Annotated in this window: 51 protein-coding genes, 1 pseudogene and 1 riboswitch (2 of these 53 cut by a window edge); of the genes and pseudogenes, 34 read left to right on the top strand and 18 right to left on the bottom strand. The window is 45.6% G+C overall.

The genetic code is table 11. The features are described from left to right. On the bottom strand, window positions 1-274 hold the beginning of the coding sequence (locus LRL21_RS28310) for a helix-turn-helix transcriptional regulator (RefSeq protein ID WP_240419121.1). The gene continues 545 nt to the left of window position 1, outside the view; only the first 274 of its 819 coding nucleotides appear in the window; it begins with the start codon at window positions 272-274; its stop codon lies beyond the left edge, outside the window. Window positions 275-412: 138 nt separating this feature from the next. Between LRL21_RS28310 and LRL21_RS28305 the strand changes: the two genes are divergently transcribed. Next, window positions 413-1684, top strand: a complete 1272-nt coding sequence (locus LRL21_RS28305) for an alpha-L-fucosidase (RefSeq protein ID WP_240419120.1) — start codon at window positions 413-415, stop codon at window positions 1682-1684. A 244-nt stretch (window positions 1685-1928) separates the two neighbouring features. Next, window positions 1929-2126: pseudogene (locus LRL21_RS28300) on the top strand (SDR family oxidoreductase); the annotation flags it as partial. A gap of 75 nt (window positions 2127-2201) precedes the next feature. On the opposite strand, the gene LRL21_RS28295 reads toward LRL21_RS28300, so the two are convergent. Continuing rightward, window positions 2202-2678 (bottom strand): GyrI-like domain-containing protein, encoded by a 477-nt coding sequence (locus LRL21_RS28295; RefSeq protein ID WP_240419119.1) that lies wholly within the window; start codon window positions 2676-2678, stop codon window positions 2202-2204. A gap of 30 nt (window positions 2679-2708) precedes the next feature. Next, window positions 2709-3179 (bottom strand): GyrI-like domain-containing protein, encoded by a 471-nt coding sequence (locus tag LRL21_RS28290; RefSeq protein ID WP_240419118.1) that lies wholly within the window; start codon window positions 3177-3179, stop codon window positions 2709-2711. Between the two features lie 152 nt (window positions 3180-3331). Here LRL21_RS28290 and LRL21_RS28285 point away from each other — a divergent pair, with 152 nt between their 5' ends. Next, entirely contained in the window at window positions 3332-4294 is a 963-nt protein-coding gene (locus LRL21_RS28285) for a helix-turn-helix transcriptional regulator (RefSeq protein ID WP_240419117.1), read from the top strand. Between the two features lie 495 nt (window positions 4295-4789). Here LRL21_RS28285 and LRL21_RS28280 read toward each other — a convergent pair whose 3' ends face one another. The 4 genes from LRL21_RS28280 to LRL21_RS28265 all read right to left on the bottom strand — a co-directional run bounded on the left by LRL21_RS28280 (window position 4790) and on the right by LRL21_RS28265 (window position 7164). After that, entirely contained in the window at window positions 4790-4951 is a 162-nt protein-coding gene (locus LRL21_RS28280; RefSeq protein WP_240419116.1) for a hypothetical protein, read from the bottom strand. Between the two features lie 48 nt (window positions 4952-4999). Continuing rightward, on the bottom strand, window positions 5000-5641 hold the full coding sequence (locus tag LRL21_RS28275) for a L,D-transpeptidase family protein (RefSeq protein WP_240419178.1): 642 nt from the start codon (window positions 5639-5641) through the stop codon (window positions 5000-5002). Between the two features lie 515 nt (window positions 5642-6156). Next, window positions 6157-6717, bottom strand: coding sequence for a cupin domain-containing protein (locus LRL21_RS28270; RefSeq protein WP_240419115.1), 561 nt, complete (start codon window positions 6715-6717; stop codon window positions 6157-6159). A 111-nt stretch (window positions 6718-6828) separates the two neighbouring features. Further along, window positions 6829-7164, bottom strand: a complete 336-nt coding sequence (locus LRL21_RS28265; RefSeq protein ID WP_338044690.1) for a sensor histidine kinase — start codon at window positions 7162-7164, stop codon at window positions 6829-6831. A 563-nt stretch (window positions 7165-7727) separates the two neighbouring features. On the opposite strand from LRL21_RS28265, the gene LRL21_RS28260 reads away from it, so the two are divergent. From LRL21_RS28260 to LRL21_RS28225, 8 genes are all read left to right on the top strand, one after another. Then, complete coding sequence (locus tag LRL21_RS28260) at window positions 7728-8915, top strand: MFS transporter (protein ID WP_240419113.1); 1188 nt, start codon at window positions 7728-7730, stop codon at window positions 8913-8915. A 100-nt stretch (window positions 8916-9015) separates the two neighbouring features. Next, a complete protein-coding gene (locus LRL21_RS28255; RefSeq protein ID WP_240419112.1) occupies window positions 9016-9570 on the top strand; it encodes a phosphatase PAP2 family protein in 555 nt (184 codons plus the stop codon). A 339-nt stretch (window positions 9571-9909) separates the two neighbouring features. Continuing rightward, window positions 9910-10575 carry a PIG-L deacetylase family protein gene (locus LRL21_RS28250; RefSeq protein WP_240419111.1) on the top strand — a complete coding sequence of 222 codons (666 nt, stop codon included), beginning with the start codon at window positions 9910-9912 and terminating at the stop codon, window positions 10573-10575. Between the two features lie 124 nt (window positions 10576-10699). Continuing rightward, window positions 10700-11116 carry a hypothetical protein gene (locus LRL21_RS28245; RefSeq protein WP_240419110.1) on the top strand — a complete coding sequence of 139 codons (417 nt, stop codon included), beginning with the start codon at window positions 10700-10702 and terminating at the stop codon, window positions 11114-11116. 376 nt (window positions 11117-11492) lie between these two features. After that, entirely contained in the window at window positions 11493-12347 is an 855-nt protein-coding gene (locus LRL21_RS28240) for an ABC transporter permease (protein WP_240419177.1), read from the top strand. A gap of 12 nt (window positions 12348-12359) precedes the next feature. After that, window positions 12360-13235, top strand: a complete 876-nt coding sequence (locus LRL21_RS28235; RefSeq protein ID WP_240419109.1) for a carbohydrate ABC transporter permease — start codon at window positions 12360-12362, stop codon at window positions 13233-13235. Window positions 13236-13271: 36 nt separating this feature from the next. Beyond that, window positions 13272-14912 (top strand): extracellular solute-binding protein, encoded by a 1641-nt coding sequence (locus LRL21_RS28230; protein ID WP_240419108.1) that lies wholly within the window; start codon window positions 13272-13274, stop codon window positions 14910-14912. A 496-nt stretch (window positions 14913-15408) separates the two neighbouring features. Further along, a complete protein-coding gene (locus tag LRL21_RS28225; RefSeq protein ID WP_240419107.1) occupies window positions 15409-17628 on the top strand; it encodes a helix-turn-helix domain-containing protein in 2220 nt (739 codons plus the stop codon). A 16-nt stretch (window positions 17629-17644) separates the two neighbouring features. Here the strand turns inward: LRL21_RS28225 and LRL21_RS28220 are convergent, their stop codons facing one another. Then, a complete protein-coding gene (locus LRL21_RS28220; RefSeq protein ID WP_240419106.1) occupies window positions 17645-18559 on the bottom strand; it encodes a LysR family transcriptional regulator in 915 nt (304 codons plus the stop codon). A gap of 138 nt (window positions 18560-18697) precedes the next feature. Between LRL21_RS28220 and thrC the strand changes: the two genes are divergently transcribed. The 5 genes from thrC (at window position 18698) to LRL21_RS28195 (ending at window position 22481) form a co-directional block, all read left to right on the top strand. Beyond that, window positions 18698-19981 carry a threonine synthase gene (gene thrC, locus LRL21_RS28215; protein ID WP_240419105.1) on the top strand — a complete coding sequence of 428 codons (1284 nt, stop codon included), beginning with the start codon at window positions 18698-18700 and terminating at the stop codon, window positions 19979-19981. Between the two features lie 89 nt (window positions 19982-20070). Then, entirely contained in the window at window positions 20071-20373 is a 303-nt protein-coding gene (locus LRL21_RS28210; protein ID WP_076229151.1) for a heme biosynthesis protein HemY, read from the top strand. A 37-nt stretch (window positions 20374-20410) separates the two neighbouring features. Further along, on the top strand, window positions 20411-20632 hold the full coding sequence (locus LRL21_RS28205) for a YuzB family protein (RefSeq protein WP_076229152.1): 222 nt from the start codon (window positions 20411-20413) through the stop codon (window positions 20630-20632). A 252-nt stretch (window positions 20633-20884) separates the two neighbouring features. Further along, window positions 20885-20977, top strand: a riboswitch (cyclic di-GMP riboswitch). A gap of 85 nt (window positions 20978-21062) precedes the next feature. Further along, the gene (locus LRL21_RS28200) at window positions 21063-21359 is read left to right on the top strand and encodes a hypothetical protein (protein WP_240419104.1); all 297 of its coding nucleotides are present in this window, start codon (window positions 21063-21065) and stop codon (window positions 21357-21359) included. A gap of 207 nt (window positions 21360-21566) precedes the next feature. Further along, a complete protein-coding gene (locus tag LRL21_RS28195) occupies window positions 21567-22481 on the top strand; it encodes a DHH family phosphoesterase (protein ID WP_240419103.1) in 915 nt (304 codons plus the stop codon). A 98-nt stretch (window positions 22482-22579) separates the two neighbouring features. Here LRL21_RS28195 and LRL21_RS28190 read toward each other — a convergent pair whose 3' ends face one another. Both LRL21_RS28190 and LRL21_RS28185 read right to left on the bottom strand, forming a co-directional pair. Continuing rightward, a complete protein-coding gene (locus LRL21_RS28190) occupies window positions 22580-23929 on the bottom strand; it encodes a TrkH family potassium uptake protein (protein WP_240419176.1) in 1350 nt (449 codons plus the stop codon). A 46-nt stretch (window positions 23930-23975) separates the two neighbouring features. Then, window positions 23976-25127, bottom strand: coding sequence for a THUMP domain-containing class I SAM-dependent RNA methyltransferase (locus tag LRL21_RS28185; RefSeq protein ID WP_240419102.1), 1152 nt, complete (start codon window positions 25125-25127; stop codon window positions 23976-23978). 357 nt (window positions 25128-25484) lie between these two features. Between LRL21_RS28185 and LRL21_RS28180 the strand changes: the two genes are divergently transcribed. Beyond that, window positions 25485-26120, top strand: a complete 636-nt coding sequence (locus LRL21_RS28180) for an O-methyltransferase (RefSeq protein WP_240419101.1) — start codon at window positions 25485-25487, stop codon at window positions 26118-26120. 98 nt (window positions 26121-26218) lie between these two features. Here LRL21_RS28180 and LRL21_RS28175 read toward each other — a convergent pair whose 3' ends face one another. Then, window positions 26219-27832: a type 2 periplasmic-binding domain-containing protein gene (locus LRL21_RS28175; RefSeq protein ID WP_240419100.1), complete on the bottom strand. Its 1614-nt coding sequence runs from the start codon at window positions 27830-27832 to the stop codon at window positions 26219-26221. Window positions 27833-28008: 176 nt separating this feature from the next. Here LRL21_RS28175 and LRL21_RS28170 point away from each other — a divergent pair, with 176 nt between their 5' ends. The 15 genes from LRL21_RS28170 to LRL21_RS28100 all read left to right on the top strand — a co-directional run bounded on the left by LRL21_RS28170 (window position 28009) and on the right by LRL21_RS28100 (window position 47077). Continuing rightward, a complete protein-coding gene (locus LRL21_RS28170; protein ID WP_240419099.1) occupies window positions 28009-30315 on the top strand; it encodes a helix-turn-helix domain-containing protein in 2307 nt (768 codons plus the stop codon). Between the two features lie 333 nt (window positions 30316-30648). Then, entirely contained in the window at window positions 30649-32295 is a 1647-nt protein-coding gene (locus tag LRL21_RS28165; RefSeq protein ID WP_240419098.1) for a type 2 periplasmic-binding domain-containing protein, read from the top strand. Window positions 32296-32362: 67 nt separating this feature from the next. Continuing rightward, window positions 32363-33322 carry an ABC transporter permease gene (locus tag LRL21_RS28160; protein ID WP_240419097.1) on the top strand — a complete coding sequence of 320 codons (960 nt, stop codon included), beginning with the start codon at window positions 32363-32365 and terminating at the stop codon, window positions 33320-33322. Between the two features lie 13 nt (window positions 33323-33335). Continuing rightward, on the top strand, window positions 33336-34238 hold the full coding sequence (locus LRL21_RS28155; RefSeq protein ID WP_240419096.1) for a carbohydrate ABC transporter permease: 903 nt from the start codon (window positions 33336-33338) through the stop codon (window positions 34236-34238). 52 nt (window positions 34239-34290) lie between these two features. After that, entirely contained in the window at window positions 34291-35508 is a 1218-nt protein-coding gene (locus LRL21_RS28150; protein WP_240419095.1) for a sialidase family protein, read from the top strand. A gap of 65 nt (window positions 35509-35573) precedes the next feature. Continuing rightward, a complete protein-coding gene (locus LRL21_RS28145; RefSeq protein WP_240419094.1) occupies window positions 35574-37640 on the top strand; it encodes a hypothetical protein in 2067 nt (688 codons plus the stop codon). 218 nt (window positions 37641-37858) lie between these two features. Continuing rightward, the gene (locus LRL21_RS28140; RefSeq protein WP_240419093.1) at window positions 37859-38719 is read left to right on the top strand and encodes a hypothetical protein; all 861 of its coding nucleotides are present in this window, start codon (window positions 37859-37861) and stop codon (window positions 38717-38719) included. A gap of 254 nt (window positions 38720-38973) precedes the next feature. Further along, on the top strand, window positions 38974-39501 hold the full coding sequence (locus LRL21_RS28135; protein ID WP_240419092.1) for a VanZ family protein: 528 nt from the start codon (window positions 38974-38976) through the stop codon (window positions 39499-39501). 12 nt (window positions 39502-39513) lie between these two features. Continuing rightward, a complete protein-coding gene (locus LRL21_RS28130; RefSeq protein WP_240419091.1) occupies window positions 39514-40623 on the top strand; it encodes a sensor histidine kinase in 1110 nt (369 codons plus the stop codon). 135 nt (window positions 40624-40758) lie between these two features. Then, a complete protein-coding gene (locus LRL21_RS28125; protein WP_420832496.1) occupies window positions 40759-41637 on the top strand; it encodes a carbohydrate ABC transporter permease in 879 nt (292 codons plus the stop codon). Window positions 41638-41651: 14 nt separating this feature from the next. Next, window positions 41652-42527: a carbohydrate ABC transporter permease gene (locus LRL21_RS28120; RefSeq protein ID WP_240419089.1), complete on the top strand. Its 876-nt coding sequence runs from the start codon at window positions 41652-41654 to the stop codon at window positions 42525-42527. Between the two features lie 110 nt (window positions 42528-42637). Beyond that, entirely contained in the window at window positions 42638-43807 is a 1170-nt protein-coding gene (locus tag LRL21_RS28115; protein ID WP_240419088.1) for an efflux RND transporter periplasmic adaptor subunit, read from the top strand. 27 nt (window positions 43808-43834) lie between these two features. Next, a complete protein-coding gene (locus tag LRL21_RS28110; protein WP_240419087.1) occupies window positions 43835-45145 on the top strand; it encodes an ABC transporter substrate-binding protein in 1311 nt (436 codons plus the stop codon). A 249-nt stretch (window positions 45146-45394) separates the two neighbouring features. Then, window positions 45395-45592 (top strand): hypothetical protein, encoded by a 198-nt coding sequence (locus LRL21_RS28105; RefSeq protein WP_240419086.1) that lies wholly within the window; start codon window positions 45395-45397, stop codon window positions 45590-45592. A 240-nt stretch (window positions 45593-45832) separates the two neighbouring features. After that, complete coding sequence (locus LRL21_RS28100; RefSeq protein WP_240419175.1) at window positions 45833-47077, top strand: MFS transporter; 1245 nt, start codon at window positions 45833-45835, stop codon at window positions 47075-47077. 145 nt (window positions 47078-47222) lie between these two features. Here LRL21_RS28100 and LRL21_RS28095 read toward each other — a convergent pair whose 3' ends face one another. The 5 genes from LRL21_RS28095 to LRL21_RS28075 all read right to left on the bottom strand — a co-directional run bounded on the left by LRL21_RS28095 (window position 47223) and on the right by LRL21_RS28075 (window position 51506). Continuing rightward, window positions 47223-47408, bottom strand: coding sequence for a hypothetical protein (locus tag LRL21_RS28095; RefSeq protein ID WP_240419085.1), 186 nt, complete (start codon window positions 47406-47408; stop codon window positions 47223-47225). A 153-nt stretch (window positions 47409-47561) separates the two neighbouring features. Continuing rightward, complete coding sequence (locus LRL21_RS28090) at window positions 47562-48809, bottom strand: MFS transporter (RefSeq protein ID WP_240419084.1); 1248 nt, start codon at window positions 48807-48809, stop codon at window positions 47562-47564. Window positions 48810-48934: 125 nt separating this feature from the next. Beyond that, window positions 48935-49903 carry an ABC transporter ATP-binding protein gene (locus tag LRL21_RS28085; RefSeq protein WP_240419083.1) on the bottom strand — a complete coding sequence of 323 codons (969 nt, stop codon included), beginning with the start codon at window positions 49901-49903 and terminating at the stop codon, window positions 48935-48937. Between the two features lie 38 nt (window positions 49904-49941). Next, complete coding sequence (locus LRL21_RS28080; protein WP_240419082.1) at window positions 49942-50733, bottom strand: ABC transporter permease; 792 nt, start codon at window positions 50731-50733, stop codon at window positions 49942-49944. Beyond that, window positions 50730-51506: an ABC transporter permease gene (locus tag LRL21_RS28075; RefSeq protein WP_240419081.1), complete on the bottom strand. Its 777-nt coding sequence runs from the start codon at window positions 51504-51506 to the stop codon at window positions 50730-50732. Before LRL21_RS28075 ends, LRL21_RS28080 begins: the two co-directional genes overlap by 4 nt. Window positions 51507-51734: 228 nt before the next feature. Here LRL21_RS28075 and LRL21_RS28070 point away from each other — a divergent pair, with 228 nt between their 5' ends. Beyond that, window positions 51735-53318, top strand: coding sequence for a CapA family protein (locus tag LRL21_RS28070; RefSeq protein ID WP_240419080.1), 1584 nt, complete (start codon window positions 51735-51737; stop codon window positions 53316-53318). A gap of 23 nt (window positions 53319-53341) precedes the next feature. On the opposite strand, the gene LRL21_RS28065 is transcribed toward LRL21_RS28070, so the two are convergent. Both LRL21_RS28065 and LRL21_RS28060 read right to left on the bottom strand, forming a co-directional pair. Further along, window positions 53342-54349, bottom strand: coding sequence for an LLM class flavin-dependent oxidoreductase (locus tag LRL21_RS28065; protein ID WP_240419079.1), 1008 nt, complete (start codon window positions 54347-54349; stop codon window positions 53342-53344). 54 nt (window positions 54350-54403) lie between these two features. Next, window positions 54404-56587 (bottom strand): family 78 glycoside hydrolase catalytic domain, encoded by a 2184-nt coding sequence (locus LRL21_RS28060; protein WP_240419078.1) that lies wholly within the window; start codon window positions 56585-56587, stop codon window positions 54404-54406. Window positions 56588-56868: 281 nt separating this feature from the next. On the opposite strand from LRL21_RS28060, the gene LRL21_RS28055 reads away from it, so the two are divergent. Further along, a protein-coding gene (locus LRL21_RS28055) for a helix-turn-helix transcriptional regulator (protein WP_240419077.1) crosses the window boundary here: on the top strand, window positions 56869-57671 show its 5' portion. It continues 103 nt past the right edge of the window; only the first 803 of its 906 coding nucleotides appear in the window; it begins with the start codon at window positions 56869-56871; its stop codon lies beyond the right edge, outside the window.

Genomic DNA, 57671 nt, shown 5'->3' with positions numbered 1-57671 from the left:
ACCAATATTTATGAAACGGATGGTCATTGATAGTTGAATAGGACTGCAAAACATGGCAAGGCATAACAACAAGCTGGCCAGGCTTAGGGTAGTAGACAATACCATCGACCTCAATCTGGCCCTCCCCTTCGATAATGAAATACAATCGGTTAAAACTGTGCACATAGTTTTCTCGTTTCCAGTCCATACCCACCGTTTGAACATTTGCGATAATGACATCTATCTGAAGGTTGGATAGTAAAGTCCGTAGGGAATCATTCGATGGTTTGTGCATGGATTGTCCCTGCCTTTAGTGAAATGATAGTTACTATTTACTACAAATAGGTTAACAAACAAGATGTTCATTGTAAATGGAACGATTATGATAGAGGTGAATGGAGCTGCTATTTCGATTTTACAAGGAGGATGGACGATGATTTCAAGATTTAACGATGCACGCGACAGATTTTTCGATATGCGCTTTGGCTTATTCATCCACTGGGGCTTATATGCGATTCCTGCCTGGCACGAACAAATATTGTGGAGAGGTAATGTGAAGCGGAATGATTATGAAAAGCTGATTCATGAATTCAACCCAATCGAGTTTGACCCAGAAGCATGGCTTGATCTGGCCCAGGAGGCAGGGATGCAGTACCTGTGCTTTACCACCAAGCATCATGATGGCTTCTGCATGTGGGACACCTCACATACGGATTATAAGATTACCCATACACCTTATGGTAAGGATGTAATGGCGATGCTGGCAGAAGCCTGTCAAAAACGTAATTTTCCGTTGAGTCTTTACTATTCTTGCCCGGACTGGCATCATCCCAATTATCCGAATATGGGCAGACATCACGAGATGTTCGGCCCCCGTCCGGGAGATGAGCCCGATATCAATCGCTATTACGAATATGTGACCAAGCAATTACGGGAGCTTTTAACGAACTATGGGCCTATATACCAGTTATTCTGGGACGTTAACGTCGCCGAATACCATGATCCTTCACTGAATGAGCTGGTTCGATCTCTGCAGCCGGGCATTTTGATTAATAATCGCGGTCCTGATGAAGGCGATTACAGTACTCCTGAGCGGCATGTTCCTGAAGGAGGTTCTTTCCGTACTCCTACCGAGGCTTGCCAATCGATTGGACGAGAAAGCTGGGGTTATCGTGAGAACGAGGATTATTACGCTGACAAGTTTCTGATGCAGAGTATTGACAAAATTTTGGCTATGGGAGGCAATTATTTACTGAATGTGGGACCCATGCCAGATGGTACGATTACTAGTGAGAACGCAAATTCACTTCGACGAATCGGGAAGTGGTACAAGAAGATTCGTGAATCCTTTGAGGGAACTGTACCGGCTTCGTACATGGGAGGCAAGGATGAAATCGAGTCAGCTAACGAAGTGAAGAGCCGGGTGTTCCGGGATCACGTCTTGTTGACGCGCAAAGGCAATACCGTTTATGTTCATGCTTATCGCGACCTTCAGAGCAATACGGTGATTCTGAAGCCGCTCGATGTGCTTCCTAAGCGGGCTATACTGCTTAATAATGGTCAAGAACTCGAGTCGAGCGTGGAGCTGCTGCCATGGTATTGGCAGGAACGTGCTTATTTGCGTATCCGTAATCTGCCAATTAACGAGATCACAGATGAAGTGTTGGTTATCAAGCTGGAATTTGGTGAGGATGTGACTGAATAAAGGACGAATCGACCCTCTGGCAAGTTGTCCAATGACACAAAAGTGTCTACATAAACTAATCCGAAAAAGCTTGATTACTAAAGCTTTTAATTTTTTATGTAGGGAAATTTGTTTCACTACAAAATGCACAAATTTCCCTACATTGTAGAATTACGACACAAAACTACCTACATTGTAGATTTCTGAATCATGGCAAGGATCTCGGACAGTATGTTATAGTTTCCCATAACAGCCATATTAATGAGTTATGGTCAACGCAGTCGATCCCGGTACTACCGATTCCAGCTGGATGTCCGAAGAGGTGAAAGATGCATTGCTGCCTCGATTCCTGATGGGCCAGATCGGTCTTCCAGAAGATGCAGCCCGTCTGATCGCATTTCTTGCAAGCGACGATTCCCAATGGATTGCCGGCAAAATCATCCATTCTAGAGGCGGTTTCTAAAGGTGTCTTAAAGAAAGCGAACTCAAAAAGGGCCATCCAAGTGTGTGTTTCGTGTGGCCCTTTGGTCAAATCCTACTATTTTTTAACAACTGGAACCCAAAATTCGCCGTAGAAAGTGCCGTCACCGTTTTCTTTGCGATAAGTCGCATTGGGACCGCCGATGTAAGCATAGTCAGTGATTTGTGACAAGACTTCGCCAAAGGCACGATAAGTCAACTGATCAAACAAAGTTTCCTTGTCGCCGGTTCCTGCGAGCACTATGTACTCGCTCTCTGGAAACTCGATGATGCGTGTTGCGTCAGCCACCGATTTGCTAGCTTCTACCGCGAAATAATTCCACGGTCTGCCTTGGTAAACCTCGTTGACTGACCATTCGCGATCATCTTTTGCGGCCGATTTGAGCTTATCAAAACGCCCGTCAGCCTGGAGTCCTCCCCAAAACTCTGCTTTTTCCTTCTGCAAAGCTGGCGCGTCTTGGAAATTGGATTGAATTGAAAAACCATAAGCGGTCAATGTAAATGATTTCTTATGTTCAACTGTGTAATTTGCCATGGGAGTGCTCCTTTGATTGAGATTAGACTGCTACTTTTTTGCACGAAGCCACATTTCGCCGTAGAATGTTCCGTCATCAGCTGCTTTGACGAATGTTGAGTTACCAGGACCAACGTATTTGTAGTCTGTGATTTCTTGCAGCAGGCCACCGAAAACCTTGCCTGTTATTTCGTCAGCAAGGCGGTCTTTGTCAGCGCCTGTGCCAGGCACCACAAGGTAGTCCCCAGCGAGGAAGTCAAGGACGACCGCGCCTTCCACGTCGTATGCACCCATCACGCCGAAGCCGCGCCAAGCCTTGCCGTCGATGACGTAGTTGATTTGATATTCTTGCCCGTCAGCGAGCGCGAGAAGTTCGGCAAGCTTGCCGTTTTCAGTGATTTCGGCTTTTTTTGCTGCAGTTTTTGCTGCATTGCCTGCCCAGTCGTTGTAGTCTTCAAGTAAAACACCGAAAGCAGTCATTTTGTAGTTTTCTGAAATGGTTTGGATGGAGTAGTTAGACATCTTGATCTCTCCTTAGCGGATTTGTTTTTACAAGATTGATACTACTCTCTAAATGTATCAAAAAACGATACCTTTTATCGAATATCAAAAAGTAATGCAAAAAAACAGAATCAAAATCAGTACTGGTGCTACATTTCTGATACAATAAAATCATGAAAAAGACAGAACGAGTGAACCTGATCATGCGCTTCATCAATAACCGCGCGCATTTTACGATTGCAGAGATTCAGCGGGAGTTCAAGATTTCTCGCGCGACGGCGATCCGCGACATTAACGAGATTCAGGCGATGGGTTTTCCGCTGACGACCGAACTTGGGCGCGGAGGCGGCTACAACGTCCTGCAAAATCAGTATCTGTCCGCCGTCCGTTTCACGCCAGAAGAGCTGAAAGCGATATTTATCAGTTTTATCGCCTCGAAAAATTCGCAGCTGCCTTATTTGCAAAATCGCCGCTCCATCACTGAAAAACTCATCGGCATCGCGTCGCAAACCCAGCACGACGAGCTGATCGAGCTGAATAATATCTTGCTTTTTGAAAATACAAATCCTGCTAATCCGAATCTTTTGGAACTCGATGATGCGGCGCCTGCGGAGTTGAACCAGTTGATATCGCTTGCCGTGCGGGATAAGCACTTGCGCTTGACGTATGAGCCGAGTCCTGGCTGGCCGCAGTTGATGGACGTTTTTTTGATTCATATTTTTAACTCAAACGCTCGTTGGCTGGTCGAGGTTTATGATCTTGATACCGATGAGTTTCGTTATTTGCCTGTTGAGATGCTGCGGTATTCGGCCATTTCTGAGCAGAAGATGAGGCGGTCTGAGCAAGAGATTTTAAGCAAAAAACGGCTTGGCGCACGTGAGTCCAATCTGATTGTAAAGCTTGATACGACTGGGATTCAGCGCTTTAAGCGCTTGCACCCGCCGGGAATTATTTTGTCCTTTACAGGGATGTTCCAGTCGAGTGGGATTTTCAATGCTCAACTGGATGTGACCGATGTTGAGGCGTTAGAGTATTATGCGGATTGGCTTTTGTTTTTGGGGAGAGGGGTCGAGTTTGAACGGATTCCTGATGAGCTGCGCTTGATTTTGGAAGAGCGGTTTAAGGGGAAGTGCTGACACTTTAACAAAAACACGTTAGGCCAATAACCGGGCTGCTACGTTCGCGAGCCTGAATTGGCTTGGTGCCGCCGCAACCTTATAAAAATTTTGGCGCTCACTCTATATAACATGCGAAGTATCAGAACGCGCGGCGCGCTAATATTTCGCTTTAGAGCTGATAAGGGGAACCGTATCACAAATAGTGGTAAAGCACAGGGTGGAGGTTGTCGTAGACGTATGTGAACTTAATCTTTTAGCATAGCCAATTAAGTAATGACCGGATGACAATTGTAAATTAAAGGTCCGTAGGACACGTCGGATCTTCAGTGAAAATAAATGTTTAAACGAGCAAAGGAGTTAAGCAGCTTGTCTGTGTTTAATTCCTTTGCTTTTTGCGTCTATTGCTTCTTTCATCAGCAGGCTAGGGGCAAGCGAAAGCCACCCGACCTCCGGACTTACTTTGGGTAAGCCTCGAAGATGACAATAGGTAAGGCTCACCCTCGGCATATTCCGTTAGGGTTGAATTCGCGATTCTTGCTGCTTTTCCCCGATTAGCTGTTTTACAACCTTTCTGTAAATGAGAAGGATTCGTTTTAGTACACCGTGGTCACGCATCAGATCTTCCGTCGGCGGAATAGCTACCACATTTGTAGTATCTTCATCTGATAAGGACATCAAATCACATCCCTACTTCTGTGTTCCTATACAGGTCAATAGGTTTGTTCACTCCAACAACCCTAACTTCTCATACACTTTAATTGAGACGACACCATTCTGCACCAAATGATGGTCACGCTGAAATTGTTTTACGGCTGCTGTTGTATCCAGGAGGAATTTGCCGTTACATATTCCTTGGAAGTATCCGCCGCCCTTCAAACGGGACTGAATTAATTGTACGTCTCCTCCGACGTCCCCTTCCGCCAAATTCCTTGGATCTTGATATTGATTCCCCAACATATGCCCAAATATCGTTACTTTTGTTTCAAGAGGAATCATTTCGAATAATTCAATGACATCGTTGTTGTGCATACGGATACAACCATGACTCTGATGTTGTCCGATAGAATACGGCTTGTTCGTACCGTGAATACCGTAGGTTCCCCAAGGGACGTTTAATCCTAGCCATCTTGGACCAAAGGAGGGTCCCCAATTTTTCCCCTTGTACACGACTTTGTATTCTCCAACGGGGGTAGGGGTGGAGGGATTACCGACGGCGACGGTATAAGTCTTCAATTTCTGTCCCTGTGCCCGCACGATTAGTCGGTGCTGTTGAGGATAAACTTCGATAGAGAACCCCCCTTGGTCAGCGACAATCGGCAGCGATGGATCGGCATAAGCAGTTTGGACATTGAATGCTCCAGTCATGCTCAAAATAAGCAAAGCAATTGTAGCTCGAAGGCGAAGGTGCGGTATCTTTCGATTCATGTTTGCTACCACCACAAAAATTATTTTCCAAGTCATTTATGTAGCTTATCCTCTTGCCTGATTTTTCATTCGAAACTAAGATGGGAGTTGGTAGGGAACATGTTTTGGCTAGTGATACAGAAGAAAGAACAATCTCATTTTCGGAGGGTTTAATTTTTCATGGGGCTAAATCAGTAAACCTGTGGGCCAAGGAATTTTAAATCCTCTCTTCACATCACAGAGACTCGTCGGGAATGGGATCAAGTTCTTGTCATTTGGTTTTGACAAAACTTGATCCTATAAAACAAAAATACCGCAATTTACGCTACTGCTTTATTCCCTATGCCATCGAATGTTTGTTGTAGCGTTCTCCGGCCACTTCTTCGAAATTCGGGAGCAAGCACACCGCCTATTGCCTTCGCTTCTTCTGAGAGATGGAATTTCCACCGATTGAGTGATCGGCTTAGTATTTGGTTTTATTCACCAGCCATTGCATCTGCCTTCGTTTTATGAACCGTACCAAATGGATGCTGAGGTGGAGCATATATAGTATAAAGCTTAAGCGGGGTATTGCCCGTGTTTATTAAATTGTGCCATGTCCCAGCAGGTACCATGATTGCATAATTATCATAAACTCTTTTTTCAATATTTAAGTTATCTTTAGAAGGGCCCATGCGTATTACTCCTTGCCCCTCTTCAATACGTAAGAATTGGTCTACAGAGGGATGAACTTCTAGTCCGATGTCCTCCCCTACATTGATACTCATTACAACCACTTGTAGGTTATTTCCTGTCCATATCGCAGTGCGGAATGTATTGTTTTGCTTTGTAGCCTCGTTAATATCTACAACAAACGGTTTTCCTCCATAATCTCTTAATTCAATTTTGCCATCCATATTTGATGATTGCCGATGATAAAATCGGTTTAAAAAGTCTATTTCTTGTGGAATTGCACCGTACACTGGCTGTCTTACATAGTTATGGAGTGGTGGATTGATGTAGTACGGATAGGGAGACCTATACCCAGTATAATACATTTTGTTTACTCATTCCCTTCACAAAGTATAAAATATGTTATTCACTATGGCTTGGGTAGGATACTTTTACTCTCAAGGGGTCCAGCCAACATTTTGACCTTAGATTCACATTTATGCACAAGGCAGATACACAGTAAACTGGGTCCCACGACCAACATCACTTTGTACCGAAATGAAGCCTCGATGAGCCTCGACAAATTCTTTTGCAATTGCAAGTCCCAAACCCATACCACCCGTATGACGGGAACGTGATTCTTCAACACGATAAAAACGGTCGAATAGGAAGGGGAGTTGCTCCTCCGCGATACCGACTCCGGTGTCCGTAATCGAGACGGACGCAAAACGCGACTCATCATGGGAACTATCCGTAATTCGGATCGAAATACGTCCTCCGGACGAGGTATACCTTATGGCATTGACCATCAAATTATAGAATACTTGCGTAATTCAACAGACGGCCATCGAGCATCCGGAGGGAATCATTAAAGATGTCCTATACCCAGTTGTAAACGAACAAACACTAAAAGATTTGGTCAAAGAATTTAAACATACTGGACCGGCATACCGCGAAAAAATCCATACGGTCATTCGCGCTTCCTATGGCAGTCATTACCGCCGAATAGTTCCTGAAATTCTTAGCATTCTTGATTTTCGGTCTAATAACGATGTTCACCGTCCGGTATCCTCGCGCTTGAGCTAATCAAGAAATACACTCAAACGGGAATGCACTATTTTCCCTTAACCGACGAAATTCCGATCTATGGGGTGATCCGCAATAACTATAAGGAAATTATCATCGAAAAAGATGAAAAGGGACAAGAACGAGTAAAACGGATCAACTATGAAATAAGCGCCTTGCAAATGCTCCGGGATAAGTTGCGGTGTAAAGAAAGCTAAGGCTGGATGCCATTAGTTCTGTTTATATCGATCATGAAAAAGGTTGATTTCACCAATACTAGGAAACTCCGTTATGATTAAAGGGAAAACAAAATCAATTGTGGAGGAATAAAATGGAGCCAGCATCTGAATCGAAAAAAAGAGGATTTTTCGCAATGAACCCGGTTATAGTTGTACTTGGGCTTGTGAGTTTCTTTACCGATCTATCTAGTAATATGATTGTACCTATTCTACCTCTGTATCTAACTACTGTGTTGCATGTTCAAGTTAGCTCGATCGGCATCATTGAAGGTATCGCCGAAAGTACAGCAAGCATCTTAAAGCTTTTTTCTGGTTGGATAACTGACCGCTTTGGTAAACACAAGCTTTTAATGATTGTTGGGTACGGATTGTCCAATTTAACGAAACCGCTTTTTGCGCTTAGCGGTACATGGGGACAAATACTTTTGATTCGTTTTTCTGATCGCTTTGGAAAAGGAATACGCACTTCGCCACGTGACGCATTGGTTGCAGACTCCACAACTAAAGAAGAGCGTGGAAAAGCATTTGGATTTCGCCGTTCGATGGATGCTCTCGGAGCCGCCCTTGGACCGTTAGTTGCATTTGGGATACTTGCTATGTACGCAAACAATTTTCGTCTTGTATTTTGGCTGTCAGTTATACCAGGTCTCGTTGCGGTTGCTCTTATTTTATTTTTCTTAAAAGAGAAAAGACATGACGAAAATCAAAAGAAAACATCGCTTCCGAAAATAGGATTTCGTAATTTAGACCGCGGCTTTATTATATTTACTTTAATTTCTACTTTATTTGCTGTAGGGAACTTTTCTGATGCCTTTTTGGCTTTACGCGCACAGGATGCAGGGATGCTTCCTGCATTGATTCCTCTAGCCTTTTTTGCATTAAATATGAGCAGCAGTATTTTTTCCATGCCGATAGGAATGTTATCTGACCGCATTGGTCGTCGACCGGTGTTAATTTATGGATTTATCATCTTTGCATTGATTTATTTTGGTTTTGGGATGGCAAAGAGTGTCATGTGGATTTGGATATTGTTCATATTTTATGGACTTTATTATGCGTTTACAGAAGGTATACAAAAGGCATACATTGCCGATATTGTACCTGAAGGACAACGCGGAACTGCGATGGGCACTTATAATGCAATGATCGGAATAGCAGCATTACCAGCCAGTATAATGGCAGGATTCCTGTGGCAGACGTTTGGTCCTATGGTGGCTTTTAGCACAAGCAGCGTCATAGCGATCATTGCTGCATTGCTAATGATTATTTTACGAATCTAAGAAAGAGGAGCTTTTTTAAAGTGAATTTGAAATTGCAACTTACCCGCGCATTTTTTATAAGCCTTCTGAGGCAATAGCATTTGGCGTCATAGCACTCTTGGTGTCCGATAAAAAGATTGCCCAATTCGATAGTTCGATTATTTCATTTGTTCAAGGATTAGAAGCACCTGCACTCACAAATATCATGAAATTCTTTACCTTCATTGGAGGAGGATTCCCTGTAGTTGTTCTTACACTACTTGTTCTATTTTTTCTATATAAAGTTTTACATCATCGAAGAGAGTTAATTTTATTTATATGGGTAGTCGTTGGATCCACACTTTTAAATGAAACTTTAAAGGTCATCTTCCATCGTGCTCGTCTCACATTATATCGCATTGTGAATGCAAACGGGTTCAGTTTTCCAAGCGGACACTCTATGGCTGCTTTTAGTATGTATGGGATACTGGCTTTTTTACTTTGGCGCCATATTTCAACAAGTGCGGGACGTGGAATGTTAATCATATGTAGCATCATAATGATCACCGCAATTGGAATCAGCCGCATTTATTTAGGCGTTCACTATCCAAGCGATGTTCTCGGCGGATTTTTAGCTAAGCGGAAGTTGGTTAACTGTTTCCATTTAAACGTAAAAGTTATCATTCGGATAAAGTAAAAAGTAATTTAACTTCGCGTCTTTATCGGATGAGGGTCAAATTCGTGGTCAAAGGGACTATAGAGTTACTGTGACTATTGTGTGATCTAACGCATTCAAGAAGGTGATCATGATGTCATTAATGACAATGACTAAAAGAATGAACAGCAATAAATTGACAGTAGTGCTTGTAAATAGATACTTACTTATTACAATGTAGGGAGAATTGTGTCACTAATGTAGGCACATTTGTGTCATTAGACACAAGTCGAGCCAAAGATTGATATACTGGGTCTGCATCTGTTTGATCAATTTACAACAGTAAGGGATAGCAGATGTATGAGAGAAGGGAAGATGTCTATGGAATCATGGCACAAGGTCGGTTTTATATACGCACACCCGGATGATGAAACTTTTTTGAGTGCTTGTCTAATCCGAGAGCTGGCAGATCGTGGAGAGGAGCCTGTACTGCTGCTGGCAACCAAAGGGGATGCAGGTAAGCGAAACGGTGCCTTCGAACATTCGACGAATGAGGAGCTTGCGGAAGTGAGAACGCAGGAAATGGAGCGTGCCGCACAAATTCTCGGGTTGGCTGTTGTCGAGCATTTGGGTTATCCGGATGGGAAGCTAAAGGAAGTGGAGACCGCTCCATTCGTTGATGCGGTTGTTGATTTTATTAACAAGCATCAGCTTAAGGTCGTTGTCAGCTTTCCTGAGGATGGTGGTAACTACCACCCGGATCATGTCGCTATTTCCCAAATAACGACTGCGGCAGTATTAAGCGGAAGATGTCCTTCCGTGGAACAGCTGTATTACTACTTTACCGCAAAATTGGCTGAGGATGGCTATAAGCCTTCTTTGATTATCGATACTTTGCCTCATTGGGCAATGAAGGCTGAAGCGCTGCGGGCGCATCAATCGCAGATTCTGGCTATACATCGGTATTTTGGCGATTTGACCGTTTGTCCTGAGCCACGAAGATACGAATCGTTTGTGCTGGCTTATGATCAAGGGGTGCTCTTGTAGCTTAACGGCAAACTCTCATTGCTTATTCAGTCCACATTCAGAAGGCTTTCAGTTAAGGGGGCTATGATTATACACAAGAGATGGAAAGTTTACTTTCATCGAAATGTATAAAGGAGTGCGGGAGATGAGCAATCCTATCGCCTACAAGCTCAAGGCAACCCTGTCTGCACAATCACTGCTGCTAATCGGCCTGAGTTTATGTTCAATTTGGAGTTATTATAATGATAGTCTATGGGGAGAAACAGGACGACATTCGTCCTCAACCTACACGATACCCTTTGCTGTGCTGGCTGTTCTATTGTACGGGTTTGGTTCTGCAGCTTATTACAGATTTGTTCGTAAGCCAGCTGTGATTACTGAGGCCAATCAAGTTCTGCTGGTTTGGCTCATGTTGGGTGCAGGCTTACTCTTGCAGATCGCAGCGGCGCCATGGCTCGTAGGACACCCTTTTGACAGCCATCTGTTCCACAGCTGGGCAGGTGTTACCGCGAATAGAGTGTCAGGGTTTTATGTGTATAGCACGGATGATTATTCGTCATAATATGGCGCACGTGATACATATTGCCTTCACTTACAGCCGTATAACTTGATAATAAGCTTGATCTCAGAGGGTACATAATAGGGTACTCTCTTTTTGTTATGCCCGCTAAGCAAGAAACGTGTGGTGTGCAAAATAGGTGATTATGCGCTCCATAAGGCTTCAGTAAAGATATGTGTGGCATATGGAAAATGGTGAATTGAATAAATGGAGCTGTTCCGCTAACTTGAAGATAGGCTGCAGCCGATTCAACACGATCCCCACAGGAAGGAGTGTGGAAGTCATCCAATCGCAAGTACAATCAGAATCGATCAAAGTACGCTCCAGCTCAAGGAATTGGGATAAAAAGAGATTCCGGCAAAATATACCGATCCTGCTTATGTTTGCACCGGTTGTTCTTTATTTTCTCATCTTTCGTTATGCACCTATGGCAGGGCTTGTTATAGCCTTCAAGAACTATAACTTTCATGATGGCATTTGGGGAAGCCCCTGGGTAGGACTGGATAACTTCCGACTGTTATTTACCCAACCGAAGATGATTGAGATCATTCGCAATACATTTGTATTAAGCTTTCTGCAGGTGATTGTCGGATTTCCGTTTCCGATCCTGCTCGCTATTTTTCTGAATGAAGCCAGGAAGATGTGGTTCAAGCGTATCATTCAAACGGTTGTGTATTTACCTCATTTTTTGCATTGGGTTATTATCGGGGGCTTGATTATCCTTATTTTTTCACAGGAAAAAGGGATTGTGAATCACTGGCTTGCGCCGCTGCTTGGAAGTGCATTTCCATTTCTGTATAACCCTACTTCGTGGATCGCGATCTTTGTAGGTTCAGGTATTTGGAAAAGCGCAGGCTGGAACGCAATCATTTATTTAGCTGCTCTAGCTGCAATTGATCCGGCGCTATACGAATCGGCTTCTATGGATGGAGCAGGGAAAATGCGAAAGATATGGCATATTACGCTTCCATCAATCCGACCGACCATTATTATTATGTTTATTCTATCTGTAGGTCATGTCATGGAGGTTGGGTTTGACCAAGTGTATGTACTGCAAAATTCAGTGGTTTCCAACGTGTCCGAGGTTATTTCCACATGGAATTTCAAGGTCGGCATCAATGGTGGACGTTTCAGCTTAGCTGCGGCGATGGGTTTTTTTGAATCCTTTGTAGGCTTATTCCTCGTGGTTATGGCCAACCGTATTGCTAGACGATTCGATCAAGGACTGTGGTAAAGGGGTGGTATCGTGAAGGATACTGTAGGTGAAAAGTGGTTTTACGCGTTTAACTATGTCATTTTGTCTATAATCGGGTTAAGCTGCTTGCTGCCTTTGGTGCACTTGTTCGCATTATCGCTCAGTAACAACGCGGCTATTGTGTCCGGCAGTGTGACGCTTTGGCCCATTGGCTGGAACGTTGAATCTTATAATAAGCTTTTTTTCGGCACCCGGATCTTGAGCGGCTTTCAGAACAGCTTGGTTATCACCATTGTGGGTACGGTACTCAACATGATTTTTACGATTTGCTGTGCTTATCCGTTGTCCAGAAAATTCATGTATGGCCGCAAGTTTTTCACGCTGGCGATCATCTTCACGATGCTGTTTAGTGGGGGCTTGATTCCTTCATATCTGGTCGTCAAATCGCTGGGGTTAATCGATACGTACGGGGCGCTCTGGCTTCCGGCACTGGTCAGCGTGTACAATATGCTCGTTATGCGTTCGTTTTTTATGGGCTTGCCGGAGGAAATTGAGGAAGCGGCGCGGATGGATGGCGCAAGCGAAATGGGCCTGCTGCTGAGGATTATTTTGCCATTATCGATGCCGGTCATGGCAGCGTTAGTCTTATTTTATGCGGTATCGCATTGGAATTCGTTCTTTAACGTGATGATTTATATTAATTCGACCGCCAAATACAACGTTGCTGTATTGGTGCAGCAAATGATACAAAGCCAGACGGTGCTTCAGGATGTAGCGAATCAATCGCCTGAGGATTTGAATTCGGTTACAGAAGAATCGATTAAAGCGGCCGGTGTATTCGTAATGACAGTACCTATGTTAATTGTGTATCCGTTTTTGCAAAAATATTTTGTTAAAGGGGTATTGATAGGATCGGTGAAAGGGTAGATCACAGGCATCAGAAAAATAAGGAGGCAACTATTCATGAACAAAAAAACCATCTATGTCGCTTCGATTATCAGCTTATCTCTAACTACGGCGTTAGCCGGCTGCTCCGAAAGCAAGCCATCAGCGGGAGCTTCAGCAAACGGAGACGCGTCCAAAGCCAAAAAAAACGTCAGCCTGTCCATGTATGATCGTGGTAATATACCACCTGATGTGGGAACGATTGAAAATAACCTGTGGACCAAATGGATACAGGAAAAAACGAACATGAACATTACGTTCGCGTCTGTGCCGCGGGGGGAATCCGTGCAAAAATTTAATACGCTGTTTGCCTCGGGCTCCGCTCCCAATCTGATTCAGGAATATGATGGCGTGTTCCGAAATCAGCTCTATAATCAAAAGCAAATTATGCCGATTGATGATATGATCAATAAATACAGCACGGTGTACAAGGAACAATTGACCAAGTTTCCGCTGCTCAAAAAATTGGGCATGAAGGAAGACGGAAAGCTGTATGAATTCGGCCGCGTGCTCGGTTATGTACCTTATCATTATGTGCTTGTACGCGAGGATTGGCTGAAAAAACTGAATTTGAAGGCACCCGAAACGGCCGAGGATCTGTATCAAGTCGCCAAAGCATTCGCTAATCAGGATCCGGACGGCAACGGCAAAAAAGATACATACGGCTTGAATTTGAGCACAACGAATCCCGGCAATGATCTGTGGGTTGATTATATATTCCAGAATACAACATGGATTTTGCAGGATGGCAAATGGGTGAAGGATTGGGACCGTCTCAAGGCAGCAACCGAGTTTAAGAAAAAACTGTTCGATGAGGGGATCATTGACAAAGACTTTTTAACCGATAAAAACGGCAAAAAGGCACAGCAGGACTTTGTACAAGGTAAAACAGGCATCTATGGCACCGGTGGAGGTATTCGTGGTTTTTACAGCAATGCTTACGAAACGTTGAAAAAAAATGTGCCAGACGCGAAGCTGATCGTCATTCCGCTCCCGAAAAGCTCATTTGGCCAATTCACTCCACCGTTTAATCCTCCTGTGCAAATGACCTCGGTCGTCAACAACGATACGAAGGATCAGGAGGGTGTAATGAAGCTGGTTGATTTCCTGAGCTCACCTGAGATGATTAAGGCTTCTTATTTTGGACAGGAGGGTGTCCATTATAAGGTTGAGAACGGTAAAGAAACGATCATCAACGCCGATAAAAACAAAAAAGAAGTTGATTGGCTCAGCGATTTGCGGATGATCGGTGGACAATATTTGTATAACGAGTTTGATACGCAAATCAAATCCTTCGATACAAGCAAGCCTATGGAAAAAGAATTTGTTGATCTGATGAATGACATGTACAAGATTTATATTACTAAAGATCGGCCTCTAGCCAATATCACCTTGGGGAGCTACATGCCGCAGCTGCCTTCCGATATGGATTTCATTAATAAAACGTTAAACGACACGACGAATCCGATTAAGGACTTATACAATAAAGCGATTGTTAGCGGAAGCGGATACAGCGTTGAACAGGCCGATCAGGAAGCCAAATCGCTGTGGAAAAAATCAGATGGCGAGAAGCTGGAGAAATGGTACCAGGATTGGTACAGCAAAAATAAAGATCAATTGGTTACGCCAAAGGATTTGCTGGATATGAATTTCAAATGATTCCTTGACGAGCGTATTCAAAAAGTTAGGTCGCTATGGAGAAGGGGAATGCCTCCAGTCGCTGTTGAAATCGTGAAGAATGATTTATGATATTGAGCGGTATATTCACGATTTCAAAGGCGAACGCTACGCTCCTCCAGCACCCCCCTTCTCCTCCGCTATTCTTTTTGAATACGCTTATTATTCAAAAGAGGGGCTATCGAGTCACATGGCTGTCGACAGGATTTACGGTCGGCAGCTTCTGTTCGCTTTTTTCGGTTTTCTACGAAAACAAAGCCTATGCTTACGAAGTAAGTTTTCTTCTAAAACTTTTTGAAGTGCGGTGAATAAAGAGCGGAGCGGCCAAATAATCCTGGAGAAGCGTCAGCGCTCGCCTTTGTTTCCGTATTTTTACCGCTAAATCTCTTATAAAATCAAAAAATATGGAAACAACAGCGATCGGATGGATATTTGGCCGCGCAGCGGGACTTATTCACCACACTTTGAGGAGGCACCCATGAGGACAAAAAATCCTTGGTTTTTTAAGCTGATCACGACTTACCTGCCGATCCTTTATGTGGTTGTGCTCGCTCTGAGCTTCCTGTTTTTCATGACGCTTAGCGATCTGTCCAATAAACAAACCGTGAAGTCGAACGAGGCTTTCACGAAGTACGTAACCCAGCGGCTGGATTCCTTACTTGAGAATATTGACCAAATTACCATCACCGAGATCAACAGCGATAAAGAACTGCAAAATTATATGTTTCAAAAGTACGACGATGCGAGTCCTTACTTATTGAATAGCACCATCTCCAATCGCTTCAGTAAAATAAAGATGAGCTTTCCGATGATTCATTCAATTTATTTTTACCGGATATCTGATCAAAGCATATTAAGCCTCGAATCGATGCATACGCTGGATCGTTTTCCCGATCGCGATTTTATTGTTACGGAAATTGAAAAGCCTTTTTCCAGCTACTGGACAGATAAGAGACAATATAAGGAGTTTGAAACTCAAGCCTCGGCAGTTCCCGTGCTTTCACTGGTCAAAAAGCTGCCCATGTTCACTAATCCTTACGGCATGCTAGTCATTAATATTGATATCAATGCGTTTCAAGCGCTTTTGCAGGATATGTCCAAGCAAACTGTCAGCTACGTGAAGCTGTTTGATAAGCAAGATAACCTGTTGGCTTCAAGCAATGAGGCAGGGGGACGAGATTTGTATTCGCTTCGTTCAAGCGTCTCCAATCTGGAGATCCGCAGCGGGTTGAAGGACGGCTACGAATATGGGCTGCTATCTGAGTTGTATTCAAATTGGATCATTGCGGGCATGATTCTCGTGCTGCTGGCGACAATTGGCACCATCTATTTATCCAAAAGATACGCCAGACCGATTGATGCCAGTGTTAACCGCATTTCGGACTTTTTCAGTAAACAGCAAATCGATAATACGAGCCGGGAGCTTTTGCATTTTGTCGATTCCGCTGTGGATCAAATCATCGATTATGCGAATCGATATCAAAGTCAAAGCGACACCAATCTGCTGTATCGGAAGAAGCATTTTTTTCATGAGCTGTTGGATGGGGATCGGGAAATTGACAAGGTTGAATATCATGAGGAAATGAAGAGCTTCGGCTTGCAGCCAGATGGTATGGATTTTGCCGTTATCCTCGTAGAAATTGATCGTATGAGCGATTTTTCGCAAAACTACTCGTACAGAGACCAATATTTATTGAAGTTTGTCATTACGAATGTATGGGATGAGCTGGCTGCCGAGCAGGAGTTGAAGGTATGGAGTGAATGGATGTCTGCGGAAACGCTGGGAGTCATGTTTAGCTCGGAGAGCCGTTTCGAGGAGGCTCAGTCGGCGCAAATGATCGCGATTGGGGAGAAACTGAGGGCGTGGGTGGAGACCAATCTAAAATTTACAGTAACGATCGGCGTCGGTACAACCCTTGAGCAGCTACCTGGTATTCGCAAATCATTTCAGCAGGCCAAGGAGGCGCTGCAGCTTAAAACTTCAATTGGGAACAACCGCGTCATCGTCTATAAAGAAACAGTTCGTCAAACGGAAGCTGAGCTATTTGATCTATTGGAGCTTACGAGGTCCATCACGCAGCTGTATAAAAGTGGAAATGAGGATTGGCGCAAGCAGTTCGAGTATTTTTTTACGGTACTGGGCAAAGGTGGACATACCTCGAAGGAAATCATTAATTTAATCAATTATATGTGTTTTACTTTTACGAAGGAGCTTTCCGATTTTCCGGCAGAATATGTGGAGATGTGGAAGCAAACAGCGCTTGGCCCGATGACCGAAGCTCTCCAAATTTATGAAACGGCAGAAGAAATCAAACAAACCTATTTGGCTGTATTGATTCAGGTGGAGGAGAACTGGAAGGGGATTCGTGAGAGCCGCAATAACCGTCATTTCATTTATCAGGTGAGGCAGTATATTGAGCAAAATTATGCCAACTCCGATATGTCACTGCAATTGTTAAGCGAACAATTCGGAATGAACAAAAGCTATGTAAGCCGAATCTTCAAGGATGAATTTGGTGAAAACTTCGTGGATTATTTAGCTGGTATCCGCATTCAGCACGCCAAGCAAATGCTTGAGGATACACAGCTGCCGATTCAGGATATCGCTGTTCAAATTGGCTATGTGCATTATTTTACCTTTATTCGTGCCTTTAAGAAATTGATCGGGATTTCCCCAAGCGATTATCGAAAAAAATAACAAGATAAATTGAAATTCAGCAGATGTGTGCATGCACATGCGCCAGAAACTGCTCACATGCAGGGGAGAGAGCTTCATCAGACCTGCGGTAAACGGCAATAGGATTGGGCGCATGGATACCATCTACATGTACTCTTGCCAATGCTTGCTGATGGATGTATTCAGCTGCTTCCAGAGCGGATATGAAGCTGGCTCCATAGCCTGACATAACCGCACGCATCGTTTCGTGTTGGCCGTTGAATTGTAAGCCAATCTGTGGGAATTGAACTTGATACTGCCGACAAATGGCGAGCAACGTTTCCCGTGAGGAACTGCCTTCCTCACGCAGCACGAATGGCTGCTGCAGCATCTCAGCCAAAGAAACCGTCTTGCCTGCAAGCGGGTGTTGCCCCGGAACGACGAACCATAGCTCATCCATCAGAAGCTCCTCGCGCAGCAAGCCTGCGGGTGCTTCTTTGCTGCCTCCAATGAAGGCCAAATCCGCCTCATAGTACAGCAGCTTGTTAAACGCCGCGCGCGAGTTCGATGTGGTCAAGGACAGCTCTATTTGCTCGTGGCTGCTCTTGAAGGCTGCCATCCAGGCTGGCAATAAATGATTGGCAGGGAGATAGGTTGCGGCTAATCGCAGCTTACCCAGTGTACCTTCCCGATACGCGGTAAACTGTCGGGTCATTTCCAGTTCTAAAGCAAACAGTTTTGCTGCGTGAGTATATACGAGATCTCCGGCTTCACTCAAACCAACACCTCTCCCTTGTGGTGACAATAGGGTTAGGGCAAGCTCCTGCTCCAGATTGCGGATTTGTGCAGTTACGGCTGGTTGGCTGATATGCATAGCTTCAGCAGCCTTGGTGACACTGCCTCGGGAAGCAACCTCATAAAAAAGCCTTAATGCATGCAGATTCATCCTGGGTGCGACCTCCATTTCTGCCATTCCATACGATTCATAAATATAATTGATGTATTTATCAAATCAGAATATTATATTTATGAGTCGTTTTATTCTATTGTAAGAGATAAGCAGCCGTGCTGCAAGGGCTGGCATCACTTCATAGATGGGACGGTGTAACCGATGAAATTCGTTTGTTTGGATTGCGTGAAGACTTACAGTCTGGAGGAAAGAAGGAATCCTTTTTTATGTGATTGCGGAGGCTTGCTGGAGGTCAGGCAAGATTATCGCGGTGTAGATGGGGAACGGTTAAAGCTGGAGTTCGACAAAAGATTGTCGGATCGTATGTCATCATGCGCAAGTGGTGTGTGGAGGTATAAGGAATTGATTGCTCCGGAATTGCCGGATGCTTATATAACGAGCAGATATGAAGGGAATACAGGCCTGTACCGGTCAGCGACCTTGGCCGAATTTGCCGGTGTGCGTGGGCTGATGTTGAAGGCACAGAGCGAGAATCCGAGCGGCTCGTTTAAGGATAACGGCATGGCGGTTGCGGTTTCCCATGGCCGTTCGTTGGGCTATACACGCTTTACCTGCACATCAACGGGGAATACGTCGTCCTCACTCGCTATGTACGCTGCATGGGCGGGCTGCTCTTCGTATGTGTTTCTTCCCAAACACCATATTTCGATGAATAAAGTTTTGCAGACGCTCGCCTATGGCGCACAGGTGATATCGTTTGAGGGTACTTATGACGATGGAATCCGTTTTAGCGAGCTTCATAGTGAGCAGCTCGGCTTATATGTATGCAATTCGATCAATCCATTCCGAATCGAAGGTCAGAAGAGCATTGTATTTGAAATTGCCCAGCAGCTGCGTTGGCAAATGCCGGATTGGATCGTAGTTCCGGGAGGCGCATTAAGTAATGCAACTGCATTGGGCAAGGGTTTGTACGAGCTGAAGGAGCTCGGGATGATTGATAAGCTGCCACGCGTTGCCGTTGTTCAGGCGGAGGGGGCCAGTCCGTTTCACCGGATGGTTGCTCAAGGAGATGCCCAGCTTGAGCCTGTAAGGAATCCTTATACACGGGCAACGGCAATGAATATCGGGAATCCGCCTAGCTGGAAGAAGGCACTGCAATATGCCATCCAGTATACGGAAGGTGTGACCGTATCGGTGACTGACGAGGAAATCATGCTGGCCAAAGGTCGGATCGACCGCAGCGGTATCGGCTGTGAGCCTGCATCTGCAGCTTCAGTAGCAGGGCTGAAAAAGCTTGCTGCTGCCGGTATTATCGATAAGGAATGCACAGCGGTGTGTCTGCTCACCGGACATATTTTGAAGGATACGGAGGCGATAGAGGCATTGTATAAAGGTACCTTGGCACCTTCAGAAGCAACCCCTTCCATCCTGCATACACCCGATCTGACTCTGGACGAGGTACGCCGATTTATTACAAATCTGTAATAACAGTCAAATAGCTGTATAATGGGTTGATTTCCGAGAGTGGTTTCTTTACAATAGGGAGAAAAGCATACAGGGAGTGGGCAGAGGAAATGAACGTTAAAATTTCACGTAATGCAGCGAAGGTCTTACTGGCTGAGCTGGAAAAAGAAGAAGACAAGGATTTAAAGGTTCGCATCTATATTACGCACAGTCATGGTGACCATGCGCATTATGGTATGGGGATGGACAAGCCGACTGAAGATGACGTTGTAGTTAGCACCGATAAAGGAATTGATGTGGTTTTGAAAAAGGACGAGCCTTTACTGGATGGAATCCGCATCGATTATTTCTACACACCGGAGGAAGGCTTTGCAGTCACCAATCCGGGTAAAGGGAATCACGGCGATCACTAAGCTGTGCATTCATGGGATATGAGAGGATTTGTAAGTTATGGCAAACGATATTCGCGTCTGTGATAAGTGTAAGCATATGAAGATGAAGACAGCCGTATCCAAGCTGCAAAAGCTGGCCCCGGACGCTGACATCAAAGTAGCCTGCAAATCTTATTGCGGTCCCTGCTCACGATTTGCTTTTATATATATTAATGGGCGTTATGTGACTGGGGCTACTGAGGACGAGGCAATTGAAAAGGTTAAGAAATATGTAAAATAATTAAATGTGCTTTTACATAAAGGGGGCGAAAGCCCTCTTTTGTGTTTGGGACATTTATATTTTCATGTGCAGTTAGTTCTCAGGAGGAGATCAAAAGGTACGATAATGACCTTGTAATAACTTAGTTTCATTTAATATAAATGAAAGTTTAGGTAATTAGACTTGTATAAGTTGATTAATTGGTTCTACAGATTCATTTATAATGAGCTTCTTATCTTATATGCTAAAGTTGTCGAATAATTATAGCTCAATTCTCGATAATGGCAAAGCAAGTGGAAGCTTGTGACGCAAAACTACAGGGGCTTACGGTGTAAGCAAGATACACCCAGCCAGCCAGCTGCCGAAGGTACTGTGATGCGCATATAACTGCGACTCCTGGCCAATGGATCAGGAGTCTTTTTGTTTGAAAGATAAGAGAGGTGGATCATAGATGAACGAAAATAGAAATCTGATGACAAGAACCGGGTTTTATACGAAGGTTGGCACCGACATGATCGGGATTTATTTGTCGAATGAAGGCCCCAAGATGTTTATTAACCGTGAGATATATGATTTGCGGAATCCATGGTGGGATGTGGAAATGGTGATGGGGAAAACCGGTCATCTGATAACATTCTACTGGCGCGGAGAGGTTAAGCTCTCGATTCGCTGTGATCTGGAAAATGATTTGTTTGTCAGCTTATATCATTATTTAAGCTGTCGGACTCATGAGCAGAATCTCGCTTGAGCAGAGAATGGAAATAAAATTGACATGCGATGTAGTTAAATAATTGTAAAATGGTTATTTTTAGGGATTTTATGCAGGTGTATCTTGGAGCTGAGAAGGCCAAAGGTATGCTTTTTTCTGCTTCCAGCTATTGTCTCTATTAGGTCCATTGTTTATAATAATAGATAGATTACTATAGTTCAACGGGACTATATAGGAGGAAAGACCATGCGTTTAATTACACGATCCGACTTTGATGGCTTGGTATGTGCAATGCTCTTTAAAAAATTGGGCATGATCGACGAAATGAAATTCGTTCATCCAAAGGATATGCAGGATGGATTGGTTGAAGTCAATGACAATGATATTTTGGCTAATGTCCCGTATGTTCCCGGCTGTGGTTTATGGTTTGACCACCATTCCAGTGAGCTGGAGCGGACAGGCCCAGAAATCGTATATAAAGGCGAGACCCGTGTGGCACCAAGTGCTGCCCGTGTTGTATATGATTACTATGGTGGCAAGGAACGTTTTGGTGACATTGATAATATTATGCAGGGTGTGGATAAAGCGGATTCCGCGCAGTTTTCCGCAGATGATATTTTGAATCCTTCAGGCTGGGATTTATTGTCCTTCATTATGGATGCCCGTACTGGATTAGGGCGCTACCGTGATTATAGAATCAGCAATTATCAGCTGATGGAGGATTTGGTCGATCACTGTGCGACAATGACGGTAGACGAGATTATGCAGCTGCCGGATGTTGTAGAGCGGACAAAGCGTTATTTTGAACTGGACGTCGACTATAAAGCGATGTTAAAGCAGCATACATATGCAGACGGTAATGTGATTGTCACCGATCTGCGCAACGTGGAAACGATTTATCCGGGCAATCGATTTATGGTGTACGCCTTGTATCCTGAACAAAATATTTCGATCTGGATCGTTGATGGCCGAAACAAGCAAAATTGTGTGTTTGCCTGCGGTCACAGCATTATCAATCGTACCTCCAACACCGACGTGGGCGCTTTAATGCTTGCAAATGGCGGCGGCGGGCATAAGGCGGCAGGAACGTGCCAGGTTCCTTATGATGATGCAGGTAAGGTACTTCATGAGCTGGTTGAAACGATGAAGCAGAACGGATAATGTAGCTAGAATTGGCATTAAACACATAAAGAATCAGGTCCCAGAGCTGCGCCGTTTGGTTGCGCTGTTCCGTGAGCCTGATTCTTTTTTTGCTGTGCTTATCCAATCGTAATTTTACCTTCGGGGTAATGGTACAATTCCTTTTTGTTTTTGGGCTGCAGGGCATAGGATAGCGTGACGGGTCCTAATCTTCCGGCAAACATCATCAGAATGATCACTATTTTTCCAGTGAATGTTAAATGCGGCGTAAGTCCCATGCTCAGTCCAACCGTTCCAAAAGCAGAGGTGGTTTCAAACAAGATCATTAAAAAAGAATAGTCGTGTGTAGCAAGCAGAAGCATGGTGACGATGAAGATGAGCAGTAAGGAAAGGAAGGTTACGGTAAGGGCACGGTGGGTATATTCATGCGCCAAACGGTATCGAAACAGCACGACATCTTCTTTTCGCCGGATCATTGTAATCATGGCACCAATCAGTATGGCAAAGGTAGTTACTTTAATTCCACCGCCTGTTGATCCTGGAGCTGCACCGATAAACATCAGGAGGACCATGAAAAACTGGGTAGCCTGCCTCAAGCTCGTTATGTCAATCGTGTTGGTTCCTGAGGATCTGGTACTGACCGATTGAAAAAAAGCAGCGAGGATCTTATCAAATACAGGCAAGGGACCGAGCGTATGGGTGTTGGAAAATTCAAAAATAAATATGACAAGCGCTCCAAAAACGACCAAAAAGCCTGAAACGGAAAGCACAATTTTACTATGAAGGGAAAGCTGCCGAGTTTTCGGATAATCAATAAGCTCTGACATCACGATGAAGCCAATTCCACCTAAAATGACGAGGAGCATCGATACCGCATTAATCACAAAATCGTCGACATAAGGCGTCAGGTTCCTGTAACCGCCAACGAGCTCGAATCCGGCGTTATTGAACAATGACACAGCGTGGAACACTCCATAGTAGATGGCTTTGCCCAAGGGCATTTCAAAGGACCAGCGTATTGCAAAAATGAAGGCGGCTATACTTTCTACAACCAAGGAATAGACAACCACATTTTTGATGAGTCGGACAATGCCTTCTATCGATATTTGGTTCAATGATTCCTTCAGGACAAGCCGTTCCCTCAAGGAGATTCGTTTTCTGACGACGATCGCGAACCAGGTAGTCATGGTCATAAATCCTAATCCACCCAGCTGCACCATGACTAGCAGAACAATTTGTCCGAAATGAGTGAAATGGGTTGCCGTATCGACCAGAATCAAACCGGTTACACAGGTTGCCGATGTAGCCATAAATAATGCATCGATATAGCTGAGCGAACTGCCTTCAACTGAAGCAGCAGGCATCCACAGCAGGAACGAACCCAGAACGATAATGACCGCAAAGCCCAAGGCAAGTGTTTGTTGAGGGCTTAGCTTGATTGGCTTCCAATGGATACGACTCAGATCAATCACCTCATAATAAAACCCTGATGCCTACATCAGGGCGGTTATATTCTTAAGATTCCCGACGTGGCCCGTACAATCCACCCGGTGCAAAATACTGAAACAAATGGCACTCAATCCGTCCATTATACAGCTTGCGCTTCCTGTCAGCAGGTCTGCTCATGAAGTGCTCGACCTGCTTGTTCGGATTCAAAATAAAGCTAGACCACGTTGGCAGATGAAGGGCCAGCAAGCCAAGGTCACGGAGAACCTTGTCCACTTCCTTCAGGTCTCCCAAACGTTCTCCATATGGAGGATTGGTAATGATACAGCCATAATCGCCTTGTGGTTTGGCTTTGGCCACTGGAAGCACCTGGAATCTTAGCTCACGCGCAAGTCCGGCTGACTTGGCCGCGGCGAGTGCGATGTCTATGGCATCCTTATCGATATCCGAGCCGATAATTTCAAGCGGTACATCGTCTTTTACCAGATCATAAGCTTCGTCCCTGGCTTCGTCCCATAGGGATGTGGGAATTATCGGCCAAGCCTCAGCAGCAAAAGAGCGTCGTTGTCCCGGAGCGATGTTCCAGCCGATCATAGCAGCCTCGATAGGGATGGTTCCCGAGCCGCAAAATGGATCGTACAGCGGCCGGTCCACGCGCCAACGGCTGAGCAGTACGATAGCTGCGGCCATCGTTTCTTTTAGCGGCGCTTCTGTTGCGATTTTGCGATAGCCGCGCTTATGTAAGCTTGGACCTGTTGTATCAAGCGTCAGTGTAGCGATATCATTCAATAGCGAGACTTCCATGACGAAGCGAGCTCCCGTCTCGGGAAACCATTCGGTATGATAGTGCTGCTTCAGGCTTTCGACGACCGCTTTTTTTACGATACCTTGACAGGCAGGAACGCTGGACAGCTGAGACTTGTGAGAGCGTCCTTGCGCAGGGAATTCGGCATCCTCGGGAATCCAGTCTGCCCATGGCAGCGCCTTGGTGCCCTCGAATAGCTCATCGAAGGTGCGGGCTTCAAACTGGCCCATTTTGACAAGCACGCGATCCGCTGTGCGCAGCCATAAGTTGGCACGGCATATCGCCAGCTCGTCCCCTGTGAAGTTAACCCGGCCATTTTCGACAGTTGTATTATCATAGCCCAAATCGCGTATCTCGCGAGCTAGAATAGCCTCAAGACCCATAGGACAAGTGGCGATTAATTGAATTTCGGACATCTTACACACTCCAGTTGAACTCTTATTGGAAAAGCCATACAATGTTGTTATAAACACCATCGGTTAAAACATATGCTTCTGATATTATAAGTAAACAAGGATCGAAGTCAATCAAGGATGGGCGACCGCGTTCCAGAGGAGTGTTTCCTTGAAATATCAGTCAGCTTAACCTCCAGTTAAAACATATGCTTCTGATATTATAAGTAAACAAGGATCGAAGTCAATCAAGGATGGGCGACCACGTTTCAGAGGAATGTTTCCTTGAAATATCAGTCAGCTTAACCTCCGGTTAAAACATACGCTTCTGATATTATAGGTGATAAGGTTGGTTTATACAATATAAGGGGGAATTATAGGATGACGCAGTTATCTGCTGAGGAATATGTGGAATCATTGTTGACTCGCGACGAGCAACTGGAACAAGTAAAGGAAGGGATACGGAGCCGCAGCATGCCGGAGATTTCCATAGCTCCAGGCTATGGCAAGCTGTTGACTTTACTGGTCAAAATGACAGGAGCACAGCGTATTTTGGAAATTGGTGCTTTGGGCGGCTATAGCGGAATTTGTTTGACTCGCGGCTTGGGTGATCAAGGTAAGCTGATTTCACTGGAGCTTAAGCAGGAATATGCAGATGTGGCTCAGCAGCATCTCAATGAGGCTGGACTTGGGGACAAGGTAGAATACCGTGTAGGAGAGGCTCTGCATCATTTACAGCAGCTTGCAGATGAAGGGCAGAAATTTGATGTTTTTTTTATCGATGCGGATAAAGGGAACTATCCGAACTACCTGGAATGGGCGATCAAGCTGGCCAACGCGGGGGCTATAATTATGGGTGACAATGCGCTGATGCATGGTCGGGCCATGGATCCAGAGCAGAACGGGAATGCAGTGACCAAGATGCGTCAGTTCAATCAAAGCATGGCAAGTGATCCACGGCTGGAGGGTGTTGTTCTACCGGCATATGACGGATTAGCAATTGCTCGTGTACGTTAACAGACAGCTTCATTAAAAAAGACCATGTCCTCACAGGCCATCAGTACCGGCTGTCGAAGCATGGTCTTTTTGTTTCCGCATCAGTTGATCAGAAACAGTCATGGTTTGTTGTAACGATCCAATCCTTGCTGCATGATCATGATCATCTCTTCAACATGCATGCTCTTTAATTTATTGACGTAGGCTTCCCATTCCTGCTCGAGACCGCCTTTATACACCCAGCGGATAAACGTCTGCCTTACATAGGCTTTGATATTCATTTGCAATTGCGCCAGCTTGTCGCGGTCTTCGGGTGAATAGTCCACATAGTCGGGAAAAAACCTGTCGAGCGGAGCAACAACGGGTGCGTACATCGCTACGGCTCTGGAACGGTCATAATTGCTGTTGCCCGGTAGGAAGCGGAGCTTGGCAGCCAGGTCCGGCGTCATGGCCGAGATGGCATCGACATTGGGAACATCTCCGTTGTCCGATGTATCCGGCCAAATATCATAAGTACCGTCGCTATTTTTCTGGGACCCTTCTCCAAATAATCCGTACGTTTCTTGCACGGTCCAGTCCGGATCGGCGAGCAGGTCTGCCAGGCGAGCTGACGCGATCGGGTATTTATTATTTTTAAAAATGGTGAACTGATTGTTGCGGACGATCCAGGTTTGCTGCCGAAACAGCTGCTTCTGGATGTTGGGGGCTTTGGGTGGCAGCATGGGCACGTAAATATCAGGATTAGGATTCCCATAGGCTTCAATGGAACCGATGCTTCCCGGTTTGTCCATCAATTTGGCGTGATAGGCGCTCCAATCGTCCGTGAAAACCTCCGGAGGAATCAATCCGTCCCCGTATAGCTTATGCAAATAGGCCAGAGGCTTTTTGATTTCCGGGTTAATAGCCTGGAATCGGACTTTGCCATTTTCAACCGAAACATAGCTTTCATCCGGCACAAGAATACCAAAGGAACCTCCGAATAAGTCCAATGGGCCGCCTACATATTGGTCCCAGCGAAAATAATAAGGGATAACCTCCTTCGGAATGCTGCCTTTTCCGGCATTCATCTTGAATTGCAATAGCGCTTCTGCGAATTGTTCGGTTGTTTCCGGCACTGGCAAACCGAGCTGGTCCAGCCATTTTTTATTAATCAGCCATTGGTCGCGGATGCCCAAATATACGTTGTTTTGTTGAATAAGGCCGAGACTGTAAATGTTGCCGTCAGCGGCAGTCATCGCTTTTTTGGAGGACGGGTCCAATTGAAGTGCTCGCATCCAATTGGGCGCATATTTCAGCATGTCCGAGAATGCGACGATATCCCCGGCGGACTGGGCTATGGCCATTTGATGCGGTGATACATCGGAGCGCAGCATGAGATCGGGATATTGCCTTGAGGCAAACATCAGGTTCAGCTTATCTCGGTTATCGACAGAAATTTGCTTGATATCGAGATGAATTCCGCTTTTTTTCTCCAGAGCCTGAAAAAATTTAGATTGGTTGTAGTCGCCTTTAAACGATGTGACAATTGTTGTTTTTAGCGTGATGGGCTGATCGACGATCGGATATCCGGTTAAGTTGACCGCGACACCGTTCTCAATAACTCGATTGTCTGCCAATTCTCCGGAGCTTCTTGAAATGCCTGGGGAATTGGGAATCGCCAATTCATTGCAACCTGTGAAAAGGATGACAGACCCTAGCAAGACGACGAGACGCCAATTGGACCTCTTGTTCAAGATGTCATTCCCTCCTCATCGATTGAATGCAGAATCGTTATTATCGTAACAGGCTAACCCAATTTCGTAAATATGCGATTGTTGGACCATAGTCTATTTTTCTAAATGGCTGTTTGGTCGGGTCTGGAGAATGTACAATTGCAGAGGTATGCGTTATATTAATAACGAATGTGACAATGAAAGAGCTTACATGGAAGGCGGGACGCGATGCGATGTATGGGCTGAAAAGGAACTTGCTGCAAACCAATCGATTGTTTCTGCGTTATTTGCTGTCTTATATGCTGGTGCTTATCATACCACTCGCGATCATCGCTATGTTGGTTTATATTTATTTTTTTCATTTGCTAAAAGATGAAGTTATCAAAAACAACGTTAACATTCTCCAGCATGTCGTTACTGCCGTAGATACGAATATTACCGGAATGAACACGGTTGCCTACCAAATTTACAGCAACCCGGACTTAACTACACAGCAAATCGGCGATGGTCCGTATCCTGTATCCAGAGGGATCTATCAATTAAAAAGCTATATTTCGGGCAGCAACTTTGTAAGCGATGTCGTCGTGTATTACAACCAATTGAATTTGTTTGTTTCCTCGACGCGAACCTATACGATGCAGCAATTTTTGAAAGCGTATTATGGTGGCTCCATCACGGATGAGCAATTTCAAGCTGCTGCAAGTAACACGAGCGGCAATGCGGTTTGGGTGCTGGATAGTGAAGCCGCAGGAGGCGATATGGGCCGAGTTGTGAGCTACCTTGTGCCCAACAGCTCTAATTATGACAAACGTATGGTCTTATTCGTCATTAAGGAGCAGGCATTTCAACAAATGATGAGCAGTGATAAAGGCAATATTATGGCTATTAATCCAGAGCATAAGACCGTTGCCGCATTTAAAAAAGTCAGCCGCCCTGATGAGCAGGAATTATTGGGCTTCCTTCAATCGGACCGGCTTGAGCAATCAACGGTAACAGAGGTGGGCTCCTCTTCCAGCTTCGTTTCCTGGATTCAGTCCCCCGAAACCGGTTGGAGCTACCTGATGGTTATGCCGGTAGAGGAAGCGATGAGACAGGTTATCGCGGCAAGAAATGCCTTCCTGTGGACGTTTCTTGGTATAATTCTCGCCGCTGGCATACTGATCTTGTTCAATATGCGTATGAATTATCGACCGATTCGCCAGCTTCGATTGTTTGTGGAAAAGGAGACTGGGAGCGTTGCTGAGGCTGGTAATGAGTTCGAAGCGGTACGGATGACCATTAACCGCATCAATCATACGAACAAAATGTTGAACGATCAGGTCAAAAGCAGTCACAGCGCGGTCAAAGACTTCCTGCTGAACAACTTGATCCGCGGCTCTTACGCGCATTCGGATGCTTTTAACGAGAAAGGCACAGAGATCGGGATTTCCTTCAGCAAGCCTTTTTATCGCGTCGTTATCTTTTCCGCGGGCACTTCAGATCGGCAGCAGAAGCAGTCCGCCGCATCTCTATCTGAGCTTGTGGAGCTGCTGGAACAATCGCTCCCCGATGAAATCGAAGGCTTCGGCCACATGAACATCGATAATCATATGATTTTCATTTTGGCTGGTCAAATCGAAGCTGATCATCAGGCGCTGCATGACACGTTAACGCAGATGCAGCAAATCATGATGAACAAGCTGTGCGCAAATGTCGCGGTCGGTATAGGCAATGGCTGTGAAGAAACAGGACAACTCGGCAAATCTTACATTGAAGCGTATACGGCGCTCGATTACCGGCTGGTCAAAGGAACAGATCAAATCATCTATTTTGACGATATCCAAATTGCTGCATCCTCGGATTACCCTTACCCCGTCGAGGAATTGAGAGCGCTCGAATTGTTCATCATCGAAGGCAATACGGAGCAAATCTCTGTGACCGTTACGGAACTGGTGGACCAAATTACGCGTCGCGATGTACCTTTATTCGAAGCTCGCTGCCTTTGTTTCGATATTATCAATACTGTGCTGAAAACGATGCAGACGATCAATAAAAAGTTTGTTGTGCTGGATAAAGGGTACATCGACGTCATTTCGCTCGCTCAGTTTGAAACCGTGAAGGAGCTCGGACAGAACATCAACGAACTCTGCTGGACACTATGCAAGTATATTAAGGAAAATCGTGACAAGCATGATCAGGAGCTGCTGCAGCAATTGATCGACTACATGGATAACAATTACCACGACCCGAACTTTACGGTTCAGAGCATGGCGGATCTTTTCAACATGTCCCTTTCAAATTTGAGCTACTATTTTAAGAAATACTCGGGTCAGAACATCTCCGATTACATGAATTATTTGCGTATGGAAAAAGCAAAGCACCTGCTAAGCTCCACAGAAAAACCGTTAGTCGAAATCATTTCCGAGATCGGTTACTATGACGTATCGAGTTTTGTGCGTAAGTTTAAGAAGGAAGTTGGCACGACGCCAGGGGGGTTCCGCAAAATCACGTACAAAGGCATATGACGAACTTATAACCGAATAAATGGCTATTGGCTAGGCCGGCTTTGATGAACGCGCATCTTAGATGTGTTCTTATCGAAAGTCGGCTTTTTAGCTGTCCGCACATGATTGGATAATTGCATACTGCCTGCACGACAACAGCTCTTCATGCAGGTAAAAGCCTAGTGCTGCTTGGCTTTATTGGTCTGTGGGAGAAAAGCATACCGTCATTTAGCGGCATATTTACGAAGCTGCGGAACATTTGCTAGCCTGATAAAGTGATCGCTCGGCACAGGGTCACATGTAATCGATTACAAGTAGTTAGGCCATCACAATATGACATAGGGGGAGTACAGAATGAGAGGGAAAATGGGCAGGCTTGTTTCCGGGATAGTTTGCATGACCATGCTCGGCGGTTTTTTGATCGGGTGTTCCGAAAGCGCCAAAGTGGGGGAGCAGAACGTCTCTATAGGCAGCGGCGGGGACACCAAGCTGCTTGATGGCGGTGTGACGAATGCGACGGGCTACCCGATAACGGCAGCACCGATCACATTAAATGTGGGTATCATCTATGGCGCTCACATGGGAGAGTTTACGAAGTATGATATTTGGAAAAAAATCGAGGAAAAGACTAACATCAAAATCAATCTGAAGGTGTACAGTGATGTCGAGAAGGTCAATTTGATGTTCAGCAGCCGGGATTATCCGGATATCATTTTACGCATGGACCCTACACCTCAGGCGATTTCCGATGCGGTTGATGCGCAGGATATCGTCAGCATTGATCGTCTTCTGCAGTATACTCCGAATTGGAGCAAGTTTTTTGAGTCCAATCCGGACCTGAAGCAGCAAGCCTTGATGCCGGACGGAAAGTTATACGGTTTTCCGTTTGCATTGATTGACGAATACAGCTACAACTTGCGGGACCAGTGGTTTATGAATCGGAAATGGTTGGACGAACTTGGATTGAAAATGCCCACCACGACAGAAGAATTCAAAAATGTGCTGACCGCCTTTAAAGAGAATGCCGGCAAGGGCTCCATTCCTAAAAACGTGACCCCATATTATATTCAGTATGGCAGCAATATCGGCGGGCAGTTTGATATGTACGCTTCGTTCGGGGTCTACGCCCCTGGGAGCTATTTTATTGTGGAGGACGGCAAATTCAAATCCCAAGCGACGAATCCGGATCTGAAAGAGCCAATTCGCTATTTGGCTGACCTGTATAAGAACGGGCTGATCGTTCCGGAAGCTTTCACAGATGACTGGGGCAAATATACGGCTGCTATATCGTCCAATCCGCCGATGATCGGTTCGATGACCTCTTACGGCGATCAGAATGAAAACTATATGGATGGGAAATGGTGGTACCCGATGGCACCGCTGCAATCCCCCAACGGCAAACAGCCGAATATTCGCCGCCAAAATCGCAGTATTTGGCCGAGAAACTTTGTCATTTTCAAAAACAATAAATACCCTGTAGCATCGGCAAGACTGGCGGAAATGCTGGCTGAACCGGATTGGTCCATGACGATGAACTATGGTAAAGAAGGCGTGGCATGGACGAAAGAGGCCAACGACAAGTACCAATTGACGAATCAAAAAATAGAAGCAGACGCCGATAAAGGACTCTCCAATTATGGGATAGCACTGCTCGACGAGAATATGTTCAAAAATAAAATTATCAACCTGAATGTCAAGAAGGAAGGCACAAGAGAATGGGCCTACGACAACATTTATAAAAAATATTTGCCAGCCAAAAACTTGAATTACCCGCCGGTACCTGCCGGATTGCTGAAAGACACTGAAAAACTGCGTATGGCAGATTTGGATAAAGCGATTAACGATTATATCAAAACAACAATTGCCAACTGGATATCGGGCAAAGGAAATGTCGATGCCGAATGGGATACCTATGTGAAAAAACTGCAGAGTCTTGGCTTGGATGAGTTCATGCAGTTGAATCAAAAACAGCTGGATGCCGCCTCCAAGCTCGGCAAGTAACAGGCAGCGGGACAATCGGGCAGCTGCCCGATTACCGCATCCATCGAACGTACGAGAGGAGTTCAACATGATCGATTCTAATCCGGTTATCCGAGCGCAAGCCCCGACACGGCTGTTCAGCAGAAAATTGCTCAAAGTGAGAGAAAATATAGGCTTATACGTTCTGGTCCTTCCCGCGCTGATCTATGTTCTTGTATTTGAATACGTCCCTTTATACGGCATTTTGATTGCCTTTGAAAATTTTAAACCAGTTAAAGGCATATGGGGCAGCGAATGGGTAGGCTTGTATCATTTTGAAAGACTATTCAAGCTGGATATGTTTTGGACATTGATCAAAAATACGCTGTCGCTTAGCTTGTACTCTTTATTGGCAGGTTTTCCTATTCCGATTGTGCTCGCTTTGGCGCTGAATAGCGCAAACAGCAAGCGGTTAAAAAGCATTGTACAGACGGTAACGTATGCGCCCCATTTTATATCTACGGTCGTACTGGTCGGCATGCTTAACGTGTTTCTGGCTCCACGCTTAGGGATTGTCAGCCAGTTCCTGAATTTCCTTGGGTTGACGCATGGCCCGCTAATGATCCTGTCCGACCCCGAATTTTTCGGGCATCTGTATGTATGGTCCGGCGTTTGGCAGGGCATGGGTTGGGGCAGCATCATTTATTTGGCGGCATTATCGGGTGTCGATACATCACTGCACGAAGCTTCCATTGTGGATGGTGCGAATAAATTCCAGCGCGCCTTCTATATCGATCTGCCTTCGATTATGCCAACTATCGTTACCCTGCTAATCTTGAACTGTGGTGGGATGCTGGGCGTCGGCTTTGAAAAAGCATTTTTAATGCAAAATGCGTTGAATTTGGGAGCTTCCGAAGTTATTTCCACTTATGTCTACAAGGTGGGCCTGCTGCAGTCCCAGTACAGCTTTTCCGCAGCGGTCGGTCTATTCAATTCAGTTGTTAATTTACTATTGTTGTTAACGGTCAATAAACTGGCAAAAAAATTAGGGCAAAGCGGAATTTTTTAAAGGTGGGGTCAGGATGACAGGCATAACGCGCAAAAGCCAATCCGATATGGTTTACGATACGATGAATAACATTTATTTGTTTCTGATGTTGATCCTGGTATTGTATCCGATGTATTTTATCGTGATTGCTTCCTTCAGTGACCCTTCCGCAGTAGGAACGGGCAAAGTATTTATATTCCCCAAGGGTTTGAATTGGGATGGCTACAAACTTATTTTCGAATACAAGCAGTTATGGATCGGGTACCTGAACACGGTCTTGTACACGATTGGCGGGTCATTGCTCAGCGTCAGTCTGACACTGATGACGGCATATGTTTTTTCGCGTAAAGATTTGGTTGGCCGGGGGTTCATCATTACGCTGTTTATTATCCCCATGTTTATCAGTGGGGGACTGATCCCGACTTATTTGCTGGTAAAGGATCTAAACCTGATCAATAACCCGCTCATCGTTATCATACTCGGAAGCGTCAGTATGTGGAATATCATCATTACACGAACGTTTTTCGAATCAACCATTCCCGTGGAGCTGTTTGAAGCAGCAAAGATGGATGGCTGTGGCAATATCGGATATTTTACGAAAATTATTCTGCCGCTTTCCAAAGCGATCATTGCCGTGCTGGTGGTATTTACTGCTGTCAGCCAGTGGAACTCATTTTTTAACGCACTTATTTATTTGAACGACCGCAGTTACATCCCGCTTCAACTGGTGCTAAGGGAAATACTGACGAGTCAGACGCAAATGATGCAGCAGCTTGATCTCGGTATTGTGGACCAGGACATGGCGCAAAAAACGTTTTTGGCTGAGTCCGTCAAATACGGCATCATCATCATTTCCAGCTTGCCGATTTTATGCATATACCCTTTTGCGCAAAAGTACTTTGTCAAGGGAGTTATGATTGGTTCGCTAAAAGGATAAAAACCGAAATTTGTATGGATGCGGATCTTACTCATTCCGAAGAGGTGTACGAATGAAATTATTGGCTGATGAGTTTGTCAAAGTATATGAATCTGCAGATCCGTCCAGCATTTACTGCTACAGCCCCGGTCTTGCTGTGCTTCCATCTGGCCGTTTGGTGGCTACTCTGGATCTTGGCGGTCCTGAAGTAAAGTCCCCTCAAGGAAAAGTGCTAACCTCGGATGACCAGGGCTTGACGTGGACATATAGATCGGATTATCCGTATGTGCATGCGAGACCGTTTGTCGCCGGTCGTTCTCTTTATGTGATAGGTCATAGCGGCGATTTGATGATCATGCGTTCAGATGATGAAGGTGAGAGCTGGACGAGCCTGGTTCGCCTGACTGAAGGCGAGGAATGGCATCAGGCGCCATGCAACGTCCATTATGCCAATGGATCGGTGTATCTGGTTATGGAAAAACGCCTGTATCGCAGCATCGAAGGCTGGCCTGTGGGCGAATTGGCGCCTATTCTGATGCGTGGAAGGACAGATTCGGAGCTGACAACAGCAGCAAACTGGACTTTTGCCTCTGAGCTTGCCTTCTGTGATGCTATTCCTGTAGAAAAATTGGACTATTTCGGCGTTCCTTTTTTTCATAACGATCCTCAGCGATACATCGATGTCGCACCGAACAGAGGCTGTGCCCCGGCGGGCTGGCTGGAAACGAACGTGGTGCAGTTTATTGACGAAAACCATTTGTGGTACGACGTGGCGGGGAAAACGTTTCATTTGTGGATGCGCGCCCACACGGGGGGAAGTGGTTATGCGGCAATCGCCAAAGTAGTGGAAGATGAGCACGGCGTGATGACAACCATGCTGGAGACTGTCCCTTCGGGTAAGCACATTGCATTCGTACCCTGCCCGGGAGGACAAATGAAATTTCATATCCTGTTCGACGAACGTATGCAATTGTATTGGCTGCTAAGTACGCAGGCAACGGATAGCATGACCAGAGCAGATAGACTGCCCTCGGACCGCTACAATTTGCCAAACAACGAGCGGACAAGATTGCAGCTGCATTTTTCTAAAAATTGTATCGATTGGTGCTTTGCCGGTCTGGTAGCAGCAGGAGCGGCAGCGAAGCACGCAAGGCACTACGCCACCATGGCGATTGACGGCGATGACTTGCACATTATGAGTCGGTCGGGCGATGAACGGGCTTCCAGCGCGCACAATGGCAATTTCATATCGTTCCATACTGTTAAGCAGTTTCGGGAGCTTGTTTATTGACACTGTCTTGTCTTCATGCAGTTTTGGATAACAACAATAATGAAAATTCGTGGGAGGAATGACGTATGACCGATCGTAAGGATTCGCACAAGCTGGTAACGCGCAGAGAGCTGATAGCCTCGTTGGGCATGACCGGTGCCGCGGCACTATTGTACGGCGCTTCGGGGGGGATCGTGAATGCAGCCGCTGGTACCTCCGTTCAGGACAGTGTTTATGGAAACAATTCCGAACACGGGAATGTTCAGTTGGGTGGTTTGCTCCGCATCTACGGTACTTTCAGGCCAAGTGTGCGGATCTTTCAGGAGTGGGACGTTCTGGAGCACACTTCTGCTGACGGCATAACGACTGGTTACCGATGGGCTGGAGCACGCCCTCATACGACTGCTGCCAACAACCCGGCTGCTGATGGAGGTATTAGCAATACGGCGTGGGTAGCTGTATATCAAGTTGGTCTCGAAGACGCGCTGGCTGAACACAGCGGTGCTTTGCTTGTAGGCGGCGTGCAACCGGTCTGGCGTGTGATTGACTCCGCTCTGTGGCCCTCCAACCCGACTGACGCCATCAAGGCGGTACTGCTATCGGCTGCCGTAGAAGGTGGCGTAGTGCTGATTCCCGCAGGTTCATATGACTTTACTGCATCAGGCGGCAATATTGATGTGCCGCCTAATGTTATCATTTCCGGCGATGGGGTCGGTGTGACGAATCTTACTTGGAATGGCGATGGTTACCTGTTTCGTTATTGGCGAAACTCTACGGTGTGGAGCGGTGCTGTTGGCACCAGTCATGCGATCATCGATTTGTCGATAAATGGCGGCAGTAATTCCAATTCGATCGCGATCGAGATTTCGGATACATACGGGTTCAAGCTTCGCAATTTGAGCATCTACGGTTTTTTGGCAGGGGATGGCCTGGTGCTGCACTCCCGCAATTTTTGGGTAGAGGGAACGACATTGGAAAACGTATCGATCAGCAATTGCAAGCGTCATATTGTGTTCAAACGTCAACCAGGAACGTCCAACATGCCTTCGTATGGATATACGACCTTTCGCAACGTCTCTCTTAACGTTCGCGACGGCCAGATCGGGATGCTGGTAGGCGATGATGCATACAACAATGCTTCGCATGAAATCTATAATGCAATCCTGGAAGTCAACATCTGGACAACAGGCAGTTCAATAGGCGTTGGCTTTGGCAAAAACGGCACCATACGTGATTCCGGCGGCATGTTCCGCTGCGAGACGCCGCCTGAGGGGGCAGCATTTACAGGTAATTTCATTAAAATCGATTACCCGGAAACATCGGGCATGTTTAATTTTGACGGGTCCGTAAGAACATCGCATTTAAGCAATGCCGAGAATTGGAAAAATACGTGGCGAGATCTGAGATATCAAAAGCTGCGGGATATCGGCGAGCCTAAGCCTGGGGTGCAGAATTATGCACAGTGGTTTCGAGTGTGCCGTATTGGGACGGACCGATCGCTATTTAGCGGCAGGGTCAGGATGACTACGGATTACGGCAAGGCATCCTATCGCTCCGCATCCGCCGAATTCGCATTTGGTGTTCGCGGCAATGAGGCAGGCGGTTTTAAACCGATATTTAATGTCGATGGCGACGGTTTTAATGGAACTGGCGATGCATTTGCCAACTTTACCGTATATGCCGATGCAGGAGGGAAATACTGGCTATATTTCCGCCGTCCCAAATATACGAACTATTGTGTGTTCGAATATACGTACGACTTGTATCCGCAGGGCACTTTTGAATATTGGGACAAGGTAGCTTCGCCTGAGCTGGATACGTCCTTGACCAAGGTATGGGACTCGCTTTCTTATTCATCCCAATCCTCGTATGTCGGGGATGAGATAGTATTTACAGGGCAGCGTGCAATCGCTTCGGTTAACGGCGGCAATATAAACTATCAAGTGGCCCATTTATTAGGCGTCACGCCTGAGTGGTACACCGCTACGGCGTTATCTGCCGACGCCAATTCGATTGGGATCTCTTCAATAACAGCAGATAAGGACAATATCACGGTCGCATTCAAAGCGGCAACACCTGCCGGGAGCGCAAATATAAAATTTGCAGTAGAGTGGGGTCGCAAGCAGTTTAACAACCGCTTCCGTCCATCATGAACAACGACGGGGGCAGTTCTATTTTAATTCGATCTGGAAACTTTGCATTCACTAGCATGAGGGCTGCCTAACGGTAGCCCTTTATTTTGCTGGCAATAAGGGATAACGCAACAAATGCATTGCTTTTTACGTTTAACATATGGAGTTATTTGTAAATGAGACAGAACACAGGATGGCAGAATGTTTATATATTTCTATAAGAAGTGAGGGATTACATATTGACGAACTTCATCCATCGTGCAGGCATAATGATGCTGATACTGCTTAGCACTCTCGCATGCAGCAATGATCAAGTCATGTATGACAACGGTATGTCGACAAACATATCTGAACATAGTGGTCAGCATCCGATCTATAGGCCTGACTTGTTTCCTGAGCATGTAGTTATTCCCTTTGAAGAAAGTATGGGACAACCCTTAGAGAAGGGCACTGCTCCTATCGGGGCGAAGCTTATCCAAAGCTTTGTTCTTCCCGGGTCTGAGGCGGAAGTTCTTGTATATACAAATGGGGTTGCCTCCTCAGGTTTAACCGGATATCTCAAGGGTAGGAATTCAGAATGGAAGTTAGGTGACATGCCCAATTTTGACGAGAATCAAGTCTGGATCCATCCTTTAAGCTTTTTGACTGGGGAGGTTTCTGGTGCCGTTATTGAAATCCCTTTTGGCTCGATTGGTGCAAAAAAGGGGCTGCTGACTTATCACCACAATACTGATTCTTGGCATGTAGTTGATTTTCAAGGGCATACCACGATTCCAATGGATATTGACAGCGATGGTGTCCCTGAATGGATCGGCAACCAGACAGACTGGGTGCCTCCCGCTCTGGAGATCCATCGGTGGGTCACGGAGCATGAGCGCTTCGAATCGACCGTTCTGCAATCAAGCAGCTTGTTCCCTGAAATAGCTAATGACGAGCCTTCCTACTCGTCCCTTTTTATAGAGAATGGACAGCCCCTGATTCAAATCGGCAATAACGATGCCTACGCTTTTTTTACATATGATCAAGGCGTTTTGAAGCAGTACCGTCCAGCAGATACTCGGGATCGCGTTCTTGAGATGCAAATGGCCCGAAGTCACTAAAGTGATTTTTAGTTGTGATTGAACCTTAGTATTGTCCAAAACACCCTGCTTTCCCGTACCTGAGGTAATCCAAGGCAGTTTGGTTCGTAAGTCTTTAAATTATCCTCACCCTAAATAGATGTAGAAGTTTAAGAAAAATTTTATTTTTAACCCCATTTCTTTTTAAATAGTTTTCCTTATCCTAAAAGTGTACGAATGGTTAGGAGGATACTAAGGATGAAGAAATGGTTTTTTTGGAGCTCAGGAGACTCAAGATGGTGAGATGGGAAATAAAACATAAGAGAACGTTGAATAATCTTAAAATCCATGCACTGTTTGTCTTATATGTGTACGCATTATTCAAAATTATTCTGTTTAAGTTCGGTGTGATCGATATGACATTTCTCAGTCAGCAACTTAAGCAGAGTCTGAGAAATCCGGATGATATCACCAGGCGATTGCAAAAAGGTAATCTGATCCCCTTTAAAGAAATATCCAGATCGATTCATGTTTTATCGATTCATGATCTGATTAACATGATTGGGAATATTGCGATATTCATGCCATTCGGTATTTTTCTTGGTTTCATGCTAAGAAACAAAAAAATATGTTTGATAGGCGCGTTCACACTTTCTTTAGGTTTAAGTCTAATCCTGGAAAGTGCGCAGGCCTTATTCTCTATTGGAAGTTTTGACGTCGATGATCTTATTCTAAATTCCAGTGGAGGCTTGATTGGCTTCATCGCTTGCAAAGTATGGGTTAAGTTTATGGCTACATTCCGAACAAAAGGGAGGTCCCTATGATATATGCATTCAATGGCTATAATGACCCGGAGCTTTCGCTTTAAAATGATTCAGCTGTTTGGTTCAAGTATGCTTTTTTCCGCTGTTATTACCTATATCATCTATAAGATTCTCCAACTCTTTTATTATACGACCATGTTCGAAAATCCATTGACAAAATTTCGTTATTTCATGAGAGATATTGGGGATGTTAACTTCTTTTTGCTTATTTTCATTCCTCTCTCGATTTTGTTTTTCTTTCTCCTCACCAAAAGATATGTGGCTTATTTTCAAGAAATATCCAACGGTATTAATCAGCTTGCGAATGGTGATTTCAACAGTCGTATACGTATTCCATCCAAAGATGAATTCGGGGATATTGCGAGAGACATTAATCTAGCCAGTCAAAAATTGCAGCAAGCTTTGGAGAGAGGAGACCTTGCAGAAAACAGCAAGGAACAATTGGTCCTCAATTTGGCTCACGATTTGCGTACGCCGCTGACTTCGATTTTAGGTTATCTGGATTTCATTCTTCAGGACGATCAGTTGACTGCCGAACAAATCAAGCACTATACGAGCATTGCTTATACCAAATCTCAACGTTTAGAGAAGCTCATTGACGAGCTGTTCGAAATAACACGAATGAACTATGGCAAGCTTACCTTTGAAAAACAACCAATCGATCTGAGCGAGCTTCTCATCCAGTTAAATGAGGAGCTATACCCTGCCTTTGAGAAAAACAACCTAACAACCCGATTGAATGTGACTCCGCATTTGACTATTTGGGGTGACGGAGAGCTATTGGCACGTGTATTTGAAAATCTGCTGACGAATGCCATTCGCTATGGAAAAGATGGTCAGTTTATTGATATTAATTGCAATATTGACGCAGAAGATATGGTGATTCAAGTGGTCAATTATGGGGATTGCATACCTCCGGAAGAGCTGCCGCATATCTTCGATATGTTTTTTACCGGCGATCAAGCACGGATTCATCGTGAGGGGAGTACCGGTCTTGGCTTGTCTATTGCGAAAAACATTGTAACTCAGCATCAAGGCACAATTTTGGCCCAAAGCAGTTTGATTCGTACACTTTTTGAAGTCCGTTTCCCGCGAAAAATGGCATCTGAGGCACTCGACTAACTATTGTACCAATCATTTAAGGAAAATTTTATATTTACCCCACTTTTTTATTTAACAGCCTGCCCTATTCTAAATGTATGAATGGGGAGGAGGAAACTGTGAATGAACAAGTGGGGTTTTTGGCATGGCTTCATTATGAAGAAGAAAATAAAAAAATGGATTCACAAGGATTCAGCGGCTGCCTGGATATTTCTCGCACCAAGCGGTGCTGGATTTGCATTGTTCTACCTTATTCCGTTTGCCATGGGAGTGTTCTACTCCTTCATGGATAGAACGATCGACGGCCAATTCGTTGGCCTGGATAATTATCGCGAGCTGCTTGCGAGCAATTCCTTCCGAAAAGCGTCGTCCAATACATTTTATTTTAGCGCGGTTTGTGTTCCGCTTTTACTTGCGCTTTCGTTGGGTTTGGCGATGCTGTTGAATAAAAATATATATCTGCGTAAATGGCTGCGGACTGCATATGTGCTGCCGCTTGTCGTTCCCGTCGCCTCGATTATTCTGATCTGGCAAATGCTGTTCGATTGGAACGGCTCCTTGAACGCCTGGCTGAGCGGCTTCGGAATCGAACGTGTGGATTGGATGAAGACCGATGCGGCCCGAAATGTAATCATAGTCGTTTATGTATGGAAGAACATCGGCTATAACGTAATTTTATTTTTGGCGGGACTACAGCAAATTCCGAAGGATTATTACGAAACCGCCCAAATTGAAGGGGCTGGGCGTTTACGTCAGTTTGGCAGTATTACACTTGTTTATTTAACATCCACGATGTTCTTTGTCGTCATCATGTCGATCATTAATTCGTTTAAAGTTTTTCGGGAAACGTATTTGATCGCAGGCGATTATCCGCATGACAGTATCTACATGATGCAGCACTATATGAACAACATGTTCACGTCGCTCAATATTCAGAAGCTGACTGCCGCGGCGACCTTGATGGTCATCTGTATTCTTTTGATTGTCAGGGGCTTGTTTGCTCTTGAACGCCGATATCGGCAGTTCATGGAATAGGGGGAAGGAAGACTGTGCAAGTTGCCAAACTATTACAAAAAAGTGCGTTAACGGTATTCGTGGGTGCTATAGGAGTCCTGTTATTATTCCCGATTGCGCTCACCTTGACCAATTCGCTCATGACAGAACTGGAAATTGACATCAATTATGGACCCATTGGGCAGATGAACCAAGCGACTGTTGGGAAAGCAAATCCTTTTGTGAATTTAAAATTGCTGCCGGATCAAGTGTCCTTGGAGCAGTATGGCAAGGTGTTGGTGGGCAGTCCGAGATATCTGACGATGTTTTGGAATTCGGTATTTATGGTAGTGCCGATCATCGCAGGACAAACCCTTGTAGCTGCACTTGCTGCGTACGCCTTTTCGAAGCTGCAATTTCGCGGCCGGGAACACTTGTTTCTCGTCTACGTCTTGACGATGCTCATGCCATTCCAAGTAACGCTAATTCCGAATTATATTATGGCGGATAAGCTTGGTCTGCTGAATAGTACCAACGCTATTATATTGCCTGGAATATTCGCAGCTTTCGGTGTGTTTATGCTCAGGCAGTTCATGCTGGATATTCCATATGTCTACGTCGAAGCGGCCAAGATGGATGGAGCCGGACATTTACGAATTTTTTACAAAATTATTATTCCGATGATCAAACCGGGTTTGGCTGCACTCGTTATTTTATTGTTCGTCGATTATTGGAACATGGTGGAGCAGCCGCTTATTTTTCTGGACGATCCATTCAAGCAGCCGTTATCCGTTTATTTATCGAAGATTAATGGCGAGCTGGGGATTGCTTTCGCTGCATCCATGCTCTACATGGCTCCGATGGTGCTGCTGTTTCTGTATGCGGAAACGTATTTCATTGAAGGTATTCAATTGTCTGGTATCAAGGGGTAATTTTTGTAAAGCTGATGCTTGCCATGCAAGTTTTTCCAATGTAAAACTCAGACGATGCTTAAGAAGAAAATTTTCCAACGGAAAGTTTCTTAGGAGGAGAAAGACGGAATATGGAGTTAGAAAAAGAACTGGGTGATCGTAGGCACAAACGAAGCATTCAAGTCGTGTTCATTGTTTTTATGGGATTGTTAATATTTTTTACGTTGTTCAGCAACACGCTGCAGTCACTGACCTTGCCAAAAGTGAGAACGGAAAAGCTGGTTAACAGAAGTCTTTTATTTACACTCGAAGGCAGCGGTATGATGCAACCGTTCGCCGAAACGAGATTATCGAACCCTGCTGGCTGGAAGGTCCAAACGATTCTCGTAAAAGAAGGAGATCGTGTGAAGAAGGGGCAAAAGCTAATCATCTATGACAGCAAAGTTGTTGAAAGTGAATTGGAGGATGAAATAACAAACTTGGACAAGCAGAAAATCGAGCTGCAGAATGTTCAAGATCAGTTCATTCTATCAACGACGGAAGGGGACGCATTCAAGATTCGGGCTGCAAGCCGCAATATTGAAACACGTAAACTTGATCTCGGCATACAGGAACGTAAAATTAACGGGCTGAGAGACCGTCTGACAAGCCAACAGGAAATGAACGCTCCGTTCGATGGCATTATTAATAAATTGAATGCTATTGAAGGAGTAATAACAGCAGGGGAACCAGACGTTCTTATCTCAAATAGCAGTCTGGGCTATCGTTTGGATATTTCTGTCGATGCAACGCTGCTTTCCAGCTTGGGGATTTCGATCGGAGAGAAGATAGAGGTCAAGATACTTACAGTAGCAGAAAGAGACCAAGAACAACAAATCCGTATGATCGACGGCACGATTGATGAAGTGGCAAATATACAACCTCGTACCCAGAGCACATCTGTAGAAGAAGCAGGGCCTACCCAAACGATTGCACAGAAGGCACTTCGCATAAAGGTCATTGATTCCGAGCTGAGAGGGGGTGAGAAGGCAGAGTTCAAATTGGAGAAACGCTCAAACCAAGAAGGGCTAGTCATATCCAATGCGGCGATTCATCAAGACCGCGACGGCCTGTTCGTTTACAAAATTGACGAGCAGAGGGGGGCATTAGGCAATAGCTTTGTTACTCGTAAAGTTCGAATTCAGTCCAGTGAGACGAATGGAAAAGAAACAATGATTAAAGCGGAAAGCCTCTATAAGGACGACCTGATTATTATGGAAAGCAGTGAGCCTTTACAAGAGGGAAATCGTGTTCGTTTTTGACAAAAAAATCCAGGAGGTATTTGTTCGATGAAAAAGTGGCAGTGTATGATGTCTATTGGTATTTTAACAACGTCTATGGCCGCATGCAGTTCTGAAGGCAGCAAGGAACTGACAAATACGGAGAAACCGGTAATCAATGAAGGGAAAAAGGTCGTTACTTTGGCGATGCAAGTATGGCCTACGGCTATGCAAGAATCGAACGCATTTTTTAAGACGGTAGAGAAAAAGTTTGAAGAAAAGAATCCAGACATCGATCTGCAAATTCAAATTTCAGAGGATTATGAAAAATACAAAAAAACGATGAATACAGCCTTGCTTTCAGGGAAAGGCCCGGATATCTTCGAAATAAGCAGTTTACCTATCGACGATTATGTGAGCAAAAAGCTTCTCCTGAACATGGATGAGACCATGATGAAAGACAAATCGCTGAATACAAACGATTTGCAAACGAACATTTTGGATGTTTTGAAGCAGAATGGCGGTTTATATGCTATGCCTTTAGGATTCTCCCTCCGTGCGTTCATAGGCGATGGGGATATACTTAAGAACACGAATGTCGACGATAAGAAATGGACCTGGAAGGAGTTTGAAAAGGTTTCGAAAAAACTGGGAGAGAGCGGCAAGGAGCGCCGCTACGCTTTAGCGAATGACCCGCCGGAACTCCTCCTTCAAGAATTGGTTGTGGATAAATACGCAGAGCTCGTTGATCATTCAACGAAAAAGGCAAAGTTCGACTCTCTCTTTTTCGTGGGAATGATGCAACAAATTAAGAAAATGTACGATAATAAAGTTATGACTTCAGAACCAGCGGATATAGGCAAGCAGATGTTCTATTCTACCCTGTTGCAATCACCAGCAGACTTAATTAATGGTCAACACCAATTTTTCTCAAACCCGAAGTTGCTGCAAAAGCCAGAACAAGCAGGAGGAGCGAGGATTATCACCGCTTCCCAGTTTGCCATTCAAGCCAAATCTTCGGTTAAAGAGGAGGCTTGGAAGGTTATTGCCTTCTTGTTATCCGATGAAGGACAATCCCTGCAAGGAAGGCAAGGATTTTCACTGCTTAAATCTGTGAATGAGAGGCAGTTGAACGACATTCAGAATCAAGTTAAAAGCGGAAAGTACAAACTTCCAGACGGAAAAGCCCCCAAGGTGTCTGACGAAGAATTTACCCAGTTCAAACAGTTCATTAGTACAGCGAATAACTATTCGAAGGCGGATGGTAAAGTGATTTCCATAATAGGAGATGAGTCCAGATCATTCTTTAGCGAACAAAAGTCTGCGGAGGAAGTAGCCAAGCTAATTCAGAACAAGGCGACAACCTTTTTAAACGAGTAGGAAACATTGTAAGTGAGGTTCTTGAGCATATTCGGCTGTTGTGAATAGGAAGGGTTTTAAACATATGGGCAACCCTTTACAGTTTTCAGTTATAAAATGTAAAGGGTGTGCTTCATTGCAAATTTGATTATGAATTCCCCGGTGTAATATCAATCCGCTGCTGTTCCCCCCAAATTACTTTCATGTCACCAATAGAACTTTAATGGAAACCTTTTCTAATATTCGTTCGTCTATAGATTTTGAAGGTGTATGATGAAAAGAATTGTATCTGCCCTGGCATTGGTTGCTACCTTGTTTTTCTTAAGTATTGTTATTTTAGAAAAAATAGTGGCTGAGGGACAGGACTTCCTTGGTATAGTTAGTTTCAACTCTTCCCTTGCTGCTGATGAAATAACGGTCGTCGGCTACGACAAACTGGGACAAGAGCAAGCCAGAACAACAAATTGAGGCTGGAAGCTGTGAGATAGTAATTTGGACTAACGAATAAGGTAATGCAAAGCACTGAATGAACACTTAGCCTTCGTTGTATAATTGCCTCAATTTGGTACCCGAAAATAGCAATTAAAAAGAACCCATCACATTTGTTATATGCTAGAATAAACACGAAAGATTTCTTAGGCACCGCCGCTATATTCTACCTGTTGCTACTTTAGTTGTAGCATAAAAAAGGAGTGTTAAAAATTGGCTATGCATCAAAACACCGACAAAGCCCCGAGCCTTTTCGGTAACCGTTTCCTTCAGACTGTATTATTGTCTAACGTCTTGCTGCAAATCGGTATCTGGGTGAGGAATTTTTCCATTCTGCTCTATATCGCGGATAAAACAAATAACAATCCGTATGCCATATCATTAATTAGCGTCGCCGAATTCGCGCCGATTTTCGTGTTCTCGTTTATAGGCGGAACATTCGCCGATCGTTGGCGGCCGAAGCGGACCATGATCTGGTGTGACTTGTTGTCTGCAGTTTCGGTGTTCGTCGTGTTGCTGATGATTCAGTTCGGATCATGGCAGTCCGTCTTCCTTGTCACTTTCATTTCAGCAATTCTCTCACAGTTCTCACAGCCTTCGAGTATGCGGTTGTTCAAGCAGCATGTTGAAGAAGAGCAGCTGCAACAGGGGATGGCCCTGTTCCAGTCATTGATGGCGATTTTCATGGTGCTTGGGCCGATGCTTGGCACATTCACTTACAGCACGTTCGGCCTAAAGACATCAATTGCAGTTATGGGGGTTGCGTTCCTGCTGTCCGCGCTCATACTGGTCCGACTGCCCAAGGATAAGGAGGAGCTGCGGCCGGAAGTAGTGAAAGGCCAATTCCGTAAAGAGTTCAACGAGGGCTTCCGTTACGTCTGGCAAAGTCCCGTGCTTCGGACGCTGGGAGCGGTATTCATATTGGCAGGACTCGCCGTGGGCATCGCCCAAGCGCTCGGCCTGTTCATCGTAACTGAGCGACTCGGCCAGCCAAAGGAATTTCTGCAGTACATCCTCATGGTAAATGGTGCCGCAATGCTGATCGGAGGCGGCATCGTTGCCGTGTTTGCGAAGAAGGTCGCACCGCAATTGTTGCTGGCCGTCGGTATGCTGGTGGGGGCCATATGTACGGTCATCGTTGGTTACTCAACGAATGTACCATTAACGTTGATTGTACAGTTTGTGAACGGACTCGTGTTCCCGTGCATCCATATCGGGATCAGTACGATGATCCTAAAATGGTCACACCAATCTATCGTGGGTCGGGTTAATGGTGTACTGTCCCCGATGTTCATTGGCACGATGGTCATCTCCATGTCATTCGCCGGCACGCTGAAAGACACGTATCCGCTCGTAACGATCTATACTGGAGCAGGCATCCTGTTCATTCTCGGAGCGCTTGTCATGCTCCCGATTATGAGACAGAAAGAGCCGGAGATGTCAGAGAGCACCAGCCAGTCGTAGACACTATATTTTTAAAAAATAACCCTCCTATTATTTCCCATAGGAGGGTTAAATCAATAAATAGTATGCTCTTTGAATCCGTATTAAATATAATGGCAACCTTGATGTGCTCAGCGTTTTTTTTGAACAACCACATCCAACCGATTTATGATGCTTGTTTTAACGGTGCGGCCGGATTGCCTGCAGGTTGGGGTGTCTTCCAATGATAAGCTTCATTATTATGGTACACAATCTCATAATGCGAATTCCTTACCTCAATCACAGAACGATACCAGAGCAGCAGCTCGGCACAAACGATAATAAACAGGATTTTTTTAATGTCCAGCTTCATGCAGGGGAGAACCTCCTAATAGCTTGCTGTGGCAAGCTGTTGTTGGGATTACATAGAATGGACCAGTCCGTATGACAGAAAACAGTCGGCTTGTAAGTGAACAAAATCTTTTACTTAGGATATGTCGGTATGTATGGAGTCATGCGGACCGTATCAGGTATCGTCTCCAGAGTGAGAGACGTTTCCGGCTTTTTGGATTGTCTGTTTTGGAAGCTGTTGATCACTCAGAGTGCGACGTACCCACAGTGCGTTGCCGAGCAGCATAATACAGGACATAATGAAAACCCCGCGAATACTCACCCAGCCAGACAAAGCTCCACCAATAATCGGTCCCATCATGTTACCAAGACTGAGCGCGCTGGAGTTGAAGCCGTAAGAGCGGCTCTCCATACCATTAGGGGTGTAGCTGCGAATTAGCGTTTGGACTGAGGGCAGCATACCGCCCATAAACACACCGAGCATAAACCTCGCAGCAAACAGCTGCCATATGTTCGTTACGAGTGCTTGTGGAATATAGCATAACCCTGCTCCAATCAAGCAAACCGCCAAGATCTTAACAGATCCTATTCGATCGCTCCATCTGCCGAGCAGTGGAGACGCTATCATATTGGAGAAGCCGGTTACCGATCCGACAAGCCCTGCGTAAAAAGCAAGCAGCTCACCTTTCCCATGCAGATCCTGAACGAAGAGGGGGATAAGCGGCATGGCAGCAAGCATCGAAAACTGAATTACAAAAGTGACTCCATACAGCGCTGGCAGCTGCTTCACTTTCATTAACACGCGGAAGCCTTGGACAATCGTAATATTCGTTTTCTTCTTGGCCTCGGCCAAATCGAATTTTTCTTTAACGAGAAACAGTGCGACCATCGAGGCACCGAATAACAAAGCACCTGTCACATAAAATATAGAACGAAATCCAAGCCATTCCGCCATCAAACCACCGATGAAGGGACCGAGAATCGAGCCTGCAACCCCACCCGATTGCAGCATACCCATGGCGAAGCCACTTTTCTCGCGGGGTGTATTGGTTGAGATCAAGGCCACCGCTGCCGGCATGAATCCAGAGATGACGCCATTCAGAATCCTGAGCAGCAGCAGCTGTGTCGGATCGTGGGCAAAACCCATTAATGTCATGACGACGGCCATTCCGAACGAGGAACGAAGCAGCATCACCTTGCGTCCATATCGATCGGACAATCGTCCCCAGAGCGGCTGGAAAAAAAATGAGGTTACAAAATTCCCTGCAAAAATAAATCCTGACCAAAGTGCAATGTGATGAGGATCCGTAACACCCATTTCTTGTATGTATAAAGGTAAAAAGGGGGTAATCATCGTCATTCCGCTCATTACCAAAAACTGGCCTATACATAATACAGCTAAATTAACCTTCCAACGTGCCACGGCCGTTCTCCTCTTTTCCTGCTATGTACGTTGAAGTATAACATATTCGGACTCAATTGCTCCAACTCATCAAGCAGCTTAAAGAGATACTCAGACTCGAGTATCTCCCGTATAGGCATGAATTTCTAATAGATTCGATGAATGATTTCCTCGAAGTCGGGTTCCTCCATATGAACATCGGAGATCGTACCCCATTCCTCGATTTGCCGTAGTACGTCCATTGCCTGAATAGACCTACGATTGCACTGAACAGTGAGTTCATTATCGGTTTGGCCGACAATCAGAAAAGCACCGCTCCATTCAGGAGGCACGTGAATCGGCTCGACAAAGCTGATTCTCATTAATGTGGGCAATCCAATTTTCTCTCTCAAACCATCAATGGTTCCATCATAAGCAAGCTGGCCGTGGTTAATGACCATTACACGTTCACATAGCTGCTCGATATCGTCCATATCATGAGTGGTCAGCAGCACCGTTTTTCCAAAATCCCGGTTCATGGCTTTAAGCAGCTTGCGAATTGATTTTTTGGCTACGACATCGAGTCCGATGGTAGGCTCATCGAGAAACAAAATATCCGGGTTATGCAGCATCGATGCAGCCAGATCGGCGCGCATACGCTGTCCAAGCGATAGCTTACGGACAGGCGTATCGATAAATTCCTTGAGCTGGAGCAGTTCACTTAGCTCAGCTAACGTACGGTCCTTTTGCGTCCGTTCGATGCCGTACATCGCAGCTAATATATCGTAGGAATCCTTCACAGGCAGATCCCACCATAGCTGGCTGCGCTGTCCGAACACGACTCCAAGCTTGCGTACGACCTGCCGCCTGAATTTATGCGGGCTGTGCCCGTCGATTAGCACCTCACCGGAAGAAGGGTGCAGAATACCGGTCAGCATTTTGATCGTGGTCGATTTGCCAGCTCCGTTCGGTCCGATGTAACCGACAAATTCGCCGCGTTCGACGATAAAATTGATGTCGTTGACTGCGATTTTTTCTTGGTGGGCACCACTCATATACGATCGGAGCCGCTGCCAGCGTCCTTGGCCAACAAGCGGAATCCGAAATGATTTGCTTAAACCTGATACTTCAATCATGGAACAGCTCCTTTAGTGGATCGTTTATAATATTGGTTTCAGCTTCCCGTACTTTGATATTTGGACATGCCGAGCTTCCAGAACTGCAGCATAACGAACAGGAATAGAGCGGCGAACAAGCCGATAGCCGGGATCAGCCAGAACCCGAATTCATGGCGAAGCACGTACAAGGCAGGTAAGTAATTAGCAGCTCCGACAGGAATTACGGTCAGTAAAATACCTTGAAGCCATTTTGGATATAAGCTCATCGGATACTGTACAGCTGTGCGAGCCGCATCTTCAGTAACATTTTGCAAATCGCTGACCCGTGTAATCCAAAAGCCGAAGGTGGCTGTACCAAGACCGATTGCGAACAAAATGACGGCTCCGATCACAATAACCACTACCGTTTGCACAATAGCCCAAAGCTCAATCTGTCCAGATTGCAACAACTCGTGAACACAAACCGTCAGGATGATACCGCCTTGAATGTATTCTGCCAGCATAATTCGGAAATTTTGCGTCATGAGCGCCAGCAGCAGCGGGATGGGGCGAATAAGCAGCTGGTCGAGATCACCGGAAACCAGGTATTTTTCCAGATGATGAACATCACTTGCCAATGTTCGGTAAATGGCTTTGGACAATAAAATAGTCCCATACAAGTATCCCACTTCATATAAGCTCCAGCCCTTAATACTGCCAAATTTCCATAAAATGATGGAGATTAGCATAAATTCCATCGTATTGACCACAAAAGCAAGCAACGTCGAGAACCAAAAATTAAATTTGTATTGCATCTTGCTGACGATGCTGGCACGGATCAGCAGAGCGTACATCCGAAACGCATTCATCCTCCTTGCACCTCCACTTTATGGCGAACGATCGCTGTAGCGGCAAAGCATAGCAGGGTTAGAAATACAGACCAGATCAAGCTTCCCAGAAGAATGGTCACACTTTCCATACCGAGATAGAGCTTGGTGGGCACATATTGCATATAAGGATAGGGAGTCATTCTCGCTATACCTTGCAGCCAGACGGGCAGCCAGTCATTCGGGATCAGGAAGCCGGATAAAACGGAGGAGAGTGAGATATGTACCCAGAACAGCCATTGCGATTCGGTTGTCCATAACGCAGCTACACCTATCATATAGTTGATGCAGATGCTCATATAGGCGGCCAAAATAAGTGCTGTGATGGTTAAAGCCCATGTGGAAGCGCTGCGCGGAACCGGTAATTCCAGTGTCCACACATAGAGCAGATAGATTGGTAAAGATTTATAGAGAAGCTGGTAGGCGATTTGTCCCCATTCCCGACACATTAAATGATAAAAAAGGTGAACAGGCCGCATGAGATCAAGCGCGATTTGTCCGGTACGTACGGATTGGTCAATACCGAGTCCTTTGGTCATAAAAACTGTAATCCATAAACAGACCTGATTAAATGCTACATAATGAATGACAGTTTCCAGTGTATAACCGCTTGCACCGCCAGTTGTCCCTACGCCTTTCCATATAGAGACGTAAATAAGCCCGAAGATCGCACTGGCAACCGTATTGATTGCATGCGAGGCTCGGTACTGCAAGTTGCGGTCATACGCTTTTTTTATTAAAACGGTAAAAAGCATACACACCTCCTGTGATGAAGTTGTTGCACCTGCTGGTAACGGCAGCAAGCACATCGATGATTTTCTGTTTGAAAAGGGTAGTTCTGAGACACGTGCGTAAAGGGTGTGTTGAAGATACTTGCAAGAGGGTTGTTATGTAAGGGTGCAAAGAGGACGGACAATCATAATAGCAAATTTGGGTTGAGTTTGGCAACTGTTTTTTTGTGAGTTTAGATTCATGCTCGGTGAATGAAAATTTGGTATACTAGCAAGGTGTTTCTGTTTGCAAACCCAATGAACCTGTTACAGAAGGAGAAGATCGTCATAGAAACTCGAGCTGTCAAACATCGCGATGTCAATAAGATCAAGAGAAATACGTGGATAACTCTCGGAATCATAGGATTAGTAACGATAGCATGTTTTAGTTATTTGTTAATTTGGCTTTTTGGCAAGGAGTCCGATAAGGCACTGCCAGCTCCACCTGCTGCAACGGCAACTCCAGCGGCATCTGGTGGCACAACAGGTAAGACGGAAGTCGTTAAGCCATCAAATGCTGCAGCGAGTGGTAACGTTGGGAATGGCACAAGCAGCAATGGTACGGCGGACAAGCCGAGTGATAGCAATGTCAACGGTCAAGCACCCGGTAACAAGCCTGCTGCGAATTCGAGCGGCGGTACGAGTACGAATCGTTCAAGCGTAAAGCTTACGTTTGTCGGCGATGTGATGTTTGCAGGCAATGTAGAACAATTATTAATCAAGAATGGCTGGGATTATCCTTATCGGTACATGAAGGAATATCTGGAGAAAGCTGATATTACCGTTGCCAATCTGGAAACACCGATCTCGTCACGGGGAACGGCACAAAGCAAGGATTACATATATCGTTCATCACCTGAAGCACTGCCTGCACTAAAAGATGCCGGTATTGATCTCGTCAATACAGCTAATAACCATATTCTTGATTATGGAACGGATGCGCTGCTGGATACGATGGATGCGTTGGATAAAGTGGATATTAAGCGGGTAGGGACGGGACGCAATATTGAAGAAGCCTACAAACCGGTCATTATGGAGCGGAATGGCATCAAGATTGCTTTTCTCGGCTTCAGCCGCAATGCGCCGGATGCCGGATGGTATGCAGGCAAGCAGAAGCCTGGCGTAGCCGAAACCTATTCAACGAAGCTTCCCTTGGAGGCCATTGCAAATGCTCGCGAGGTGGCAGATCTCGTTGTAGTCATCGCTCATTGGGGTATTGAACGCCAGGACGTTGCAGCCAAGGAACAGACAGAGCTCGCTCACAAATATATTGATCAGGGTGCCGATTTGGTTGTGGCCAGCCATCCGCACGTGCTTCAGGGCTTTGAGCAGTACAATGGTAAATGGATTGCCTACAGCCTGGGTAACTTTATCTTCACGACCAACGCGGAGCCGATGACCTGGGAGACGATGGTGCTTGATGCGGAATGTACGAAGGATCGCAAGTGCAATTTGCAAATGCTGCCTGTACTGACCAAAGGCGCCCAGCCCGTCCGTATGCCGGAGGCAGAAGGATTAAAGCTTTTTGAACGGATGTCGCGTATATCCTTTAATGCTGTTGTAGCGAACGATGGTAAAATTACCGCAGGCCCAACCAAGCAGCCGATATCAGATATAGTGGCTCCGGCAGCTCCAGCCAAACCACCTGCTGCGGATAAACCGGCAGATAAGAAGACAGGAGAGACAAAACCTGTACAGCCGGCCAAGCCTACGACACAGCAGCCTGCACAGACTCCCAAGCCAAATACCGCTCCAGGAACGACCAAGCCGTCGCAATCCGGAGCGGTGAATCCATAGCTTTAAAACCTGTAAGTAACTAACTAACTATACAATCCGAATTCTGTCGCAAGAAGTCGGTAAGATTTTAACCGTGCTTCGAAATCATGAGTTGGAGTGACTACAAGCAATTCATCGGTTTTATACAGCTCACTAATTTCCAGCAGCTTGCTCTTTACCTGCCCTGGAGTGCCTACGATGCGCCGCTGACGGCGTATCCGTATGCGCTCCAGATCTGCTTCTGTGTATGGATAATCCATGGCGCTTTCGACGGAAGGAAAAGTATTGAGCTCCAAGCCCAACTCCAGACGAAGGAAAAACAAGTCTGTACTGGTTGCGAGCATATTGGCTTCCTCCTCGCTATCTGCACATATGGCCAGAACAGCGGCAAGAGTTCGTGGGTGATCGTTCAAGACGGACGGCTGAAAATGCTCATGATAATATTGCATCGCAGACTCACCTCCGGGTACACCAAAAAACTGGGCAAATGCATAAGCAGCACCTTGTCTTGCAGCAATCTTGGCGCTCTCATCGCTGGAGCCCAGCAGCCATAGCTCGGGTGCGGTCGGAATAGAAGGTGACGCGTGCAGTCTGGCAAACGGATGCTCAGGTGGCATTGCTTGATGCAAATAGCCCGTCAAATCTCTAACCTGCTGCGGGTATTGGTTAATATCCACAAATTTATTTTCCTGAAGAGCTCTTGTAGCGAGTGGCATGCCGCCAGGAGCGCGCCCCAAACCCAGATCGATCCGCCCTGGATGCAGAGCTTCGAGCAGTCTGAAATTTTCCGCGACTTTATAGGCGCTGTAGTGCGGAAGCATAATGCCCCCGGAGCCCAGCCGAATCTTTGCCGTTGCTGCAGCAAGATGTGCAATCAGAATTTCCGGGCTTGAATGCGCGAGCGCCTTGGATGCATGATGCTCCGATACCCAGTAACGGGAGTAGCCGAGCTTATCAGCCTCTTGAGCCAGCAGCGTTGTTTCTCTAAGTGCCTCTGAAGCAGTTTTACCTTCACCTATATGGGATTGATCCAAAATACCAAGCTTGATCATTTTCTTCACCTCTGACTTAAACTGTAACAGAAAATGTTCAGTTGGTCAAAGCATTCAATTTGTTCTCAGACTAACCCCTTCTGGAAGTATGAGCTTCGAATGCCCGAGCTTGTGCTCGAATCGAATTGTACCCGCAGGCACTTCAAACGAAATATGGAGCCAATCCAGCTGCTCCGGTATGTGAGGGTTAAAGCTGACTTCCTTCCATCCCGGAGCAGCAGGCTTAAGCCCGATAATTTCTTCAATAAGCAGAGGTATTGGCGCACTAGCCCATGGATGGCATAAGCTGGTATTCCATTTCAAATCCTTCGACCATGCCTCGAAGCAGGTCGTTGCGCCTTCCTTGACCATATTGCCCCACGAATGCAGCTCCTCCGAGCGGATTAGATCATACACAAGCGCATACTCTCCGGCAGCAGCCAAAGCTTTTAATAAAAAATACGCCATATATACACCGCAGCTCAAACGCTTGCTCCGCAGCAATTCAACTACAGTCTCACGACCATCAGCATCGACCAGACCGAACAATAATGGCAGCGCATTCGCATGCAGGGAAGAATGCTTTGATCCCTCTGCATCCACGAACAGCTTCGTCTGTTCATTCCAGAACACCTGCAGGAACGTCTGTTTGAAGCTGTCTAAATCGTCAGTCTCCTCGATTTGAAGAATGCTGCGAATTTGCCTGACGGCAACCCTTGCTCCATAATAAAAGGCATTAACAACATTATGGCAGCCCTCACCAACCGGTCTGGTCAATGGGAAGTCATATTCGTCACGCATTCCCTCAGGCCAATCAACCAGATTCCACTTGTCGGCAACATGGGCGAGCAATCCGTCTTCCCGCTGATAAGCTATAAAATGTCGCAGCATCCCCTCAGCCACAGGATACATTTCACGCAAAAAGGTTTCGTCACCGCTCTGCTTATAATATTCAAGCAGTTGAATCGGCCATTGGAACGAAAAATCGGCTATTTCCTGCATAAAGTGGCCCGGAGCTACAGCCATAATACCCGGACATACATGTGAGGACAGTAAAGCAAAATCAACAAGAGATTTTCGGAACAGCCGTAAATCGCCGGACACATAAGTATGCGCGTGTGTTATGACCGTATTGTCACCGAGATATTGACCCTTTTCCCGGGAAGGGCAATCTACGTAATTTTCCTGTGAGCCAAATTTCAGACCATTTGTGCAAATCTCCCAAATCGCGTTCAGCATGGAATCGGACGATTCAAAGGAGCAAGCTTCCTCATTGAGCGGATAATGCCTGACCACAGCCGCAAAGCTATCTGTATCGATGTGAATACCGGATTCGGCGAGCACCTCAACATACCGAAAGGCTTTGTAGTCATACATATCTAACACATCATTACCGCCTGACAAGGTCCAATGCTCCTGGTAGGTACAATTGCATCGCATCTCGTAACGAACACGCTCATTGTCCAGCAGCTCCTCACCACAGCGAAGCTCGATCTGTTGTCCTGGCTTACCCTGAGCGCGCATCTGGAACTGTCCGGTTAATTCGCCGCCAAAATCGAGTACATAACTTCCCTCTGCAAGCGAGGTTATTTTGACAGGTTTGACCGTGTAGACAGCAAGTGGTGGAGTTGGCTGCAACTGCAGCTGGTGATCATCTGCAGCATGGACAGAAGCTTGAGTCCAGTCCTCTGCCCGATAGTCGAGCTCCTGCCATCCAGCAGGCTGAAGGCGATTATCGATATGCTCCAGGTATTGGGTGTTATAGCCAATAATATCGCCGCTAACGTAAGCCTTATTTCGGGTCACCTTCCAGGTGTCATCGGTTTTTGCTACAAGCTGTCCATCAACTGATACTTCGGCTATTAAGCCTTGGCGATAATCCCCGCTGTTATAGGACCGGCAAATCAAGCCCTGATAATACACATGAACGGCTATAACGTTATTACCTTTTCGCAAATAAGGTGTGATATCGAAGCGATTATAATAATAATGGAAATAATTACCTTGAGCAGGGCCCTGTCCTACGAATTGTCCGTTTAGGTATACCTTATAGTAATCATCAGCTGTAAGTTCGAGTATGGCATCGGTGAAATCATCGTCCAGCCTCCAAGTCTTTCTCGCCAGCATATGCAGATTTTTGAGATCCTCCCGATGGTCGGGCAGATCCTTCGGCTCCATTTCTTTATGAAACAAATCGATCGGCTGCAGACCGATAAAGGCGGCGTCCGAAATCCATTCAGCTTCCCATTGCTTGTTCATCCCTATACTCCTTTGCACATTCGATTTGTAGAGACTAAGACTCCGATCTCTCCTATTAGTATAGGAGACTTTAATGAGAATTTCTTGGAATATCGGCCCTTAAACCCGGAGAATTGACCGCTTGCGGTCCAAGTTGATGAATGGAGGACTTGTTATGCTTGGGCTGCTCGTCTACAATAATGAGCAAAGCGGACTATTAATTCTGGAGAAGTATCTTTCCGGAACAACTTGCAACAGGGCAACGGGACGTATTTGCCGGACTTTTAAGGAGGATCGCACATATGCTCTATCCGAAGGAAAAATATTTGGAGAGCGAGGAATTTCCATTCGCAGCGTTCCCTTTTCCAACCTTGCCAGAGAGAGTGATGAATCCGCATACCCACGATTTTATTGAGCTGGTCTATGTGGCCGACGGCTTTGGCGAGCACTTGTACAAGGGGCACTCCTATCCGATATCCAAAGGGGATATATTCGTCATACCGCCGGATGTGGAGCATGATTACCGAGTCATCGGAACAGCTCCACTCAAGGTTTATAATATATTATTTATCTCGTCGTTTCTTGAGGCCGAGCTGCAGACTTTGTCCAAGGTCTCTTCATTCATGAATTTTTTTTATGTGGAGCCCTTTCTCAGGCAAAAGGCCGATTTTGAATCCCATTTGAAATTGTCACTTCCTGAAGCTAAGGAGGTTCAACTGCGTCTGGAGCGCATCATAGAAGAATTTGACCGCAAGGCACTGGGCTATCGGATTTCGATAAAAGCGCTGCTGATAGAACTGCTGGTTTGGCTGAGTCGCTGCTATGAAGAGCGGCTGGTACAGATCAGGTTTCGCCCTGAGCATTCAGGGATTCGCGAGCTTTGTGCATTTCTGGAGCTGCATTATGCGGAGCCGTTTCAGCTGGAGGAAATTTGTCAGATGTGCGGGATGAGTAAAACCAGCTTTACTCATAAGTTCAAGCAGACGATCGGCAAAACATTTATCGAATACCGCAATGAGGTTCGCATTCAAGCTTCTTTAAAATGGTTGAGAGAGACGGATGAACCTGTTATTCGCGTGGCCGAGCGGGTAGGGGTGGGTGATGT

Source organism: Paenibacillus periandrae, from assembly GCF_022458865.1.
Lineage (GTDB): Bacteria > Bacillota > Bacilli > Paenibacillales > NBRC-103111 > Paenibacillus_S > Paenibacillus_S periandrae.
Note: the sequence above shows the minus strand (reverse complement) of the source record. Positions and strands in the feature narration are given on the sequence as shown.

Excerpts from the sequence above, each read along its gene's own strand:
- LRL21_RS28305 (WP_240419120.1), top strand. The coding sequence starts at position 413 with ATGATTTCAAGATTTAACGATGCACGCGACAGATTTTTCGATATGCGC.
- LRL21_RS28295 (WP_240419119.1), bottom strand. The coding sequence starts at position 2,678 with ATGGCAAATTACACAGTTGAACATAAGAAATCATTTACATTGACCGCT.
- LRL21_RS28290 (WP_240419118.1), bottom strand. The coding sequence starts at position 3,179 with ATGTCTAACTACTCCATCCAAACCATTTCAGAAAACTACAAAATGACT.
- LRL21_RS28285 (WP_240419117.1), top strand. The coding sequence starts at position 3,332 with ATGAAAAAGACAGAACGAGTGAACCTGATCATGCGCTTCATCAATAAC.
- LRL21_RS28280 (WP_240419116.1), bottom strand. The coding sequence starts at position 4,951 with ATGTCCTTATCAGATGAAGATACTACAAATGTGGTAGCTATTCCGCCG.
- LRL21_RS28275 (WP_240419178.1), bottom strand. The coding sequence starts at position 5,641 with ATGACTGGAGCATTCAATGTCCAAACTGCTTATGCCGATCCATCGCTG.
- LRL21_RS28270 (WP_240419115.1), bottom strand. The coding sequence starts at position 6,717 with ATGTATTATACTGGGTATAGGTCTCCCTATCCGTACTACATCAATCCA.
- LRL21_RS28260 (WP_240419113.1), top strand. The coding sequence starts at position 7,728 with ATGGAGCCAGCATCTGAATCGAAAAAAAGAGGATTTTTCGCAATGAAC.
- LRL21_RS28250 (WP_240419111.1), top strand. The coding sequence starts at position 9,910 with ATGGAATCATGGCACAAGGTCGGTTTTATATACGCACACCCGGATGAT.
- LRL21_RS28245 (WP_240419110.1), top strand. The coding sequence starts at position 10,700 with ATGAGCAATCCTATCGCCTACAAGCTCAAGGCAACCCTGTCTGCACAA.
- LRL21_RS28240 (WP_240419177.1), top strand. The coding sequence starts at position 11,493 with ATGTTTGCACCGGTTGTTCTTTATTTTCTCATCTTTCGTTATGCACCT.
- LRL21_RS28230 (WP_240419108.1), top strand. The coding sequence starts at position 13,272 with ATGAACAAAAAAACCATCTATGTCGCTTCGATTATCAGCTTATCTCTA.
- LRL21_RS28225 (WP_240419107.1), top strand. The coding sequence starts at position 15,409 with ATGAGGACAAAAAATCCTTGGTTTTTTAAGCTGATCACGACTTACCTG.
- LRL21_RS28220 (WP_240419106.1), bottom strand. The coding sequence starts at position 18,559 with ATGGCAGAAATGGAGGTCGCACCCAGGATGAATCTGCATGCATTAAGG.
- thrC (WP_240419105.1), top strand. The coding sequence starts at position 18,698 with ATGAAATTCGTTTGTTTGGATTGCGTGAAGACTTACAGTCTGGAGGAA.
- LRL21_RS28210 (WP_076229151.1), top strand. The coding sequence starts at position 20,071 with ATGAACGTTAAAATTTCACGTAATGCAGCGAAGGTCTTACTGGCTGAG.
- LRL21_RS28205 (WP_076229152.1), top strand. The coding sequence starts at position 20,411 with ATGGCAAACGATATTCGCGTCTGTGATAAGTGTAAGCATATGAAGATG.
- LRL21_RS28200 (WP_240419104.1), top strand. The coding sequence starts at position 21,063 with ATGAACGAAAATAGAAATCTGATGACAAGAACCGGGTTTTATACGAAG.
- LRL21_RS28195 (WP_240419103.1), top strand. The coding sequence starts at position 21,567 with ATGCGTTTAATTACACGATCCGACTTTGATGGCTTGGTATGTGCAATG.
- LRL21_RS28185 (WP_240419102.1), bottom strand. The coding sequence starts at position 25,127 with ATGTCCGAAATTCAATTAATCGCCACTTGTCCTATGGGTCTTGAGGCT.
- LRL21_RS28180 (WP_240419101.1), top strand. The coding sequence starts at position 25,485 with ATGACGCAGTTATCTGCTGAGGAATATGTGGAATCATTGTTGACTCGC.
- LRL21_RS28170 (WP_240419099.1), top strand. The coding sequence starts at position 28,009 with ATGAAAGAGCTTACATGGAAGGCGGGACGCGATGCGATGTATGGGCTG.
- LRL21_RS28165 (WP_240419098.1), top strand. The coding sequence starts at position 30,649 with ATGAGAGGGAAAATGGGCAGGCTTGTTTCCGGGATAGTTTGCATGACC.
- LRL21_RS28160 (WP_240419097.1), top strand. The coding sequence starts at position 32,363 with ATGATCGATTCTAATCCGGTTATCCGAGCGCAAGCCCCGACACGGCTG.
- LRL21_RS28155 (WP_240419096.1), top strand. The coding sequence starts at position 33,336 with ATGACAGGCATAACGCGCAAAAGCCAATCCGATATGGTTTACGATACG.
- LRL21_RS28150 (WP_240419095.1), top strand. The coding sequence starts at position 34,291 with ATGAAATTATTGGCTGATGAGTTTGTCAAAGTATATGAATCTGCAGAT.
- LRL21_RS28145 (WP_240419094.1), top strand. The coding sequence starts at position 35,574 with ATGACCGATCGTAAGGATTCGCACAAGCTGGTAACGCGCAGAGAGCTG.
- LRL21_RS28135 (WP_240419092.1), top strand. The coding sequence starts at position 38,974 with ATGGTGAGATGGGAAATAAAACATAAGAGAACGTTGAATAATCTTAAA.
- LRL21_RS28130 (WP_240419091.1), top strand. The coding sequence starts at position 39,514 with ATGGCTATAATGACCCGGAGCTTTCGCTTTAAAATGATTCAGCTGTTT.
- LRL21_RS28125 (WP_420832496.1), top strand. The coding sequence starts at position 40,759 with ATGAAGAAGAAAATAAAAAAATGGATTCACAAGGATTCAGCGGCTGCC.
- LRL21_RS28115 (WP_240419088.1), top strand. The coding sequence starts at position 42,638 with ATGGAGTTAGAAAAAGAACTGGGTGATCGTAGGCACAAACGAAGCATT.
- LRL21_RS28110 (WP_240419087.1), top strand. The coding sequence starts at position 43,835 with ATGAAAAAGTGGCAGTGTATGATGTCTATTGGTATTTTAACAACGTCT.
- LRL21_RS28105 (WP_240419086.1), top strand. The coding sequence starts at position 45,395 with ATGATGAAAAGAATTGTATCTGCCCTGGCATTGGTTGCTACCTTGTTT.
- LRL21_RS28100 (WP_240419175.1), top strand. The coding sequence starts at position 45,833 with ATGCATCAAAACACCGACAAAGCCCCGAGCCTTTTCGGTAACCGTTTC.
- LRL21_RS28095 (WP_240419085.1), bottom strand. The coding sequence starts at position 47,408 with ATGAAGCTGGACATTAAAAAAATCCTGTTTATTATCGTTTGTGCCGAG.
- LRL21_RS28085 (WP_240419083.1), bottom strand. The coding sequence starts at position 49,903 with ATGATTGAAGTATCAGGTTTAAGCAAATCATTTCGGATTCCGCTTGTT.
- LRL21_RS28080 (WP_240419082.1), bottom strand. The coding sequence starts at position 50,733 with ATGAATGCGTTTCGGATGTACGCTCTGCTGATCCGTGCCAGCATCGTC.
- LRL21_RS28075 (WP_240419081.1), bottom strand. The coding sequence starts at position 51,506 with ATGCTTTTTACCGTTTTAATAAAAAAAGCGTATGACCGCAACTTGCAG.
- LRL21_RS28070 (WP_240419080.1), top strand. The coding sequence starts at position 51,735 with ATGAAAATTTGGTATACTAGCAAGGTGTTTCTGTTTGCAAACCCAATG.
- LRL21_RS28065 (WP_240419079.1), bottom strand. The coding sequence starts at position 54,349 with ATGATCAAGCTTGGTATTTTGGATCAATCCCATATAGGTGAAGGTAAA.
- LRL21_RS28060 (WP_240419078.1), bottom strand. The coding sequence starts at position 56,587 with ATGAACAAGCAATGGGAAGCTGAATGGATTTCGGACGCCGCCTTTATC.